This is a genomic window from Paraburkholderia sp. (genome assembly GCF_047605525.1).
Taxonomy (GTDB): domain Bacteria; phylum Pseudomonadota; class Gammaproteobacteria; order Burkholderiales; family Burkholderiaceae; genus Paraburkholderia.
This window is the reverse complement of sequence record NZ_JASGFN010000011.1, coordinates 57,672-115,342: the sequence shown is the minus strand read 5'-3', so window position 1 is coordinate 115,342 and position 57,671 is coordinate 57,672. Positions and strand designations below refer to the sequence as shown.

General features: G+C 63.4%; 50 protein-coding genes and 1 pseudogene (2 of these 51 cut by a window edge). 22 read left to right on the top strand and 29 right to left on the bottom strand.

The window, feature by feature from the left end:
• On the bottom strand, window positions 1-1,538 hold the 5' portion of the coding sequence (locus tag QM685_RS17350) for a flavin-containing monooxygenase (RefSeq protein WP_415117604.1). It extends 112 nt beyond the left edge of the window; the window shows 1,538 of its 1,650 coding nt (coding positions 1-1,538); its start codon is at window positions 1,536-1,538; its stop codon lies beyond the left edge, outside the window.
• A 148-nt stretch (window positions 1,539-1,686) separates the two neighbouring features.
• A complete protein-coding gene (locus QM685_RS17345; RefSeq protein ID WP_415117603.1) occupies window positions 1,687-3,051 on the bottom strand; it encodes an MFS transporter in 1,365 nt (454 codons plus the stop codon).
• Window positions 3,052-3,256: 205 nt separating this feature from the next.
• Between QM685_RS17345 and QM685_RS17340 the strand changes: the two genes are divergently transcribed.
• The 3 genes from QM685_RS17340 (at window position 3,257) to QM685_RS17330 (ending at window position 6,425) form a co-directional block, all read left to right on the top strand.
• Entirely contained in the window at window positions 3,257-4,168 is a 912-nt protein-coding gene (locus QM685_RS17340; protein WP_415117602.1) for a LysR substrate-binding domain-containing protein, read from the top strand.
• Window positions 4,169-4,512: 344 nt separating this feature from the next.
• Window positions 4,513-5,193 (top strand): DUF2325 domain-containing protein, encoded by a 681-nt coding sequence (locus QM685_RS17335; RefSeq protein ID WP_415117601.1) that lies wholly within the window; start codon window positions 4,513-4,515, stop codon window positions 5,191-5,193.
• Window positions 5,194-5,360: 167 nt separating this feature from the next.
• On the top strand, window positions 5,361-6,425 hold the full coding sequence (locus tag QM685_RS17330) for a fatty acid desaturase (protein ID WP_415117600.1): 1,065 nt from the start codon (window positions 5,361-5,363) through the stop codon (window positions 6,423-6,425).
• A 37-nt stretch (window positions 6,426-6,462) separates the two neighbouring features.
• Here the strand turns inward: QM685_RS17330 and QM685_RS17325 are convergent, their stop codons facing one another.
• The 3 genes from QM685_RS17325 to QM685_RS17315 all read right to left on the bottom strand — a co-directional run bounded on the left by QM685_RS17325 (window position 6,463) and on the right by QM685_RS17315 (window position 9,071).
• Window positions 6,463-7,770: an Nramp family divalent metal transporter gene (locus tag QM685_RS17325; protein ID WP_415117599.1), complete on the bottom strand. Its 1,308-nt coding sequence runs from the start codon at window positions 7,768-7,770 to the stop codon at window positions 6,463-6,465.
• 138 nt (window positions 7,771-7,908) lie between these two features.
• Window positions 7,909-8,535 carry a superoxide dismutase gene (locus tag QM685_RS17320; protein WP_415117598.1) on the bottom strand — a complete coding sequence of 209 codons (627 nt, stop codon included), beginning with the start codon at window positions 8,533-8,535 and terminating at the stop codon, window positions 7,909-7,911.
• A 44-nt stretch (window positions 8,536-8,579) separates the two neighbouring features.
• Entirely contained in the window at window positions 8,580-9,071 is a 492-nt protein-coding gene (locus QM685_RS17315; RefSeq protein WP_415117597.1) for a DUF2753 family protein, read from the bottom strand.
• A gap of 202 nt (window positions 9,072-9,273) precedes the next feature.
• On the opposite strand from QM685_RS17315, the gene cynS reads away from it, so the two are divergent.
• Window positions 9,274-9,723: a cyanase gene (gene cynS, locus QM685_RS17310; RefSeq protein WP_415117596.1), complete on the top strand. Its 450-nt coding sequence runs from the start codon at window positions 9,274-9,276 to the stop codon at window positions 9,721-9,723.
• 47 nt (window positions 9,724-9,770) lie between these two features.
• Here cynS and QM685_RS17305 read toward each other — a convergent pair whose 3' ends face one another.
• From QM685_RS17305 to QM685_RS17295, 3 genes are all read right to left on the bottom strand, one after another.
• Window positions 9,771-11,522 carry a methyl-accepting chemotaxis protein gene (locus QM685_RS17305; RefSeq protein WP_415117767.1) on the bottom strand — a complete coding sequence of 584 codons (1,752 nt, stop codon included), beginning with the start codon at window positions 11,520-11,522 and terminating at the stop codon, window positions 9,771-9,773.
• A gap of 515 nt (window positions 11,523-12,037) precedes the next feature.
• The gene (locus tag QM685_RS17300; RefSeq protein WP_415117595.1) at window positions 12,038-14,350 is read right to left on the bottom strand and encodes a putative bifunctional diguanylate cyclase/phosphodiesterase; all 2,313 of its coding nucleotides are present in this window, start codon (window positions 14,348-14,350) and stop codon (window positions 12,038-12,040) included.
• 105 nt (window positions 14,351-14,455) lie between these two features.
• Window positions 14,456-16,510, bottom strand: coding sequence for a putative bifunctional diguanylate cyclase/phosphodiesterase (locus QM685_RS17295; protein WP_415117594.1), 2,055 nt, complete (start codon window positions 16,508-16,510; stop codon window positions 14,456-14,458).
• Window positions 16,511-17,126: 616 nt separating this feature from the next.
• On the opposite strand from QM685_RS17295, the gene QM685_RS17290 reads away from it, so the two are divergent.
• From QM685_RS17290 to QM685_RS17260, 7 genes are all read left to right on the top strand, one after another.
• Window positions 17,127-17,441: a YXWGXW repeat-containing protein gene (locus QM685_RS17290; protein ID WP_415117765.1), complete on the top strand. Its 315-nt coding sequence runs from the start codon at window positions 17,127-17,129 to the stop codon at window positions 17,439-17,441.
• 17 nt (window positions 17,442-17,458) lie between these two features.
• Window positions 17,459-18,013: an RNA polymerase sigma factor gene (locus tag QM685_RS17285; RefSeq protein WP_415117593.1), complete on the top strand. Its 555-nt coding sequence runs from the start codon at window positions 17,459-17,461 to the stop codon at window positions 18,011-18,013.
• Window positions 18,014-18,026: 13 nt separating this feature from the next.
• On the top strand, window positions 18,027-18,464 hold the full coding sequence (locus QM685_RS17280; protein WP_415117592.1) for a hypothetical protein: 438 nt from the start codon (window positions 18,027-18,029) through the stop codon (window positions 18,462-18,464).
• Window positions 18,464-18,970: a periplasmic heavy metal sensor gene (locus tag QM685_RS17275; RefSeq protein ID WP_415117591.1), complete on the top strand. Its 507-nt coding sequence runs from the start codon at window positions 18,464-18,466 to the stop codon at window positions 18,968-18,970. Before QM685_RS17280 ends, QM685_RS17275 begins: the two co-directional genes overlap by 1 nt.
• Before the next feature lie 231 nt (window positions 18,971-19,201).
• The gene (locus tag QM685_RS17270; protein WP_415117763.1) at window positions 19,202-20,650 is read left to right on the top strand and encodes a DUF1800 domain-containing protein; all 1,449 of its coding nucleotides are present in this window, start codon (window positions 19,202-19,204) and stop codon (window positions 20,648-20,650) included.
• A gap of 12 nt (window positions 20,651-20,662) precedes the next feature.
• On the top strand, window positions 20,663-21,871 hold the full coding sequence (locus tag QM685_RS17265) for a DUF1501 domain-containing protein (protein WP_415117590.1): 1,209 nt from the start codon (window positions 20,663-20,665) through the stop codon (window positions 21,869-21,871).
• Between the two features lie 46 nt (window positions 21,872-21,917).
• Complete coding sequence (locus QM685_RS17260; RefSeq protein WP_415117589.1) at window positions 21,918-23,540, top strand: DUF3300 domain-containing protein; 1,623 nt, start codon at window positions 21,918-21,920, stop codon at window positions 23,538-23,540.
• Between the two features lie 66 nt (window positions 23,541-23,606).
• Here QM685_RS17260 and QM685_RS17255 read toward each other — a convergent pair whose 3' ends face one another.
• Window positions 23,607-24,143 (bottom strand): GlcG/HbpS family heme-binding protein, encoded by a 537-nt coding sequence (locus QM685_RS17255; RefSeq protein ID WP_415117588.1) that lies wholly within the window; start codon window positions 24,141-24,143, stop codon window positions 23,607-23,609.
• 117 nt (window positions 24,144-24,260) lie between these two features.
• On the opposite strand from QM685_RS17255, the gene QM685_RS17250 reads away from it, so the two are divergent.
• Window positions 24,261-25,205, top strand: a complete 945-nt coding sequence (locus QM685_RS17250) for a LysR family transcriptional regulator (protein ID WP_415117587.1) — start codon at window positions 24,261-24,263, stop codon at window positions 25,203-25,205.
• A 246-nt stretch (window positions 25,206-25,451) separates the two neighbouring features.
• Here QM685_RS17250 and QM685_RS17245 read toward each other — a convergent pair whose 3' ends face one another.
• The 4 genes from QM685_RS17245 to QM685_RS17230 form a co-directional block, all read right to left on the bottom strand.
• Window positions 25,452-27,083, bottom strand: coding sequence for a tannase/feruloyl esterase family alpha/beta hydrolase (locus QM685_RS17245; protein ID WP_415117586.1), 1,632 nt, complete (start codon window positions 27,081-27,083; stop codon window positions 25,452-25,454).
• Between the two features lie 97 nt (window positions 27,084-27,180).
• Window positions 27,181-28,710 carry a M81 family metallopeptidase gene (locus tag QM685_RS17240; protein ID WP_415117585.1) on the bottom strand — a complete coding sequence of 510 codons (1,530 nt, stop codon included), beginning with the start codon at window positions 28,708-28,710 and terminating at the stop codon, window positions 27,181-27,183.
• A 40-nt stretch (window positions 28,711-28,750) separates the two neighbouring features.
• Window positions 28,751-29,629, bottom strand: a complete 879-nt coding sequence (locus QM685_RS17235; protein ID WP_415117584.1) for a polysaccharide deacetylase family protein — start codon at window positions 29,627-29,629, stop codon at window positions 28,751-28,753.
• Between the two features lie 17 nt (window positions 29,630-29,646).
• Entirely contained in the window at window positions 29,647-30,933 is a 1,287-nt protein-coding gene (locus tag QM685_RS17230) for an MFS transporter (RefSeq protein WP_415117583.1), read from the bottom strand.
• A 133-nt stretch (window positions 30,934-31,066) separates the two neighbouring features.
• On the opposite strand from QM685_RS17230, the gene QM685_RS17225 reads away from it, so the two are divergent.
• Complete coding sequence (locus QM685_RS17225; RefSeq protein WP_415117582.1) at window positions 31,067-31,972, top strand: LysR family transcriptional regulator; 906 nt, start codon at window positions 31,067-31,069, stop codon at window positions 31,970-31,972.
• 34 nt (window positions 31,973-32,006) lie between these two features.
• Here QM685_RS17225 and QM685_RS17220 read toward each other — a convergent pair whose 3' ends face one another.
• From QM685_RS17220 to QM685_RS17210, 3 genes are all read right to left on the bottom strand, one after another.
• Complete coding sequence (locus QM685_RS17220; protein ID WP_415117581.1) at window positions 32,007-32,147, bottom strand: hypothetical protein; 141 nt, start codon at window positions 32,145-32,147, stop codon at window positions 32,007-32,009.
• A gap of 575 nt (window positions 32,148-32,722) precedes the next feature.
• Window positions 32,723-33,265 (bottom strand): hypothetical protein, encoded by a 543-nt coding sequence (locus QM685_RS17215; RefSeq protein WP_415117580.1) that lies wholly within the window; start codon window positions 33,263-33,265, stop codon window positions 32,723-32,725.
• Between the two features lie 110 nt (window positions 33,266-33,375).
• Window positions 33,376-33,870, bottom strand: coding sequence for a hypothetical protein (locus QM685_RS17210; RefSeq protein ID WP_415117579.1), 495 nt, complete (start codon window positions 33,868-33,870; stop codon window positions 33,376-33,378).
• Window positions 33,871-34,185: 315 nt separating this feature from the next.
• On the opposite strand from QM685_RS17210, the gene QM685_RS17205 reads away from it, so the two are divergent.
• Complete coding sequence (locus QM685_RS17205) at window positions 34,186-34,587, top strand: helix-turn-helix domain-containing protein (protein ID WP_415117578.1); 402 nt, start codon at window positions 34,186-34,188, stop codon at window positions 34,585-34,587.
• A gap of 67 nt (window positions 34,588-34,654) precedes the next feature.
• Here QM685_RS17205 and QM685_RS17200 read toward each other — a convergent pair.
• Both QM685_RS17200 and QM685_RS17195 read right to left on the bottom strand, forming a co-directional pair.
• A pseudogene (locus tag QM685_RS17200) lies at window positions 34,655-35,623 on the bottom strand (pyridoxamine 5'-phosphate oxidase family protein); the annotation flags it as partial.
• A 56-nt stretch (window positions 35,624-35,679) separates the two neighbouring features.
• Complete coding sequence (locus QM685_RS17195) at window positions 35,680-36,321, bottom strand: glutathione S-transferase family protein (RefSeq protein ID WP_415117577.1); 642 nt, start codon at window positions 36,319-36,321, stop codon at window positions 35,680-35,682.
• 120 nt (window positions 36,322-36,441) lie between these two features.
• Here QM685_RS17195 and QM685_RS17190 point away from each other — a divergent pair, with 120 nt between their 5' ends.
• The 6 genes from QM685_RS17190 (at window position 36,442) to QM685_RS17165 (ending at window position 41,746) form a co-directional block, all read left to right on the top strand.
• Window positions 36,442-37,353, top strand: a complete 912-nt coding sequence (locus QM685_RS17190; RefSeq protein WP_415117576.1) for a LysR family transcriptional regulator — start codon at window positions 36,442-36,444, stop codon at window positions 37,351-37,353.
• 141 nt (window positions 37,354-37,494) lie between these two features.
• The gene (purU, locus tag QM685_RS17185; protein WP_415117575.1) at window positions 37,495-38,370 is read left to right on the top strand and encodes a formyltetrahydrofolate deformylase; all 876 of its coding nucleotides are present in this window, start codon (window positions 37,495-37,497) and stop codon (window positions 38,368-38,370) included.
• Between the two features lie 219 nt (window positions 38,371-38,589).
• On the top strand, window positions 38,590-38,988 hold the full coding sequence (locus QM685_RS17180) for a VOC family protein (protein ID WP_415117574.1): 399 nt from the start codon (window positions 38,590-38,592) through the stop codon (window positions 38,986-38,988).
• Between the two features lie 65 nt (window positions 38,989-39,053).
• Window positions 39,054-39,671: a twin-arginine translocation signal domain-containing protein gene (locus QM685_RS17175; protein WP_415117573.1), complete on the top strand. Its 618-nt coding sequence runs from the start codon at window positions 39,054-39,056 to the stop codon at window positions 39,669-39,671.
• A gap of 11 nt (window positions 39,672-39,682) precedes the next feature.
• A complete protein-coding gene (locus QM685_RS17170) occupies window positions 39,683-41,263 on the top strand; it encodes a GMC family oxidoreductase (protein ID WP_415117572.1) in 1,581 nt (526 codons plus the stop codon).
• Window positions 41,264-41,407: 144 nt separating this feature from the next.
• Window positions 41,408-41,746, top strand: a complete 339-nt coding sequence (locus QM685_RS17165) for a ribbon-helix-helix domain-containing protein (RefSeq protein WP_415117571.1) — start codon at window positions 41,408-41,410, stop codon at window positions 41,744-41,746.
• A gap of 107 nt (window positions 41,747-41,853) precedes the next feature.
• On the opposite strand, the gene QM685_RS17160 is transcribed toward QM685_RS17165, so the two are convergent.
• The 10 genes from QM685_RS17160 to QM685_RS17115 all read right to left on the bottom strand — a co-directional run bounded on the left by QM685_RS17160 (window position 41,854) and on the right by QM685_RS17115 (window position 54,463).
• Window positions 41,854-42,711 carry a glycine betaine ABC transporter substrate-binding protein gene (locus QM685_RS17160; RefSeq protein WP_415117570.1) on the bottom strand — a complete coding sequence of 286 codons (858 nt, stop codon included), beginning with the start codon at window positions 42,709-42,711 and terminating at the stop codon, window positions 41,854-41,856.
• 181 nt (window positions 42,712-42,892) lie between these two features.
• Complete coding sequence (locus QM685_RS17155) at window positions 42,893-44,137, bottom strand: FAD-binding oxidoreductase (RefSeq protein ID WP_415117569.1); 1,245 nt, start codon at window positions 44,135-44,137, stop codon at window positions 42,893-42,895.
• A 33-nt stretch (window positions 44,138-44,170) separates the two neighbouring features.
• Complete coding sequence (locus tag QM685_RS17150) at window positions 44,171-45,457, bottom strand: aromatic ring-hydroxylating oxygenase subunit alpha (protein ID WP_415117568.1); 1,287 nt, start codon at window positions 45,455-45,457, stop codon at window positions 44,171-44,173.
• 82 nt (window positions 45,458-45,539) lie between these two features.
• The gene (locus tag QM685_RS17145; RefSeq protein WP_415117567.1) at window positions 45,540-46,337 is read right to left on the bottom strand and encodes an electron transfer flavoprotein subunit beta/FixA family protein; all 798 of its coding nucleotides are present in this window, start codon (window positions 46,335-46,337) and stop codon (window positions 45,540-45,542) included.
• Window positions 46,334-47,527, bottom strand: coding sequence for an electron transfer flavoprotein subunit alpha/FixB family protein (locus tag QM685_RS17140; RefSeq protein WP_415117566.1), 1,194 nt, complete (start codon window positions 47,525-47,527; stop codon window positions 46,334-46,336). Before QM685_RS17140 ends, QM685_RS17145 begins: the two co-directional genes overlap by 4 nt.
• Before the next feature lie 4 nt (window positions 47,528-47,531).
• Entirely contained in the window at window positions 47,532-49,475 is a 1,944-nt protein-coding gene (locus QM685_RS17135) for a (Fe-S)-binding protein (RefSeq protein WP_415117565.1), read from the bottom strand.
• A 2-nt stretch (window positions 49,476-49,477) separates the two neighbouring features.
• Window positions 49,478-51,541 (bottom strand): FAD-dependent oxidoreductase, encoded by a 2,064-nt coding sequence (locus QM685_RS17130; protein ID WP_415117564.1) that lies wholly within the window; start codon window positions 51,539-51,541, stop codon window positions 49,478-49,480.
• An 80-nt stretch (window positions 51,542-51,621) separates the two neighbouring features.
• On the bottom strand, window positions 51,622-52,158 hold the full coding sequence (locus QM685_RS17125; protein ID WP_415117563.1) for a DUF5943 domain-containing protein: 537 nt from the start codon (window positions 52,156-52,158) through the stop codon (window positions 51,622-51,624).
• A 40-nt stretch (window positions 52,159-52,198) separates the two neighbouring features.
• Window positions 52,199-53,170, bottom strand: coding sequence for a dipeptidase (locus tag QM685_RS17120; RefSeq protein ID WP_415117562.1), 972 nt, complete (start codon window positions 53,168-53,170; stop codon window positions 52,199-52,201).
• 18 nt (window positions 53,171-53,188) lie between these two features.
• Window positions 53,189-54,463, bottom strand: coding sequence for a serine hydroxymethyltransferase (locus QM685_RS17115; protein WP_415117561.1), 1,275 nt, complete (start codon window positions 54,461-54,463; stop codon window positions 53,189-53,191).
• Window positions 54,464-54,928: 465 nt separating this feature from the next.
• On the opposite strand from QM685_RS17115, the gene QM685_RS17110 reads away from it, so the two are divergent.
• Complete coding sequence (locus tag QM685_RS17110; protein WP_415117560.1) at window positions 54,929-55,924, top strand: GlxA family transcriptional regulator; 996 nt, start codon at window positions 54,929-54,931, stop codon at window positions 55,922-55,924.
• A 95-nt stretch (window positions 55,925-56,019) separates the two neighbouring features.
• On the opposite strand, the gene fdhA is transcribed toward QM685_RS17110, so the two are convergent.
• A complete protein-coding gene (gene fdhA, locus QM685_RS17105; protein ID WP_415117559.1) occupies window positions 56,020-57,219 on the bottom strand; it encodes a formaldehyde dehydrogenase, glutathione-independent in 1,200 nt (399 codons plus the stop codon).
• Between the two features lie 298 nt (window positions 57,220-57,517).
• Here fdhA and ampC point away from each other — a divergent pair, with 298 nt between their 5' ends.
• On the top strand, window positions 57,518-57,671 hold the 5' portion of the coding sequence (ampC, locus tag QM685_RS17100; protein ID WP_415117558.1) for a class C beta-lactamase. Its footprint extends 1,064 nt past the window's final position; the window shows 154 of its 1,218 coding nt (coding positions 1-154); its start codon is at window positions 57,518-57,520; its stop codon lies off the right edge, out of view.

Sequence of the window (57,671 nt, the reverse complement as noted above, 5' to 3'; positions counted from 1 at the left end):
ACGAACAGGGCGAAGCTTCGAGGTTTGCCCGGGATATTCGCCCCCGAATACCAGGATTCCGCAAGTGGATAAAGTGTGTTTTCGACGATGCGGTTGCTGTACTCCACCCACGCGTCCTGCGCATCCTGATTTGCTTCGATACGGACGGCTTCACGCGCCTCGATCGACTTCAGGCAGTCCCCGATCCAGTTCACGTGCTGTTCGATCGCGCACACCATGTTCGCCTTGACCGACGGGCTTTGGGGACCGGTAATCAGGAACATGTTCGGAAATCCGGCCACCATCAGGCCCAGATAGGAACGAGGACCGGCCGCCCATGCCTGCCTGAGCGTGCGGCCTCCGCTGCCACGAACTTCAATTTCCGACAACGCGCCGGTGATCGCGTCAAAGCCTGTCGCAAAAACAAGCGCATCCAGTTCGTAATGCGCGGCCTTCGTACGCAGCCCATCACTGGTGATCTCGATGATGGGCGCGTCCCGCACATCGACCAGCGTCACGTTTTCACGATTGTATGTTTCGTAATATGAATCCGACACGCAAAGCCGCTTTGCGCCGATCGGGTAGTCAATAGGGCAGAGGAGTTCCGCCACATTCGGATTTCTGACAATTTCCCGAATCTTTTTTCGTACGAACTCGGCGGCCGTATGATTGGCCTGTTTGTCGATCAGCAGATCCTTGTACGAATAGAGGAAGCTCACGGCTCCGCCGAATTCCCATTTCTTCTGATAGGTGCGATTGCGCTCGTCGTCGGACACGTCCAGCGCGCGATGTATCGGGGCAGGAAAGCCTCCCATGCAAAATGGCGTGTCCAGTGCTTCCCGGCGCCTTTCGGCATAGTTCTTCTTGTATGCACTGTCCGTTTGCGCGTCGAGCGGCCTGTTTGCAGCCGGCACGCAGTAATTCGGCGTACGTTGAAACACATGCAGATGCGCAGCTTCCCTGGCAATCTCCGGAATCACCTGAATGCCGGACGACCCGGTTCCCACCACGCCTACGCGCAGACCGGAGAAATCTACCCGTTGCCGCGGCCAGTTCCCCGTGTGAAACCATTTTCCCTTGAAGGACTCGAGGCCTTTGAATGCCGGGACATTGGTAATGGAAAGATTGCCCGTCGCCATGATGCAATATTGCGCGTGGATTACTTCTCCCTTGTCCGTTTCGACGGTCCAGAGGTTGGTCGCATCGTTGAAGACCGCCGCGGTCACTCGTGTATTCGTCTCGACCAGCGGCCGCAGTTCGAATCTGTCCACGACATGATTGATATAGGCGAGCAGATCTGGCTGCGCGCTGTAGCGCTCCGGCCATTTCCATTCCTCCTGAAGCTCCGGTGAAAACGAGTACGAATATTGAAGACTTTCGACATCGCAGCGGGCGGCCGGATAACGATTCCAGAACCACGTGCCACCAATCCCCACGCCCGCTTCAAGCGCACATACGTTCAAGCCCAGGTTGCGCAACTTGTATAGTGCGTAGACTCCCCCAAATCCCGCGCCGATGATGACGGCATCCAAATATCGCTCTGGTTTTCCGATCTTCATTTCCTGATTACCTTCGTTGGATTCGTTTAAATAAGATTCGCAAAACAACTATGGATACGGCATCGCCTTGAGGCGTGGATAGACAGGCCGGAGCGAGCGCCGCCCGCACCCGCACGACGCCGGCGCAATTGAACGCGTTTTCGTATGCCTAGCGGTGCAGTCCGATGCCCGCGGACGCGGCTATCGAACCCGATCCGACGTCGTCCGTGTCGTGTCGCGCCACGTCGTCGATCGCATCCCGGTATGTTTCGCGTCCCGCCGGCACGACAAGCAGCGTGAGCAAAGACCCCATCATGATGTAGAGCACGATCGGCCATGAAGAGCCTGTTGACGCGTATAGACTCATGGCAACGAAGGGGGTGGGCGCGCTCATGATGAGACCGCCCAACTGATAGCTGAGGGCGGAACCGCTATAGCGAAGCCGCGTCTCGAACTGTTCAGGCAGGAAGCTCGCGAGCGGGCTCAGCGTACTCGAATGAATAACCGGAAGCAGGAGCATCAGGGCGAGATACACGCATACCGGTTTGCCGGTATCGATTAGCCAGAAAGCCGGGAAGGCACCCAGGATGGTTATCAGCGCGCCGAGCATCAGGGCGCGCTTGCGCCCGATCCTGTCGGCCAGCATCGCGTACAACGGAAGGGTGAAGATCTGCACGAACGACGCGGTGCATACGGCCCCGAGCATGGTGCCACGCGGAATGCCCCTGTCGGCACCGTAGCGAATGATGAATACGGTCGCCAGGTAGAAAAGGACGCCGGGCGACGCATATACGCACACGTTGATCAGCAGGGATCGGAATGAAGTGCGCAGGACTTCGACGACTGGGAAGCGCACCTCCTGCTTGCGCTGTTTCACCTGCGTGAACGCCGGTGTTTCCTCGATGTTCATCCGGATATATAAGCCGAGCAGCACCAGCGCCGCGCTCCCGATGAACGGCACACGCCATCCCCAGCTCAGCATCTGATCGGGCGGCAGCTTCTCGACGAGGTAAAACGATGCGGTTGAAAGCAGGACTCCCGCTGGAATTCCGCACTGCGGGAAGCTGCTGTAGAAAGCGCGCAGGCGCGGGGGCGCGTGCTCGATCGACATGAGCACCGCACCGCTCCATTCTCCACCGATACCGATGCCTTGCGTGAGGCGGAAAAACACCAGCAGCACCGGCGCGAGTAGGCCAACCTGGGTATATGTCGGCAAAAGGCCCACCGCCCCGGTCGACAGGCCGACCACCAGCAGACTAAGCACGAGCATCGATTTTCGTCCGATCCGGTCGCCGAAATGACCGAATATGATGCCGCCCAGCGGCCTGGAGACGAACGCCGCGCCAAACGCCCCGAACGATGCGAGCGTACCCACCAGCGGATTCAGATTAGGAAAAAAGAGCTTGTTGAAGATCAGTGCTGCTGCCGTGCCAAACAGGAAAAAATCGAAGTACTCGATAAGTGTGCCGATGTAGCTTGCCGCAGCCACTTTCATCATGGCGGGCCTTTCCGTGGGATTTTTGGTCCGGTTCAACGTCGTCTCCTTGATTGTGCAACCCGGATGCCGCAGAATGCGCGGTTCGTAGTTGATCGTTTGCCGTCAAACTCGTTTCGGGAATTGTGAAATCTCGGCACAGGGCAGTCCAATCGGATATTTGACTGGTGCGATAAATTTTGCTTATTGTGAGGCTTGGCCGCTTTCCACCAGACATCAAGGCGTTCCCGCCAGATCCCAGAACATGGAGCTTCGTCAACTTCGGCACTTTCTCGCTCTCGCTGACGAGGCACACTTCGGCCGAGCCGCCGAACGGCTGTGCCTCTCCCAGCCCGCGTTGAGCACCAGTATCAGCAAACTGGAATACGACTTCGGCTTTCGCTTATTCGAACGCGACAACAAGACTGTGCGAATCACGCTCGCCGGTGAACAAATGCTTTCGTACGCCCGCGAAATCATCAACCAGGCGAACCGCACGCAAAATATGGCGCGGATGCTGGCCAGCGGTAAATCCGGTCGGATCGAGATGGGTTTTACCGGAACAGTGTTCCGGCAGGAAATCCAACGATTGATCACGCAATGCCGGGAAGAAAATCCGGGCATCGAGATCGCATTGCGAGAGGTCTCGTCCCAGAAGCAATTGGAACTGCTTCATGCGGCGCGGCTTGACGCGGGCCTCGTCACTGTTCCTCTCCCCCCGACCGACCTGGAACATATCGCGCTCTTCGAGGACCGTTTCGTCGTTTGTGTGCCGTCTGACCATGCATTGGCCAGACGCAAGGGGATCAGTATTTCCGAGCTTCGCGACGAACCCTTCGTCTTGCAGTCTCGGGAAAGTTCGCCTGTCATCTATGACATGCTGATCGGTTTGTGCGTCGCAGCGGGGTTTTATCCCAACGTGGTATCGGAGTCGTCCCATATCCTCAGCACGATCAACCTCGTGTCGCGAGGCATCGGCATCGGATTCGTGCTCAATTCACTCGTCGATATACATGCGGACGGGGTAGCGTTCGTCGCGATCGATCAGCCGGTACTGCCACGCCGTTGCGGGTATTTCATCTGGAATTCCCAAAGGAGCGCGCCGGGGCTGGACGCTTTGGTGCAAAGCTTCCGGACATTTGCGCATGCCAGGCTCCACTCGCAAAAGAGCGACTGAACCGGATTCCGCCGTGACGTAAAGCGTTTATGCGGCGGGCTGAGCGTCAGTTGCTTAGTGCTCGACGGAATGGAGCGCGGCCTCGAATCCGACCTCGATTTTCCATCGTCTGTTTGGTCTCGTCATGACTGTGCTGGATGGCCCAGATGGCGGCTTGCCCGATGCACTGGTATGCAGATGCACGCGCGCATTCTCAGCGCATCGTCGCCATCGAGAAACGTTCCCCGATTCCAGACAAGGGCAGGTAACGGGACGTGCCCATTGCAGGGAGACTTCAAGTTAATGAGAATCATTGCTAATATAAGACCAGCTTACGGCGCTGATGCCAGCGAGGATGGATCGGAATGACGGCGACAGATCGGAACTGGGTGCACCTGTGCGACGAACACGGCAGGGTGGTCCAGGAATCAGGGCGTGCGCAGCCGCGTGCGTCGGACGTCATCGTTGAGCAGGCGAGGAAGATCGCGGCACTGGAGGCCCAGGCGATGCAGTTGCGTGGGGCGGTGATGATCCGGGAGACCGCGCTCGCGTGGGCCCGGGAAGAACTGGAGGAAGTGAGGGCGGCGATTCCGGGACTGCCGAAGCGGCTCGCCCTTGCGCAGCAGGTGCGTGTGCTCGAGGCCAGGGTCCATGCGTTGATGCGCGGCGAGTCCAGCGTGCCTTCCAGCCAGAATCGTCGGCCGGCGCCGGCGCATGGCTCCGCGGCGCGTCCCACCGAGCGCAGAAAGGTCGTGATCTGGATCGGTCAGGATCGTCCGCCGACCGGAAAGGCCGAACTCGCACTCGCGGCGACCGGCGTGCGGCTTGTCCGCACGGATGCGGCCGATAGCGGACAGCTCGACGCAGGGCTGGCGGACGCCGACCTCGTGATCTGTCAGGCCGGATGCGTGAGTCACGGTGACTGGTGGCGGGTGAAGGATTACTGCTCGCGAACCGGCAAGCAATGCGTTCTGGTGGAACAGCCCGATGCGCTGGAGCGGGTGATTGGGTCGCGCGCGCCGGCATCGACCAGCACCATCGACTAGATCCCGCCGGATGTTGATCGCAGTCAATACGGACCGCGGCATTCTGGTTGAAGGTCCCGACGGGGCGACGCGCGTGGCTACGTGTTGCCTTGCTGTAACCGTCCCACTGCTACTGACGCTTTCACTGCTGCATATCCGCCTGTTCTTCTGATGAGGTAAACCGAACCATGACGATGCCTGTCCAGCCCGTGCCGCCAGGCGACCCTCTGCCACACCGGAAAATCCTGCGCTCGTGGCTCGAATCGCTGTCCGGACGCACGACGGCTTATCCGGTCGTCCTGCTGCTCCTGGATTATGTCGTGTTCGCCGCATTGATCGCGCTGGTCGTTTTCGCGCGCAGCGTAGCGCTCAAACTGACCGGCGCACTCGCTGCTGGCTTCGTGATCGGGCGTCTTTTCATCATCGGCCACGACGCGTGCCACCAGAGCCTCACGCCACGCCGCACGCTCAACAAATGGCTGGGCCGCATCGCCTTCCTGCCATCCCTGACACCGTATAGCCTGTGGGAAGTCGGACACAACGTCGTGCATCATGGCTACACGAACCTGAAGGGCTTCGATTTCATCTGGGCACCGCTGAGCCTCGCGGAATTCCGCGCGCTTTCGCGCCCGCGCCGGTGGCTGGAGCGCATCTACCGAAGCGGCTGGGCGCCTGGCCTCTACTACATGGTCGAGATCTGGTGGCGCCGGATGTTCTTTCCGCGCAGAACCGCGATGCCGACCCGACGGCCCGTGTTCTTCCGGGACTGCTGCCTCGTCGCCGCGTTCGGCATCGCGTGGCTGGGCGTGCTCGCATGGGCCGCGGTCGCGACCGGGCAGCCGGTGGCCGTGCTGATGGTGTTCGGGTTTGTCGTGCCGTTCCTGTTCTGGTGTTCGATGATCGGGTTCGTCGTCTATGTGCACCATACGCACGAGCGGATTCGCTGGTACGACGACCGGACCGCATGGGCGAACGCGCAGCCGTTCGTTTCGACCACCGTGCACCTGACCTTCCGATGGCATGTCGGCGCGCTGCTGCATCACATCATGGAGCACACCGCGCATCACCTCGACATGAGCATTCCGCTGTACCGCCTGGAGGAGGCGCAGGCGAAGCTCGAGACACTTCTGCCCGAGCGCATCGTGATCCAGCCGTTCTCGTGGCGCTGGTACTTCGCGACCGCGCGTCATTGCAAGCTGTACGATTTCGCCGCGGGACGATGGACGGATTACGACGGCCGCGCGTATTCGTGAACGCTGCCGGCGCGGCGCGCGGCGCGATACGATCCGTTCAGCCAGTGAGGCCCGGTAGCGCGACGCCGAAAGTCTGAAGCAGCAGGACAGCGTTCAGCAGAAGGATGACGCCCGTGGCCGCGATCGCCGCGATGTCGGTCATCCGGCCGTTCGCGAATTCGCCCATGATGTCGCGGCGTCGCGTGAAGCGCACGAGAGCGATCATCGGAACGGGCAGCGCGAACGACAGGACGACCTGGCTGATGACCAGCGCCTGCGTGGCGTTCACGCCGAGCGCGACGACGATGAACGCAGGCGCCATCGTGACGAGCCTGCGCAGCCAGACCGGGATGCGAAAGCCGACGAAGCCCTGCATGATCATCTGGCCAGCCATCGTTCCGACGACCGAGCTGGACACGCCGGAGCTCAGCAGCGAAATCAGGAAGAGGGTGGCGGCGCCCGCGCCGAGCAGCGGCGTGAGGGTGTGATATGCGGATTCGATTTCCGCGACGTCGCTATGGCCCGCATGAAAGGCGGCGCTCGCCATGATCACCATCGCCATGTTCACGAGCCCGGCGATCGACAGGGCGACGATCACCTCCAGGTTCGAAAAGCGGACCAGCAGCCGGCGTTCGCGCGCATTGCAGCCGGCTATGCGGCCCTGTGTCAGCCCTGAGTGCAGATAGATCGCGTGCGGCATGACAGTGGCGCCGACGATACCGGCGGACAAGGTCAGCGCACCGCCGCCGGGCATCGACGGGACGAACGTGTGCAGCGCCGCCTGCCCCCATGCGACGGGCGCGATGAACACCTCGGCGAGGTAGCAGAGACTGATCACGCCGACGAGCGCGCCGATTACGATTTCCATCGGGCGGAAGCCGTTCTTCTCGAAGAACAGGATCGCGTAGGTGACGATCGCCGTGATGGCCATGCCCGCGATCAGCGGCAGCTTGAAGAGCAGGGCGAGGGCAATCGCGCCGCCGAGGAATTCGGCGAGATCGGTCGCCATTGCCGCCACTTCGCTCACGCCCCACATCGCGTAGACCGCGGGGCGGGAAAACTGCTCGCGGCAGAGCTCGGCGAGACTGCGGCCGGTGACGATGCCAAGCCTCGCGGACAGCGCCTGGAACAGCATCGCAACGAGATTGGCCGCGAGTACGACCCACAGCAGCGCGTAGCCGAATCCGGCGCCCGCCTGGATGTTCGTCGCGAAGTTGCCTGGGTCCATGTACGCGATCGACGCAATCACCGCGGGCCCCGCGAACAGCAGCAGCGAGCGCGGTCCGCGTGGCCCGCTGGCGAGCACGTCGCGGATCGCGCTCGTCGCGCGTCCGGTCAGCGTACGTTGGCTGGGCACGGTGTTCATCGAAACCTCCCGCATGACGTCGGGCGTCATGCGATCAATGATATCTGTTTCCTGTTCCTGAGCAGGCGACCGCGCGGGCCGCCCGCTCTGCATGACGGGGTGTGCTTCCGCTGTCGTGGCGGCTTGCGGCGTGGCCGGTCAGTGCCCGCGTGCGACGTCGTAGCGCCGGGCGACTTCCTGCCAGTCGACGACGTTGTAGAAGGCCGCGATGTATTCGGGCCTGCGGTTCTGGTACTTCAGGTAGTAGGCGTGTTCCCAGACGTCGAGCCCGAGCACCGGTGTGTTTCCCGACATCAGCCCCGCCATCAGCGGGCTGTCCTGATTGCCGGTGCTTTCGACGACCAGCTTGCCCTGGTTGTCGACGCTCAGCCACGCCCAGCCGCTGCCGAACCGCGTGAGCGCGGCCTTGGTGAACGCGTCCTTGAACGCCTCGAAGCCACCCAGATCGGCGTCGATCGCCTGTCTGAGCGCCCCATCCGGTTCGCCGCCGCCCCGCGGTGACATGACGGTCCAGAACAGGCTGTGATTCGCATGACCGCCGCCGTTGTTGCGCACCGGCAGGCGGATGGCTTCGGGAAGCGATCCGATCTGCGCGATCAGGGTCTCGACCGGCAGATCCTGGAATTCAGTGCCTTGCACTGCGGCGTTGAGATTGTTGACGTAGGTCTGGTGGTGCTTGGAGTGATGAATCTCCATCGTGCGGGTATCGATGTGCGGCTCGAGCGCGTCGACCGCATACGGCAGGTCCGGCAAAACGTAAGGCATCGGGAGTCTCCTTGCAGGGCTGGGTCAGATCGTCAGCAGGTCGTTCAGTGCCGCGTCGGGCCGTCGACGTTGAACGCCAGACAACCCATGCGCAGGGCACGCGTGACGAGGGGATGCGGCCCGTGGCGGGCCACATGGGAAATCAGGGCGAAGTGCGTCTCGCGGCTGTGGCGTAACGCGGCCTGTCGCAGCGATGCGGTCCGGTCGGCGTTGAGCATGAGCGCGATAAGCGCTTCATGCGCCCGGCAAAGATGACTGGCTGCCGTGTCGGCATCGCCTTGTTCGACATGCAGGTCGGCGAGGTTGTGGTACGAGACGACCAGCGCGGCTACGCAGTCCTCTGCGCGACCGGACGGAGGGGCGGCAATCAGTTGACGCGCGATCGACAGCGCCTGCTCATAACCGGCGAGCGCCGGACCCGCCCCGGCTTCGCGCGCGGCGGCAATGGCTTGCCGTGTAACGGTTTCCCACTGGGACAGACTCAGGTCCCGGGATGGCGAGCCGACGGGGCCAGGTGTGGCAATCTGCTCGTGCATGATGAAGCCTCCTGTTTTTGCTCCCTTTGCGTCGACGGAATGTCTGCGTAATCGGGTTTATGAATGATAACCATTATCATTTACAATTGCCAGAATAACTGGGGTGACAGCCTGCGGCAAGCCGCGGGGTCGCTGTGAAGTCGGGACAGCGGCCTCACGCGCCGCCCACACGTGTCGTTTTCTTTTTGAAACGGAGTTCAACATGATTTCCAGCCGCAACGAAGTGACCGAAATGATCGTCGCCGCGAAAGTAGCCAACGGTATCAAGTGGGCAGACGTGGCGACCAGGGTCGGGTGCAGCAAGGAATGGACGACTGCCGCCTGTCTGGGGCAGATGACACTTGACGGGCAGCAGGCCAAGACCGTTGGCGAAGTCTTTGATCTGCCGGAAGAGGCGATTCGCTGGTTACAGGTAGTGCCGGGCAAGGGGTCGCTGCCGGCCGCGGTGCCGACGGACCCGCTGATCTATCGCCTGTACGAGATCGTCAGTGTCTACGGCTCGACGATCAAGGAACTGATCCATGAAGAGTTCGGCGACGGGATCATGAGCGCGATCGATTTTTCGATGGATATCCAGCGCGAACCCGATCCGAAGGGCGATCGGGTCAAGCTGGTGCTGTCGGGAAAATTTCTTCCGTACAAAACGTACTAGAAGGCGCGGCCCACCGCGGAGCAGATAGTCCTCGCCTTCCCGCAGATTCAGAACGTGTCCCAGCCTTCGCCGGCGACTGCCGTAGCTGGAGCATCGGACAGGGGAGTCGATGCAGCGGCAGGGCGAGCGGCCACAGTGGATTGACGACTCGCCGGCTTTCCGACGTGCGTGCGGGCTACAGGCGGGTTAGCCAGCGGGGCGGGTCTGTCCGTTGCATGCCCAGCGGGCTGGGTGTCCAGACGAAAGAACGCAATCGCCTGGTTCAGTTGCTGCCCCTGATCCTCAAGGGACTTCGACGCAGCCGCTGCTTCTTCGACCAGCGCGGCATTCTGCTGGGTGACTTCGTCCATCTGCGTGATCGCCTGGTTAACCTGTTCGATGCCCCGGCTCTGCTCGGTCGACGCAGCGGCGATTTCGCCCATGATGTCGGTCACGCGTGCCACCGCCTGTGTGACCTCCGACATGGTCTTGCCCGCCTCATTCGCAAGCGACGAACCATCCTGGATTTTCTGAACCGACGCGTTGATCAGATCCTTGATTTCCTTCGCGGCGCTGGACGAACGCTGGGCGAGGTTGCGGACCTCACTGGCAACGACTGCGAACCCGCGACCCTGTTCCCCGGCGCGGGCCGCCTCCACGGCTGCATTGAGCGCGAGGATGTTGGTCTGGAATGCAATCCCTTCGATGATTCCTGTGATCTCGGCAATCTTGCTGGAGCTCGCGCTGATCTCGCCCATCGTGTCGACCACCTGACTGACGACCTGATTGCCGCGTCCCGCCACGTCGGATGCATTAGCCGAGAGCGAGCTTGCCTGCTGCGCGTTCTCGGCATTCTGCCTCACCGTCGAGGTCAGTTCCTCCATGCTCGCTGCAGTTTCCTGCAGTGAAGCAGCCTGCTGCTCCGTGCGCGAGGAAAGATCCACGTTACCTGAAGCGATCTGGCTCGAGCCGGTGGCAATGCTGTCCGCTGAGGTTCGCACCTGACCAATCAACCGGACGAGACTGGCCTGCATCTCGCCCATCGACGCGAGCACGCTCCCGGCTGGCGCGTGCTTCGCCCCAGGTACCGGACTCAGATCGCCGTTGGCCACGCGCTGCGTGACTTCGCCCAATGCGGCCGGCTCGGCGCCGAGGGCACGCAACAGATCACGCGTGATGACCATACCCGCCACGACCGCCATCGCAATAGCAGCCAGACAGATCGCAATCAGCAGGTTCCGCTGGGTCGCAAACTGATCGGCTGACTGCCGGACCATCTGCGCCGCATGTTCGTGGGTAAAGTCCGCATAGTCGTTTGCCGCCTTGATCAGTGCCGACAGCAGCGGCCTGCATTTGGTGGCAATCTCTGCAATTGCGGCATCGCGCTGGTTGTTCAAGGCCAGCCGGTCGATTTCCAAAGCCACGGGACGATAAAGTGCCTCGATCCGCGGAAGCTCGGCTGCCAGACTTCGGCCCTTTTCGCTCATGTCGGAAGCGTTCGCCACCATGGCGTTGAACTTTTCGAGATTAGCCTCGACTCTTCGTTCAGCGTCGTTGACCGCTGCCTTTTCCACGTCTATGTCGGCCGGCGTCGTAACCAGCACCAGGTTGCGTACCGCCATGGCGCGATCGTCAACAGCAGTACGAACTGCTTCAGCCATGTCGGCGCGTGCATTAATACCGCTGACATATCCGGTGAACCGGTCATTGGCGTCGTTCAGTTCTTTGAGCGAAAGTCCTGATACGACAAGCACCACAATAGCCAGTACCCCGAAAGCGCCCGTGAGCTTCGACTTCACAGACAGTTTATTCAGATTCATATGAGGTTCCATTTCCAATGAAGGGGTAAGCGGCTCGGACCACGGCGGAAATTTTTTGCCACCGCGTCCGTGGGAGTACAGGATGCGGGCCGATGAGTACTTCACGCTCATGGTCATGCATCCTGAATCTGCTTATACGGCGATGATTGAAAAGACTGAAGTCCGGGTTGAGCCCGACTACCAAGCCGCAAACGTTGGCGCGATATTTAATTTTTCTATAGGACAAAAACAACATTAGGTTTACTAATTAAATGATGGTATTTAACAATTAACCATTCATTTTGTCTGACGATTTTCAGAGGCCATCCATATGCATATATAGTGGGCAGGCTATATTCGGCTTTGCCTGACCACGGCGTCGTCTGTGAGTCTTCAAGAGGAACTGGCGTCAACTAACGCGACTTTTGTTCTGATCTCGAAAAAAGATCAATTCATCAGGATGGGAGAAGGTCGATCAGCCGGAGACTGGCCATCCGGCATGCAGCGGCGATGGCGAGGCCAACCGGTTCAGCGCATCACGAGATACCCATCGTGGCGACGCTGATCTGCTCGACGAGAGGCACATCGTGTTCGTCCGGCATCGGCCGGCCAAAGATGAAACCCTGAACCTCGTTGCACCCTTCCGCAGTGGCGCAGGCCAGTTGTTCCGGCGTCTCGACACCCTCGGCAACCGTGGTGACGCCAAGCCGCTTGCCGAGGTCGGCAATTGCCCTGACGACCGCGGCGCAATCGGGTCGCATGACGGCATCCCGTACAAACGAACCGTCGATCTTGATCTTGTCGAACGGGAAGGCACGAAGATGCGCAAGCGACGAAAACCCCGTTCCGAAATCGTCGAGCGCCACGCGCACGCCGATGTCCCGCAGCCCGCGCAGATCGGCAATCGCCAGTTCTTCATTGAGCAGCAGCGCGGTTTCGGTCACCTCCATTTCGAGCTGGTCGGGAGGAAGACCGGACGCGGCCAGCGCGCCCTGTACCGCGGCCACGAGTGTGCCCCGGCCCAGTTGCGCGGCCGACACGTTCACCGCAACCCGTGCGCCGTCCGGCCAGCGGGTAGCGTCCCTGCACGCGCGGCCGAGTACGAACAGGCCGAGCCGGTCGACCAGTCCGCTGTCCTCCGCAACCGGAATGAACTCGGCGGGTGAGATCCAGCCTCGCTGTGGATGATGCCAGCGCAGCAGTGCCTCGCGCGCGGTAATCCGTCCACTCCTGATGTCGACGATCGGCTGGTAGAACACGAAGAGTCCGCGGTTTTCATCCAGCGCAATGCGCAGTTTCGCTTCGAGGCGCAGGCGTTCCTGAATTCGCGCCTCCATATCCGGCAGGAACATCCGGACCGTTCCCTTTCCCGACGATTTCGCGGCATACAAGGCAATGTCGGCGCGCGAGAGCAGCGTCCCCGCATTTTCGCCGTGCAGGGGCGCGATGGCGATGCCGATGGAGGCGCCGATCCGCACCTCCCGGCCTGGATCGAGGCTGTATGGCGCGCTGAGGGCGTCGACGAGTGCGTTGGCGAGAACGACTGTCTCCTGCGGGTCATCATGTTGCAGCAGTACCGCGAACTCGTCTCCGCCGATCCGTCCAATGGTCATGGACGATTCGCGGCACTGGCTGCTTAGCCGTGCCGCCACCTGGGCGAGCAATCTGTCGCCGGCCCCATGCCCTCGGGCATCGTTGACCAGCTTGAAGTCATCGAGATCAATATAAAGCAGGCCGGTTGAGTTGCCGGGACTGGAAAGGCTGTCCTCCAGCTTTTCGAGGAAGGTTGCGCGGTTGGCGAGGCCGGTCAGCGCATCGTAGTGGGCAAGCCGGTGGATACGCTCTTCAGCTTCGACCTGCTTCGTGACGATGGACCAGGAGAGCATCGGCCCGATATAGGTACCCTGTGCGTCGTTGACCGCCGACACCTGCAGATCGAGCACTTCCGGCCCGAGCCGGATGCGGGTGCGGTGCGGCAGGTTGGCCGGATCGGATACCAGTCTGCGTTGATGTTCCGGATGCCTGTGAAAGACGTCGAAGGACGTGCCGACAAGCTGGTCTGCTTTGACGGGCAACAGGTGTTCGATCCTGCGCAGCGTGTGCTTCGACGTTTCGTTGACGTAGTTGATGTTGAAGGTGGCCAGATCGACGGTCATCACGGCAACCGGCATGTCGTCGATCATGCGCAGCAGCCGGCTTTGGGCCTGCTCCCTCAGACGCGCATCGGTCTGTGCGTCGATCATGCGGGTGAAGTCCTGGTAATTGAGCGCAACGAGGACGAGCAGCGCGAACGAGACGAGGGCGATGTTGACGGCGGTGGCGATGAGCGTCGGTTCACCGGTCAGGGAAAAAAACGAGACGAACGCACCGTTGACGATGACCGTCACGATGAGGGCGGCTGAACGCAGGTGCATCAGACTGAAGATGCAGCCGATCACGGTAATGGCCATATAGAAGGCCAGTTGGGCCTTTGCGTAGGCATTGCCGTATGGGTAAAGCAGCAGGGCCCACGACGTGAAGGCGACGGCGATCAGCGCACCGAAAAGATTCGTGCGCAACAGCGCGCGCCGTGCCACTTCCGGCATCGGGTCAACGCGGCGCGAACTCCACCAGTGAATGAAGCGTACCGCTGAAACGGCGGTCAGCAGGACTGGAGCGACGATCGTCAGCCAGGCCGGCGCAAGGCTCACATGGGTGATGGCCACGCCCCACGTGCTCGACACGAGAATGAAATACATCAGCGGAAGCTGACGGGAGAAGGCGCGATACTGCGCCCTGAGCAGTTCCGGATTGTCGCTGGGAACCGTCATGAACTCCTTCGCAGCGGCAACTATACGTTTTACGGTCATTATCCTGCTCTCTTTCCGGTCTGCCAGATCCGGTTGACCAGCTTAGCCGTTGCGTTACTCTTGTCGTAACCTGATTGCCGTCCCGACAACTGTACTTTATGCCGTCTAACAGGTGGTGCGAAGCTGTTCCGGGCCGTCACGTTCCAGCGCTACCCGGGTGCTGCCCGGAATATGGTGGAGCGGGGCGGGCCGGCCGAGCAGGAAGCCCTGCGCCTCGTCGCAGCCTTCCTCGGTCAGAAGCGCAAGCTGGTCCCAGGTCTCGATGCCTTCGGCGAGGACGGGGATACCCAGGCTCTTGCCCAGCGCCAGGATCGCACGAATGATTGCCTTGTCCTGCGGGCTCGATACGGCCTCGCTCACGAACGACTGATCCAGCTTGATCCGGTCGAACGGGAAGGCACGCAGCGTGTCGAGCGACGAATAGCCGGTACCGAAGTCATCGAGCGCGATGCTCACGCCCAGCGCCTTGATCTGGCGAAGGGTATGCAGCGAGCGTTCCCTGTCGGCGAAGATGGTCGATTCTGTCAGTTCGAGTTCCAGCCGTCCGGGTGCCAGTCCCGTCTGTTTCAGGACGTCGGCGACGAGCCGGGGCAGATCGGCATGCGCAAACTGCACGGCGGACAGGTTCACCGCCACCTTGCAGGAAGACGCCCAGGAGACTGCCTGTGCGCACGCTTCGCGCAGGACCCACTCGCCAATCTGAAGGATCAGCCCGTCCTCCTCCGCGAGCGGAATGAACTGCGCTGGCTCGATGGCGCCCCTGTCGGGATGATTCCACCGCACCAACGCTTCAAATCCCCGGATCTCGCCGGTCGAAAGAGAGGCCTGTAGCTGGTAGTGGACGCTTAGCTGGTTGCCGCCGAGTGCGCCGCGCAGATCGGCCGCCAGGCTGCGCCGTGCCCTGGCGATTTCGTCCATCGCCGGCTCATAGAAGCAGACGGAGTGCATCAGATCGGCCTTGGCGCGGTACATGGCCAGATCGGCGTTGTTGATGAGCGCGGCCTTGGTGGATGCGTCGTCAGGGTAGAGGGAAACCCCGAAGCTCGCCCCCGGTGTGACCTGGTAGCCGTCGAGTTGCACCGGCCGGTACAACGCGCCTTTGAGCCTTGCAAGGAAATCGTGCAACCCGGCTTCATCGGCCAGCCGATGAATCGCGACAAACTCATCGCCGCCGATCCGCGCGACGAACTCGCCTTCACGCAGCAGGCTGGCCATGCGCTGGCCCAGAATGCGCAGCACCTCGTCCCCGGTGTGGTGGCCGCGCAGATCGTTGATTTCCTTGAAGCGGTTCAGGTCGATGCCGATCAGCGCGAGCCGGCTTTTCCGTTCACGCGCCAGGCCGATCTCGAGATCCAGCCGCTCGTTGAAGTTCATGCGGTTCGGCAGGCCGGTGAGGACATCGTTGAGCGCTATCCTGCGCAGATGCTCCAGCGACTCGGCGCGCACGTTGTCGTCGATGAGATAGCTCACGAGTGCCGTGCAGGCGATGACAAGCGACATGCCCGCGATCGCGATCGCGAGGGTCTGCAGGGCCGCGGGATCCGAAAACGACCCGTCGATCCGCACGGTTTCGACACGGAAAGCGGTCATGCCGGTGAAGTGCAGGGCGAGAATCGCGGAAGCCAGCAGGCCGGTCATGATGTTGCCGCCTCGCGCCCCCGTCTGCATGGCGAAGTGCAGCGCCGCCGCGGACAGTGTGACGGCGAAGAAGATCGACGCCACCAGATACGGCATGTCCCACGAAACGATGCCCTGAACCCGGTAAGCGATCATGCCGGTGTAGTGCATCAGCGTGATCGCCACGCCGACGATCGCGCCGCCGAGGGCCGGTGTGAACCGCGCCAGCTTGCTGCCCGCGATGACGAAACCGAGCGTGCTGCCGGCGACCGCGATGACCAGTGAGACCATGGTCAAAAGCGGATCGAAGCCGACCGGCACGCCCGGATTGAAGCCGAGCATGCCGATAAAGTGCGTGCACCAGATCGCCACGCCGGCCGCGACGGCGGTGAGGACGTGCCAGCCGGTTTTCTGCAACCCGCGGGTATTGAGCGTGCGCAGGTACAGCCGGGCTGTCACCCATGAGCCGGCGAAGCAGATCAGACCGGCGAGCATCACCAGCCAGATGTTGTGCCTGTTGACGATGCATCCTATGACGCTCATGATCTAGCGCCCCACGGTGTGACGCGCTGGCGTGAACGGGCAATCCGTCTCTCGTGCGGGACTACCGCCTGATGAGTCGCGGGGGCGGGGAAGTTGTACCCGTTTCGTGTAGCGAGCGGAGGTGTACCGCACTGCATACCAGTTGCCATAAGATTGGAATTCATCCGGATGAAGCTCAACACGGGATCAGAACCATGCGGGTATTTTCATTTCATCGTTAACGGAAAGACGTTCAGGATCTGAACGGATAAAACGTTAAATTAGAACCCTTCTTAAAATGTTAAATAATCCTGGAGTTTTCGGGGCTGACCTGGCAATGCAGTTACCGCGCTTCCGAAAGCCTGGGCCTGGAAGGGATGAAGGCGCGATACGCACGACAGTGCAACCCGCTATGAACTGCCGTGGATCAATGTCCTGTAAATCCGCTTTCCTACAAAAAATTTCCCGGCTTGCGACGGATGTTGCCCACATTCCCGGTTTAAAGGGCATTCCATGTACAAGAGCGATTTGCTGTCGCACCGGACACAACAACGTGACGGATAGCTGAAAGCAGAGCGAAACAGATATGAAATTAAAATCCTTGCGGCAATACCCGGAACGGGCTTCGGTAGTGAACATGCAGCGTGCGAAGTTCGTCGCTGAAACGGCGCTGGCTGCGGTACTGCTTTGCGTGAGCCTTGCATCCTGTGTCGTCGAGCCCGCACAGCCCGCCGTCGTGCATACCGCGCCGCCGCCGCCGCGCGCCGAGGTCGTGCCTGGGCCGCGACCCGGCTATATCTGGGCAGCCGGTCACTGGCGATGGGCACAGGGAGCTTACGTCTGGGAGCCGGGACATTGGGAAGCGGTGCGCGTTGGCTACCACTGGGTCCCCGGCCACTGGGCGGCACGCGGTCCGGGCTGGGTCTGGGTCGAAGGCCACTGGGCGCCCTGATCCGCGGTTACCGACAGGTGTTTCCACGAGATCCCGATGCGGCGCTGATCAGGCGGATCGCAGACGGTGACGAGGCTGCCGCAAAAATGTTCGTAACGCGCAAACTGCAGCGCGTGCTTGCGCTCGCGTATCGTATCTGCGGCGATCAGGCCGAAGCCGAGGATGTGGCGCAGGACGTTTTCGTGCGGGTCTGGAAATACGCGCGTAGCTGGAAGTCGGACGACGCGAAAGTCGATACGTGGTTGCACCGCATCGTGCTGAATGTGTGCCAGGACCGGCTCGCGGCCAGCCACCGGCGACACGAGAGCGGAGCAATGGAACTGGATGCGCTGGCCGACCAGGCACCCACGCCGGAAGACACGGCAGCCGGGCAGTCGATGCGCGCACGCATCTGGCAGGCGCTGCTGGCGTTACCCGTGCGACAACGCGAGGCGCTCGTTCTGACGTACTACCAGGAGCTGAGCAACGTCGAGGCGGCTGCCGCCATGCAGGTGAGCGTGGAAGCAGTCGAAAGCCTGCTTGCGAGGGCCCGGCGCACGCTGAAGCAGCGTCTGCTGGACATCGCTGGATGAAGGAGATATTCCCATGACTTCCGATGAGTTCAACCGCATGGTCCAGACATGGGGAAGTCGTCCCGAACGGTGGCCCGCCGCCCATCGGGAGGCGGCCCTTCGCTGTGCCGACGCGCTCGATCCCGCGGGTCGCGCGCTCCTTGATCGCCAGCGCCTGCTCGACGCGCTGCTCGACACGGTCGGGAGCCCGGAGGTCAATCCTGAACTGCGCGCACGCGTGATGGCTACCATTCCACCAGAACGAGCCTCTGTCGTGCGACGCCATCCGTGGTGGTCCGGCGCGGGCCTGGTCGGCGCGGCCACGATCGGCGTTGCAGCCGGCATGCTCTTCATGTCCCTGCTCCTGTCGCCGATCTCGCATGGCTTCCCGGTACCCGGATCACCCGAGGGCGCCGTGTCGTTCCGGCTCGATGCGTTCGCCGTGCCCGCAGCCGATCCGGAGGCAGACTGATGGCGCGCGGCAGGACCTGGCTGATCATTTCCGTGACGTTCAACGTCTTCCTCGTAGGCGGTATCGCCGGTGCGCTGTACCGGTGGATGGGCGACGAACACGCGATCATTGCCCAGCAGCATCGCAACATCCGGTTTGCCGCGGACGGCCTCCCGCCGCCGGACCGCAAGGCTTTTATCAATCTGCTCAGAGAGCAGCATCGCGATGCGATGCCGCTCGCAAAGGACGCGAGAGAGGGGCGCCGGAGCGTGGCGCAACTGTTCGTCGCACCGCAGTTCGACCAGCAGGCCATCGAGGCGGCACTCGCGCGAACCCGGGATGCCGATGTCGAGCAGCGCAAACGTCTCGAGGAAAGCATCGTGGCTTTCGCGGCGACGCTGCCGCTGGACGAGCGTATCCGGCTCGCTCAAGGACTGCAGCGTCGGGGATCTTTCCAGTTGCCCGCTTTGCCCGCGTCGACGGCGTCAGTCGCTTCGGCAGCATCAGCGTCCGCACCCGCGCGCTGAGCGGTCCCGTGACTCACAGTCTGTTACAAACAGGCCGACGGAGTTGTCACGCGGCGCCGGTTTAACAGTTGTCTTCTCTTTATCCCGACAACCATGAAAGCAGGTTTTCGCTACGCACGATGGATCGTGCCGGGCGTCGTACCGGTAGCGGCTGCATTGCTGCTCGCCGGCACTGCCGTATCCGCGACACCCGTGGCACATCCGCTGGCGACGTCCTTGCAGTCTTCTGACATCGGGGCATCGACGGGTACGGTTCTCGACAGCGACGACGCGAGATTCCTGCTCGAACGGACCGGTTTCTCGCCAGACCCGCGGCAAACAGCGGATTACGTCGGACTGAGCCGCGCACAGGCCGTCGACCGACTGCTCGCTACGACGCGCCAGACGGCGGTCACGCCGCTTCCCGCGTGGTTCGGTGAACCCATACCGACTCCTCAGGAACAACACGCCTGGACGCCGGAGGACAGGCAGGCACAGGCCACCGTGCGCGGCGAACGCTATCAGGATGCGCGAGCATGGTGGGTCAGGGAAATGCTCGTCACGCCTTCGCCGCTTACCGAACGCATGACGATGTTCTGGCACAACCATTTCGTCTCCGGTCAGGACAAGGTGCCGTGGCCGCAAACGATGCTCGCGCAGAACGTGCTGCTGCGCCGGGACGCGTTGGGCAACTTCGGAACGATGCTGCATGACATCGCGAAGGATCCGGCGATGCTGCAATACCTGGACGGCGCGAGCAACCGCAAGGGGCATCCGAACGAGAACTTCGCGCGCGAGGTGATGGAACTCTTCACGCTCGGCGAGGGCCATTACACGCAGCACGACGTCGCCGAGGCCGCGCGTGCCTATACCGGCTGGGGTCTCGACGGCAATCTGCAGTTCGTGTGGCGCCCCGCTGCCCACGACAACGGTCCGAAGACCGTCTTCGGCAGGACCGCGAATCTCGACGGCGACCAGATGCTCGACCTGCTGCTGGCCCGGCCGGAGACCGCGAACTTCGTCACAGCGAAGCTATGGCGCGAATTCATTTCCGATACGCCGGATCCCGCGCAGGTTGCGGTGATCGCCGATACGTTTCGCACGAGCCGTTACGACATCCGCGCGGTACTGCGCGCGCTCTTTCTCTCGCAGGCATTCTGGGACCAGGAGGGGAGGGGAACACTCGCACGCTCGCCGGTCGATTTCGTGATCGGCACGATCCGTTCGTTCGACGTCGGATACGGTTCGCCGCAGCAGTTGGCCAATACACTGCGTGGCCTGGGGCAGGACCTCTACGAGCCGCCGAACGTCAAGGGGTGGCCGGGCGGGCAGACCTGGATCAACAGCTCGACGCTGCTCGCGCGTGAACGTTTTGTCGAAGCTGTCCTGCGCTCGTCGGGCAAGGGCCCGGCAGGCGGCATGAATACGCAGCCGGTGCCGCGTCCCAACGGCCAGGCCACGGTCATGCCGGCCGCGATGAAACAACCGCCGCGTCCTGCCGGTGACGGTCTGCATTTCGATCCGGCGCGCTGGCTTGCCGAAGAGAATGCCTCGGTGACCGGCGTGCCCGACGCGATCACGCGCAGGCGGCTGGAGCGGGCGGTGCTGGCCACCCGTCCGGTCGAGCCGGTTTCCACCGACGACGACGGGCGGGCGCTGCTCGAGGCGCTGCTCACCGACCCCGCGTACCAGCTCAAGTAGGAGCATGCCATCATGAACCGCCGCCATTTCCTTCGGGCCGGTGCCGCTTCGTTCGGGGCCGCCTTCATGCAACCGGGGCTGTCGTTCGCTGCGACGCCGGCACATGTCCCGGACTACACGAGGTTGTTGATTCTCGTCGAACTGAAGGGCGGCAACGACGGCCTGAACACCGTCATTCCGTATGCGTCGCCGCACTACGCGCAGCTTCGTCCCACTATCGGCATCGCACGCGACCGGGTCATCCAGCTCGACGCGCAGACCGGCCTGCATCCGGCGATGCAGGCGCTGCTGCCGCTGTGGCAGCAGCGCGAACTGGCCATCGTGCAGGGCGTCAGCTATCCGGCGCCGAGCCTCTCGCACTTCCGCTCGATCGAGATCTGGAACACGGCCTCGGCATCGGACCAGTATCTCGGCACAGGCTGGCTCACGCGTGCGTTCCAGAAGAGGCCGGTGCCTCAGGGTTTCGCCGCTGACGCCGTGGTGGTCGGCAGCGCTGAAATGGGGCCGCTCGCCAATGGCGCGCACGCGATCGCGCTCGTCAATCCGCAGCAGTTTCTGCGGGATGCGCATCTGGCGCGGCCCGTCGATGCGCCGGCCGGCAATCCGGAGATGGTGCATGTGCTGGATGTCGAGCACGACATCCAGCGTGCCGCTGATCGTCTGCGCCCGGCCGATGGCCAGTTCGTATTGCACACGACGTTCCCGTCAGGGCAATTCGGCAATCTCGTCAGAACCGCCATGCAGGTCGTGGCGGCTTCCGAGACGCCCTCGGGCGGACGCGTTCCGGGGACGGGCGTTGCCGTCATCCGGCTCACGCTCAACGGATTCGACACGCATCACGACCAGCCCGCCCAGCAGGAGAACCTGCTCAGGCAGTTCTCCGAAGGCATGGCCGCGATGCGCAGTGCGCTCATCGGGATGAACCGCTGGAATTCGACGCTGATCATGACCTACGCGGAATTCGGCCGGCGCGCACGGGAGAACGGCAGCCGCGGCACCGATCACGGCACGGTGGCACCGCATTTCATCGCGGGTGGGGCAGTGGAGGGCGGCCTGTATGGCGTGCCGCCGGCGCTCGACCGGCTCGACGGCAACGGCAACCTGCCGGTGGGCGTCGATTTCCGCTCGCTTTACGCAACGGTCCTCGACCGCTGGTGGAGCATCGATTCGAGGCCCGTGCTGGGCGGGCGCTTCTCCACGATGCCAGTCATCCGGGCCTGAGCGGGCCCCTGAACAACAATGCAGATTCACAAACGAGGGAAAAATAATGAAGACAAGGCACCGTCCTGTACAAAGGTTGATCGCGTCGTCGCTGCTGATTTCGATGCTGGGCCTCAGTGCATGCGGGAAGAAGAATGACGACGCGGCGCAACCGGCACCTGCCGCCGATACGTCCGCGGCGAGCGTGACGCCGCCTGCATCGGCCGCCCAGCCGGCCTCGGCGACTCCCGTGGCCTATACGCCGCCCACGGCGGACCAGCTCTACCAGATGGTCGCGCCGATCGCGCTGTTTCCCGACAAGCTCGTCGCGCTGGTGCTGGCCGGCGCGACCTATCCGGACCAGATCACCGCAGCCAATACGTGGCTTGCGCAGAATCCGAACCTCAAGGGACAGGCACTCGCCACAGCCGCTGACCAGCAGCCCTGGGATCCGTCGGTGAAAGCGCTGACGGCGTTTCCCGCGGTGCTGTCCCAGATGGCCACGAACATCGCGTGGACCACGTCGCTGGGGCAGGCGTACTACAACGATCCGACCGATGTGCTGAATGCGATCCAGGTGATGCGCCAGCGTGCCCAGGCATCCGGTCATCTGCGCACTACTGGCCAGATGCGGGTGACCCAGGTCTCGCAGACCTCGGCGCCGGCGGATTACACGCCTGCGCCGAATGCGCCTGCCGTGTACGAAGGTCCCGCTGTCGTTCCACCGCCGCCACAGACCATCGTGATCGAGCCCGCGCAGCCGGACGTCGTCTACGTGCCTGCCTATAACCCCGCGGTCGTCTATGGTGCGCCGGTCGCGGTCTATCCGGGCTACGTCTATCACCCGCCGGTTTATGCACCGGGCGCCGTGGTCACCGCGGGCCTCATTGGATTCGGTGCTGCCGTGACGATTGGGGCTGTCTTCGGACACGTCGGCTGGGGCTGGCATGCCTGGGGCATGCACTGGGGTGGACCGCCCCCGGGTGGCCCCGGTGGTCCTGGCCCGGGCGGCTGGCAGCGCCCAGCGGTGGTCTATAACCACACGACTTACGTTTCGCGGTCGACCACCGTGATCAACCGGATCAACAACACCCACATTACGAACAACTACGGCAACACGGTGAACAACGCGTTTGTACACAATGGCACGCCGCAGGCCCCGATGGCGCAGATGCATGCGCAGCAGCCGGGACCCGGCGCGCATCCGTCCGCGCCGATGACGGTGCCGCATTTCAGCGCCAACGACGCGCGGCCCGGCGTACGTCCGTCTGCGCAGTACGGGCCGAATCATGCGAACGCGAATGCGATGGCGATGAATCACGCGGCCGAGTCGCACGGTAACGCGATGACGTCGCGCGCCCCGACCGAAGGACACATGGCGGGGTCCCCGCAGGTCGAACATCAGCCGGTGCCGCACCCGGCGCCACAGAATGCGGCGCAGTTCGGTCACAACGACGCGACACAGCATCCAGCCAATGCGGAACCCCATCCGCCGACGCAGCACGGCGAAGTGCACGACGAGGTTGCGAGGCCACCGGCGACCGCGCCTCGGGAGGACGCGCAGCAACATGCGGAGACGCATCCGCAGGCGCCGGCCCCGCAACCGCATCCCCAGCCATCCAGGCCGCATCCGCCGGCTCCCCATCCAGCCCCTCATCACGGCGAGCCGCATCGGCAACACCGTCCATGAATTTCGATGAGCGGGGCCTGAGATGATGCGAGGGTCCCGCACGACTAAGTCGAGCATTGCGCCGCTTCAACGGAATTCCTGTCGATATCTGTCGACGGCGGCCTGCGCGCAGGCTTCGTCCTTATCGCCACCCGGCGCACCCGACACGCCGATGCCGCCGATCACGGTGCGATCGGCCTTGCGCAGCGTCACGCCGCCAGGGATGAAGATCACTTCCGGAACGGTCGCCAGCACACCGCCATCGAGCGGGCCAGCTACCTTCGCGGCGATCAGTTCGCTGGTGGAGTCCTTGTTGAAGGCCAGACCGTAGGAATAGGCGGTGTAGGCCTTGCGATAGGAGACGGAAAGCGATTGCAGCGGCACCGAGTCACCTTTGATGACCGCCTGCTGGTGGCCCGACGGATCGACGACCGTCGCCGTGACCGAGTAGCCACGGCTGGCACACACGCGTACCGCTTCGCTGGCGAGTGCCTCGGCCGTCTGCCAACGTAACTTCTGCGTCATGACGAGGTTGGTGTCATCGGCGTGTGCCGAAGTTGCTGCGATCGCGAGCACCGTCGCGACGGCGGCCGTGACGAAGCGAAGTGTTCTGGAGTGGCTCATGTGGTTGGACTCCCGGGTCGGTGGGCGGCGTGTTGCGATGCAATAATTTTCTGCTGTCGACGCCCATCGGGAAATGGTTTAATCCCGGAAAGAGTTTTCGGAAAATCCCCGAAATCGATGCATGCGATCACCGAAATGGAAGTTTTCGTCGAAGTGGTACGGCAAGGCGGCTTCTCCGCCGCGGCGCGCTATCTTGGACTGGCGCCATCCGTCGTGGCGGATCGGGTGGACGGGCTCGAGAAACGGCTCGGCGTGCCGCTTCTTCTGCGTACCACGCGTCGGCAGTCGCTGACCGAGGCCGGGGAAGACTACTATCGGGATGCCAGTCGCATTCTCGACGACCTGCAAACGCTCGAAAGCCGGGTAATCGACAGCGCGACCGCCGTGCGCGGCACACTTCGCGTGACGGCGCCGAACCCGCTGGGACAGCGCTGGATCGCTCCGTTCGTCGAGCGGTTCGCGGCCAGCTATCCCGGCATCGCGATCCACCTGACGCTGGATGACCGCTTTGCGGACATCGTCGCGCAAGGCTTCGACATTGCGATCAGGGGAGGTCCTGTCGTCGATGCGAACCTCATCGGGCATCGCCTGTTCGAGACCCGACGCGTGGTCGTCGCGAGTCCCGCATATCTCGAGCGCTACGGAACGCCAGCCCAGCCTGAAGAACTTGCTGGGCACCGCTGCCTCGTTTTCAACACGCAACCGCATCTGCATGCCGAATGGCGTTTTGGCCGCGGCGCAGCCGCGAGAAAGCAGCGCGTGACCGGCGTGCTCGCCACGACCAGTTCCGCGTTGCCGGTCGCCTGGGCAATCGCGGGGCTCGGTCTTGCCCAGAAATCCTGGTGGGAAGTCGCCGAACATCTCGAAGCGGGACGACTGGTGACGGTGCTCGATGCTTTCGAACCTGAACCGGCAAGCTTTTATGCGATCCATCCGGTCAGCCGCAAACAGTCGCGCAAGGTGGCGTTGTTTGTTGAGGGGTTGGTGGAATCGTTTGTCGGTATGGATGGTGAGCCGCTTCAAAACCGTCGGAGGCAGTCAGGGCGAGCGCGGCCGCACTAGCCAGGCAAGCGAACGTTCATCCTGAGTGAAAACCTGACATCAAGATATAGCCACTACATCAAAACTGGTGATAATTTGTATTATGTCAAATTAACTCCAGAAGCCAATTTTCAAACATCGTTCGGTTTAACAGCGAGGCCCAACAAGCCAAGCGTCCGCCAACCACAAAGCATTGGCGTCAGCGCCCACGAGATCTCCCCCAATTTCACACCAGCCACCCGACCTATAAACCTTCACAGCAACACATCACACACATGACCAGCTTGCATCCGCATTAACATCGCCGCTGCCGTTGTAATGCGGAGCCTTCGGATAGAGGCAAACCGGCAAGCTGCGCCGCGTACCGCCACTCGTGAAGAAACTGTATGTCAGTTGCGTCGGCGCTTTCCCCTGCTCGACCCATCCGATGATGGCACTCGGCCAATCCACGAAGGCCGTCGGGTTGGTAATCTGACCCAGCGCATGTGAATTGCCCGGCACCATGAAAAGCCGTGTCCCCGTCGTCGGATCAGCCATGCCCATGCCTTGAATCAACGCTGTGAGCTTTGCATCGTTACGCGCGTGATCGTTCGGAGACAGCAGGTTATCGCCGAGGTCGTGCCAGGAGATCAGCTTCTTGCCCGATGCCACGAAACTCGCTATTGCCGTAAGGTCATGATCCGCGCCGATCGACTGGAGTCCAGCCATGATGACCGGATAGTCCGTATTCACGTCGAAGGTGGCTTGTCGGGCCGGTGTGAGCCACGCAGGGTCGCCCGTCGCAAGCAGCGCAAAACCACCGCCGAGCGCTCCGTATTGCGAACCGAAAACGGAGTAGTCGGACCAGTTCAGTCCTGAGTAGATGACGGTCCCATCGGTCAGCGTCAAGTTGGACTGGTACGTCCTGAAAGTCTCAACCTGCGCTGGCGTGAGGCAAATCGCGGGATCGGCGCTCGCCGTCGGCTGCCCGCATTGCAACTGCGCGGGATCAAATTTGCATGCCGCCGGGTTCGCCAGATAACCGTCGGTCGCCCCGTCCTGAGAATCGCAGGCGGCTACGGCCTTCTGATAAGCGGCCTGATACTGCGCCGTCGATACCGCGGCGGCCGTCGTGTTGCGTTGTCCGATCGTCAGCCAAAGGGCGGTCTGGCCGGACATGTCCTCCGTTTCGCATCCGGACACGATCCCGTCGAAGTCTTTGGGCCACCGCTGCGCCGCAATGTATCCTTCGCGGCCGCCATTCGAGCAACCATTGAAATAGCGATGTGTCGCCGGCTTGGCGAAAAACGCGTTGATCACCGCCTTCGCAAAGTCGAGCGTCGTGCCGACAGACTGATACGCGTAGTCGATCTGCGAGGCCCTGGCGTCCGCGGTTCCCGTGGCCCACACTGCCGGCGCGGCCTGCGCGGGAATGTTGGCGCGATTGCCGCCGTTCGACGCGGCGTAGACAGCGGCCCACTGCGCCAACGGCGGCGTGACCGCGGTGATGGTGTTGTTCGTCGTCGTGAAGGCGGACGGGATCGTGCCGTCAAAGCCGCCACCACCGGACTGCCAGTAGCGCCCCGACCAGTTATCAGGCACGTCCACTTCGATATCCAGAAACGGCGCGCGGGTTCCGCTCACCTTGCAAATGCCCGCTGTCGTCACATTCGATATCGGCTCAATCCGCGTAGCCGCCGTAATCGTCACCCCGGCAAGCGTTTGACCCTTCAGGGCCGAACAGGTCGCCGTGAGTTGCGCCGTCGTCGGTGCCGGCGAATTGACTTCAACGCTTCCTCCGCACGCGGCGACGAGTAGCGCTCCGCAGACAGGCACGAGCAGTACCGAAACCCTGTTCAGCCTGCCCTTTGTCAACCAGGCCAGATTACAAAGCCGATGCGCCGAACGACGTCTCAACATGGGGCTGTCTCCGATGGATCATGCTTTTGATAAACCGACCGGCCGGTCTATGTTTGGCGTCAAGCGTAAAGACAATACTTTTCCCGGAGAACGGGTGTTAACCCTGCACCGCCGGCGTCCACCCGATTGCTGCCTCCGCCAGCGTCTCCCTGTCGAGCGGATAGATCGGCCGTCGCAGTCGCCGGTACGGAAACGCCGCGTAATCCGAACTGCACACGCCCGGTCCCGCGACCATGACGATATGTCGCGCGATCGACTCGAAGCCCGCGCGGAAATGCTGGCGCGACTTGATCAGAATCGTGCGGCAGTGCTCCAGATCGATATTCGCGTGCGTGAAGACACCTGCGTCGAATGGCTCCTGCGGTTTCTCGCACACGACGATCTTCGATCCGTCGACCTCGAATACCGCGGTGCGTCCGAGGCTCAGTCGCATGCCGGTGAACATCGGGCCCGTCACCGTGTAGGTGCCGTCGGTCAGCGTGCGCACGCGGCCGGTCAGCCGCAGCGGCTCGCCCTTCAGGCCGATCGCCGGCATGTCGGTCCTGCCGCCGACATCGACGGTGAGCGTCGCGCCGACACCCGCGTCGAACAGTGCATCGACCGTTTGCGGGTCCCAGAACGGTCCGGCGACGACGTCGCGCATGCCGCGCGCGAGCACTTCGCGCAGCACCGTCATCACGTCGGTCGGACCGCCCGCGCCGCAGTTGTCGCCATGATCGACGAGCAGGACCGGGCCGTCGTCGAAGCGTTGCGCACGGTCGAGCGACACGTCGAGCGATTCGGGCGGATAGATGAAATCGGCACGGCGCTGCCACGCCATCGTCGCGAGTTCGTCGACGAGTTCGCGCGCGGCGGCCACGCGCGACGCGTCGGCGACCACCACGATCGACAGTGCGACGTGCGGTACGTCGGCGAGCGGAAAGCCGCCGAACACCGTTGCGTTGAGCACGTCGCCGGCGCGCTCGGCTGCCTTCGCGCGCTCGACGATGTCCTTCATCGGCTGCCCGGCAGGCGTTTGCCGCAGCATGTCCGTAAGCATCGGCAGCGCGCGCCACAGCACGACGGGCTTCGCGTCGCCGCGCAGCATCGCAACGAGCGTGCGCGCGGCGCGCTCGCCGGTCTCGTAGATATCGACATGCGGATACGTCTGATAACCCGCGATCGCATCGACGTGACGCACGAACGTCTCGCTCAGATTCGCGTGGAAATCGAGCGCGGCGCCGATCGGAACGTCTGGGGCGACGTCACGGATGCGTCGCACCAGTTCGCCTTCGGGATCGGCAAGCGATTCGGTCACCATCGCGCCGTGCAGATCGAGCAGCACGGCATCGCAGCCCTCGCCCACCGCCTCGACGATCGATCGCGCGATCGACTCGAACGCGGCGTCGGTGACGATACCGCTGGGCACGGCATTCGCGAGAATCGGCATGACGATCCGCGCGCCCGCTTCGCGCGCGATGCGGATGAAGGCCGCGGCGGCGCTCCTTGTGTTCTCGCACGCGCGGATCGCGTCGTCGCCGTAAGCGGGACCGGCCTGCTGCGTGCCGCGATCGAATTGCTTCAGATGAGTCTGGATCGGCGAAAACGTGTTCGTTTCGTGCCGCATCATGGCGATGACGATACGCATTGCTTCCTTGAAATGAGATCGGTGCTGACGTGAAAAGCAATTACGCGCGCACCCGCGGGACCGGCGCATAACGACCGAACGCGCGACCGTCCGCGAACGCCGCGGCGACGCGATCCATCCGTGCGAACTCGAGGCCCGGCGTGTCGAGCAGCGCGTCGAGCCAGCGTTCGAGCGCGAGCAGACGATGACCGCGCCCGATCACCTGCGGATGGAACGTGACCGTCAGCACACCGTCGTCGATGTCGCGCAGCATGTAGGTGACGTCGTCGGTCCAGTTGCGGAACATGTCGTCGGGACAGCGCAGCCCCGGAATCACGAGGCTGTTTTTCATGCGCAGATATTCGAGGTACGGATAGTCGTCGAGCGTCCAGCTGACCGGCATCTCGACGAGCGAGGTCGTTTCGCCGAACTGCATCGGACCGTCCGGCGGAATGCGGTCGCCGCGTCGGCAATAAAGCGGCGCGTAGTCGTGATTCATCAGACTGCTGTCGTAGCGCAGGCCGAGGCCGAGCATCAGATCGATCGTGCACGGCGACAGGTCCCACGACGGCGCACGGAATCCCGATGGCTTTTCGAGGCGCCGGCATTGCAGTTCGTACGAGCGAGCGAACATGTCGCGCTCTTCGCTCTCGCTCAACGCGCCGACGTTCTCGTGCAGATAGCCGTGCAATCCGATCTCGTGACCGGCGCGCAACACCGCTTCGCACGCGTGCGGATACGTATCGACAGTGTGGCCCGGAACGAACCACGTGCTCGTCAGACCGCGCTCGGCGAGCAGATGCAGGATGCGCCCGGCGGCGACCACGCCGAACTCACCGCGCGACACCGGCGTGGGTGTCGTCATCTGGCGCGCGGCCCACACGGACACCGCATCGAAATCGAAACTCAGACAGATCGTGCCTTTCCTCTGCGTCGTCATTGCCGTTGCCATTGCGCTCACCTCATCATCGGATTGGCCACGCCGCGCGCGCCCGGTGTTTCGTCGAATCGCACGAAACACAGCACCAGCAGCGCGGAAATGAACAGCAGCGCCATCATCACCATGAAGGTGGTGTGAAAGCTGCCGGTCTGCTCGATCAGCCAACCCGTGATGACCGGCGACGTGATGCCGGCCAGCGCGGTGCCGGTCGTGATGAAGCCGGTCGCGAGCGCGGGACGTTCGGGCAGCGCGTCGATCGGAATCAGCCAGAAGCACGCGCCCGCGAACCAGCCGATGCCCATGCCGAGCGTCACCGAAAGGATCGCGTTGAAGAGCGTCGGCTCAAAAATCACCGGTAGCATGCACAACGCCGTCAGCGCCATGCATACGCCGAGCACCAGCGAGCGCGAGCGGTATTTGCTGCCGGTGCGCCGATACAGCCGATCGACGAACCAGCCGCCCGCGAGCGTCGTGATCGTCGCGGCGAGCCAGGGCAGGCTCGACAGCATGCCGACGTGCAGGATGTCGATGTGATACGCGCTGAACAGATGCGCGGGCAGCCAGTAGACGAAGGTCCAGTATGCGTAGCCCCAGCCGAAGTACGCAAAGAACATCGCGACCAGCGCCTTGTTCGTGAACACGACGTGCCACGGGACTGATTTGTCGTCGCCGCGCGCGGCCACCCGGCCGCTTTCGATGTAGCGCAGCTCTTCGGCGCCGACTCGTGGATGCTGCGACGGCGAATCGCGAAAAAGCGCGACCCACACGACGACCCACACGAGCGTGCTCGCGGCGAGCGCATAAAACGCGAAGCGCCAGCCCTGGAATGCGATCAGCGAGGTCACGAGCGGCGCGCCGACCAGCAGACTGAACGGCACGCCGAGGCCGGTATAGAGGCTGATCGCGCGGCCCTGCTCGTGCTGCGGCAACCACTGCCCGACCGCGCGCGCGGCGGTCGGAAAACCCGGCCCTTCGGCGATGCCGAGAATCGCCCGGGCGAGCACGAGCATGCCGAGCCCCGTGCTCATGCCGATCAGCAGCGAGCTCACCGCCCACAGGACGCCGGACACCGTGCCGATCGCACGCGGCCCGAGACGATCGACGAGCATGCCACCGACGAAATTGAAGATCAGATAGCCGATCGCGAAGGTGCTCGTCAACAGGCCCCATTGCACCGGCGTGATGCGCAGCGCCTGCATCAACGGCCCGGCGGCATAGCCGATCGCGGAACGGTCGATGTAGTTGATGAACATGATGGCCGTCACCAGCACGACCACGACCCAACGATAGGCTCCCCGCCGCATGTCGCTCTCCTCCCGGTCATTCCAGCCGAGTCTGAAGCGCGTGCCGATAGTTGTCCAATATATAAAAAATTATTTATTCATATATAAACTGTATATCGATCGAACCTGGCGAGCGATACCGGAGACATGCCCCATGGACTTTCACAGGCTCAAATGTTTCGTTGCGGTGATGGAAGCGGGCAGCCTGTCGAAGGCTGCCGTCGAACTGAACATGACGCAGCCGCCGCTCAGCCTGCAGATCCGCAAGCTCGAGGACGAACTCGGCGTCACGCTGTTCGAGCGCGTCGGCAAGCGGCTGATTCCGACCGACACGGCGAAGCTGTTCTTCGATCGCGCGAAGGAAATTCTCATGTCGCTGAGCGAGTTGTCGGACGAACTGCGCGAAAGCCACGCCGGGCTGCGCGGCACGGTGGTGGTCGGATGCTCCACGGCGGCGAGTCTCTTCATCATCCCCGAAGTGATGAAGCGTTTGCAGAAGGACGCGGAACATATCGTCGTGCGTGTGCGCGAGGGCGAAACGAACTATGTGATGAACGAGCTGCGGCACCAGCGCGTCGATGTCGCGATCGTACGGACGATTTTTCAGGCGGAAGATCTGCAGGTCGTGACGCTGTTCGAAGAACCGCTGATGCTTGCGCTGCCGCCGCGTCATCCACTCACGCGCAAGAAACGCGTCACGATCGGCGATCTGCGCAACGAGCGCTTTCTGCTGCATGCGACGACGCACGGCCAGGGCATCTCCGATCAGATCATCGAACAGTGCCACCTGAACGGCTTTTCGCCGCACGTCACGTATTGGGGATCGGAGACACTGCCGATGTTGCTGATGGTGCGGCAAGGGCTCGGCATTTCGTTCGCTCCGCGCAGTTTTCGCCATATCCGCAGCGCGGTACTGCCGAGTCTGATCGCGATGAGCGAGCCGCAACTGCGCACGCGGCTTTCGCTCGTGACGTTGAAGGACCGCTATCGGACAGCGGTGACGTCGCGGTTTCTGCAGACGACGTCGGAGGTGATTGCGGCGATGCGTGAAAACGACTGAACAGGTTCGTGGCGGAGCGACCCCTGCCACACGATCAATCCACGAAACAGCGATGTCCCTCCGGCCCCGGATGCGTGCCCGGCGGACACACCAGGCCGGTGCGCGCCGACTCCACGCACCCGCTCACCAGCACGACGAACAGGCAGGCGATACCAATAGCGACGGATTTCTTCATGATCGAATCCCTATGAAAGATTGAACGGCCAGCGTTTGAAGACACCAACCTGGGCTTAAACGCGATCGCCGCTCCTTTCCGTCGGTTTTGATCCGTTGCTTTTCGCAAGTATTTGTAACGTCGGCTGAAAGGCCGCGGCGCTTCGTCATACAACCTGCCCTGCCGGACTATTTAAAAACCAGTTTGACGATTTTTTGCCCATTTTCTGACCCGTCAAATTTTCAGAAAAGTCCCGTAACGGCAAATTACGCACTGCCGCAAGCATCCGTTTACGAATGCTACCGGCTCGCGGCGGCGTGTCCGCAACATAGCGGCATCGTCGCGCAATGGCTGCCACTGCCCGACGCAGAATGAAGAAGATACGCGTTCGCTAAGTCAGCGCTTTATCGCGGTGTTTCCGCACGCCGCGCTATGGACCATCGACTACACGAGATGCTGCTGACAGAATCGATGGAGCAGTTCGAACTCGACATGCCGCGCATCGAGGCACAGCTTTACGTATAACCGTGTTTTACGTCGCCCGGCCGCCGCCGGTTTTCCTGAGTCAAAGAAGATCGTGGTGGTCCAGATCCGCCCTACCGAGCCCCCCGGCACGACAGCGCACTCATCGCCGGTCGTGCCGTTGTCTTGCCGACCGTTGCATGCGCAAGCGGATCGTCATTCCAGCCTTCGGTGGGACCTTGCTGCACACTACGCGTCGAAACACGCGCATTGCCCGGCTCGCCGATCCAGTCGCCGGCATTCACGCTTGCCGCCGTCCGCGCCGCATGTTCGAAAACGCGTCTGCGCTCGGCCTCGGCAATCAGGCGTTTCTTTATCGTCGAGCGCCCGGCCGACGCGAAGCCCATCACCTTTTCGTATTCTCTGGGCCTGCCGCGTCTGAAGCGATTGAAGAAATCGTCGCCGGGGAGACCGTTGTCGAGACTCATCAGGCAGCCGTAGTCGAGCGCCGCGCAGTCGCTGAGCGAGCGCGCCGCATCCTCCAGTGCCCGATAACGGCTATGCAGCGGTTCGCCGCGGCCGAAAAGCGCATGCAGCTGCTGATAAGTGACGAGCTTCCTGCGTCTTGCGGCATGCAACAGCATCGCAGCGATATCCCTGGTCCTGTCGATGTTCATGTCGTTCTCCTTGCCGTACGATTGCAACGTCCAACGGCAGCGGATGACCGTCGCCGATAAACCGCCGCCCGCAACCCTGTCTCCTCAGTGCACGGTATGACTGTGTTTCTTCACAAAGGGCGCCGCGCGGCCGACGTCGCGCACACAGTCAATGCGGCGATCGCCTGATGCGCTTGTACGTGCGTCGTGTCGCGCCTCGGAAAGCCAGCGTGGCCGTGGCCTGAAAACTGGCCGTGCTTTTCAACCGGTATCAGCGTAGTCGGGCCAAACGGCACCTTGGAGCGCGGCACGAAATCGTTGCCATACCTGTCGAGCCTAAAAAGACCCAGCGTAAAGTAATTCCGGATATTGCAGAAGACCGCCCAATTAAGCGGATTGTTACTCCGATTGGCATTCCAGAACGATAAAGACCGGAAAATGCGTTGCCGTGTCCGCACCTTGTAGGTAAACCCCCGGGCAATATCGCTCCCTGCATCGAAAAATGCATTTAAAACACATTCATGAATCAGAGGGCATCGCGTTAAAACGACCTGACGCCAAGACATGCCGCCCAGGCAAAAAAGCACCAGACGTAAGGAACCGCGCGACTTGTAGGTATGGAACATACCGAAGCAATCGCGGCTGGTGGGTATACCTGCTAAAGATACCAAATGTTTAAATCGGTTTAACGAGGTTAGCAAACGTTATTTGCAACCGCAAGGGAATCTTTATGTTCCAGAAAGAAAAATTTCCAAACACCAACGGCCGTGCTCGATGAGCATATCACGTGTATGTCTATCGAATAAAAAAGCCGATTGTTTTTTTAATTCACCGGACACAGCCAAAGGCTTTTCGATTATCTGTAATTTATGCGACTACTCTTTGTAGACCTCTAAAATTCATTGCATTGCGGTAAGCGAACCCAACCGCGGAGTGCTGCGATGCCCAGACCAAATGACGATTTGCCGACCGTCGCACGGCGCCTCGCCGCTGGACAGAAGCTGCTCGACGGCATGCCGGTGGCGCAGGTCGCGAAGGAAATGGGCATGGCAAAAACGACGGTCGAGCGGTATCGCAAGTTGCTGGACGAAGGCGGCCTCGAAGCACTGAGAAACATGAGTGTCGGCGGGCGCCATTCCGCGCTGGATATGACCGATCTCGAATGGCTTGCGCAGGCGCTGAGAGGTTCGCCGCGAGACTACGGTTTCGATGCCGACGGCTGGAGCAATGCGAGGATGCGGGAACTTATAAACCGGCAGTTCGGTATTTCGTATTCGCGAGTCTATGTGTGGCAACTCGCCACGCGGCTTGGCGTGTCTTATCGGCTCATCAGGAACGGGTAGCGAAAGCGGCCTCGTTGCCGCGCATGCAACGGCGCGCCGACCGTGACGCTCGTCATGCGCTTTGACGCGCCTTCGGCAGAAACTGCGGCGCCAGCTCTGCTTCCGACCACCGCAACGGCAACGCGCCGCGGCTGCGCCGCACTTCGTTCACGTGAAAGCGCACGAGTCGTTGCGCGCCTGCAAACGCGGCCAGTTCCGCACCGTCCCAGACGATTTCCGCGCGTACCGCGAGATACAGCAGATCGCCGTTTGCGAAATCGATAAACAGCAGACCCGCGCGCGGATCGTGCACGAGGTTGCCGATCGTATTGAAGAAGCGGTTGCCGCTGTAGTCGGGCGTGGTCAGCGTGTTCGCGTCGTCGACGCGTACGAAGCCCGGCGCGCCGCCGCGATGCGATACATCGACGCCGCGCGCGAGCCCTGCTTCTTCGCTCAGATTCGCACTGGCGATGAAAAACGTGTCCGCGCGCGCCAATAACTCGCGATCAGCCGCGTCGAGCCGGGTGGCGATGTCGGGCTGCGCATGCGCAACGGCAACGTCCGGTGCAATAGAAAACGGTGTGCGGCTCTGGATGTACTTTGGACAATTGCCGAAGCTCTGCGTCACTTCGATCAGCATCGAGTCGCCTTCCACCGCTTTGACGACGCCATTGACGCGATTGCGACGCCGCGTGCGCGGCTCGATGCCGAGGCCGCCGAACATTGCTCCTTCGCGCCAGCCATCGGCAAGCGGATCGCCGGGCAACGCGCCGCCTTCGATGCGCAGCGTGCGCTCGTCCGGGGACGACACGAAACCCGGCGCGTCGGCCCGCGGCGTCGCCCACGGCTGACCGCCCGCATCCACGCCGCCGATCACGAAGAACGGCTGCTCGGCAAAGAACGCGCGATGCTGCTCCAGCATGAAACGGCGAATCCCCCGACGTCCCATCGCATCCGCCGCGCCGCGCACGCCCGCGCGTTCCTGCGCGGCCTGCTCGCCGGCATGAAACGGCGAAGCGTCGACGCCCCAGCCATTCAGCGGAACAAAGTCGGACATGGTCGGACTCCTCGTGCAAAGACCGTCGCGGGCGGAAAACGCGCGACGCTCAGTCGTCAGTCGGCAAGCAGGCCCGCTTTCGTCGGCTGCATCGCGACGAAACGCGGCAACGCCTCCACGCGACGCAGCCACGCGCGAATATACGGGTACGGCTCCAGTGACACGCCGCCTTCCGGCGCGTGCGCAATATAGGTGTGCGCGGCGACATCGGCGATCGTCGCGTGATCGCCGGCCGCGAACGGCTTGCCGGCGAGCTCGCGGTCGATCACGTCGAACAGCTTCACCGCGATGGCCTGCGCATTCCGATGATCGAGCGGCGCGCTGAACACGGTCACGAGCCGCGCGGCACATGGCCCGTACGCGATCTGGCCCGCGCACAAAGACAGCCAGCGCTGCACCGCCGCGGCGCCGCGCGGATCTTCCGGCAGCCATGATGCGTCGCCGTAGCGCTTCGCCAGATAGATCAGAATCGCGTTCGAATCGAACAGCGTCACGTCGCCGTCCTGAATCGTCGGCACCTGTCCGAACGGATTCAGCGCGAGGTACCCGGGCGTGCGATTGTCGCCGGCCTTCATGTTCAGCTCGACGATTTCGAACGGCAGATCGAGCAGGCTCATAAACAGCCTCACGCGATGGCCGTGCCCGGAAAGCAGCGTCGTGAACAGCCTGATCGGCTGGGCGGGTCTGGCGGCGGGCATGGCGGGCTCCATGAGGGATGAGGTGAGCAATGACGGATACCGCGAGAATAGGCGTAGGTGCTGTCGCGCGGAAGCCCGATAATCCGGGAAACACAGTCAAGCGAGGATGGACAATCGACCATGGCCGATGTGCGCAACGTCAACCTGAACCGCCTCGCGGTTTTCGTCGCGGTGGTCGACGCGGGCTCGCTGAGCGCCGCGGCCACGCGGCTCGGGCTCGCCAAAACGATGGTCAGCACGCATATGCAGCGGCTCGAGGCCGAAGTCGGCGCGAGCCTGCTCGTGCGCACGACGCGGCGGCTCGGCGTCACCGAAGCGGGCCGCGCGTTTTACGAAGCGAGCGTGAAGATCCTGCACGCCGCCGAAGACGCGCTCAATGCGGTCAGCGGCGAAACCGCGCCGGTGCGCGGCACGCTGCGCGTGAGCGCGCCGATCGATTACGGCGCGCTCGCCGTCGCGCCCGCGCTGGTCGAATTGCGGCGCGCGCATCCGCAACTCGATATCGAGCTGCTGGGCAGCGACCAGTACGTCGATCTGATCGCCGACGGCATCGACGTGGCGATCCGGCTCGGACGTCTCGCGGATTCCAACTATCGCGCGGTCAAGCTCGGCAGCTACGTCAAGTGGCTCGTCGCGAGTCCGGAATTCGTGCAGACGTGGGGGATGCCGCGCGCGCCGGCCGATCTGGCGGCGCTGCCCTACTGCGCGTTGTCGGTGCTGCCGCGCCCGCTCACACTCGATCTGCGGCACGTCGACGGCCAGAGCGCCAGCGTGCGCTGCGCAGCCGCATTGCTCGTCGACACCGCCGACGCCTGCCGCGCGGCGACGCTCGCGGGCGGCGGCGTCGGCCTGTTGACGGACTTTTCGATCGGCGGCGACGTCGCCGCCGGACGGCTGATCCGGCTCCTGCCGGAATGGGCGAGCGCGCCCGCGAGCATTCAGGCCGTGTTTCCGCCGACCAGTCATCCGCCGGCGAAGGTGCGCGCGTTGATCGATACGCTCAAGCGCCGGCTGGCCGTGGAAAGGGCCTAGAACGAATGCCGCTTGCCCTGGCGCGCCCGTTCCATTGCGACGGCGGTTAGCTTCTATCCACGCAATCGGCCGGTTTGCTCTACTGCGACGATGATGCGCGCCGCGTCCCGTGGCGTCGCCTTACGTCAACGTGGAGCGCCCATGTCCGTGATGTCCCGTCCCGCTCAACTGGTTCTCACCGTCGCGTGCCCGAGCGCGGCGGGCCAGGTTGCCGCCGTCGTCGGCTTTCTCGACCGGCACCATTGCTATGTCGACGAACTCACCGTATTCGACGACGAACTCAGCGAGCGCTTCTTCGTGCGCTGTGTCTTTCATCGCGTCGATCACGACGGCGCGCTGCACGTTCCCACGCTGAAAAGCGAATTCACGCCGATCGCCGAACGCTTCCGGATGATGTGGGCGATACACGACCTCGCTGCCCGGCCGAAGGTGCTGATCATGGTGTCGAAACTCGAACACTGTCTCGCCGACCTGCTGTTTCGCTGGCGCATGGGCGAGCTGAAAATGGACATCGTCGGCATCGGCTCGAATCATCGCGATCTCGAACCACTCGCAGTGCAACACGGCCTGCCGTTCCATCATTTGCCGATCACCGCGAACACGAAGCCGCAGCAGGAAGCGCGTCTCGTCGAGCTGTTCGAAACGTCCGGCGCGGAGCTGCTGATTCTCGCGCGCTACATGCAGATCCTGTCCGCCGAAACGAGCCGCGCGCTCGCCGCGCGCGCGATCAACATCCACCATTCGTTTCTGCCCGGCTTCAAGGGCGCGAAGCCATACCATCAGGCTCATGCGCGGGGTGTCAAACTGATCGGCGCGACCGCGCATTTCGTCACCGACGATCTCGACGAAGGTCCGATCATCGAGCAGGAAGTGGAACGCGTCGATCACTCGTACAGCCCCGAGCGCCTGCTGGCCACCGGACGCGACGTCGAATGCATCACGCTCGCGCGCGCGGTCAAGGCGTTCGTCGAGCGGCGCGTGTTCATCAACGGCGATCGCACCGTCGTGCTGCGATAGGCGGAAAAACGCCGCCGTGCAGCGTGATGGGCCGGAAATTCGCGGCTTGCTGCGCCGCAACTCGCGGAACATGCCGCCTGCCGCCCAGATCGCTATAAGGGCTAGTCCCGATGCGGATTTAGCCGGCCATTACCTGCCTTCCGTCCGCGCGCCTAAACTGACGTTACCGCGTGCAACGCACGTCAGCCGCGCTGCCCCGACCGCGGACGGAGGAGACACATGCCCAAGCTCATTCACACGATGATTCGCGTGCGGGACCTGGCGCGCTCGCTGGATTTCTACGAGAAAGTTTTCGATTTCAAGGTCTCGCACCGGCTCGACTTCCCCGATTTCACGCTCGCCTATCTGCGCAACGACGAGGCCGACACGGAAATCGAACTCACGTGGAACAAGGGACGCGCCGAGCCGTATTCGCATGGCGACGGCTACGGCCACGTGGCCTTCGTCGTCGACGATGCGAAGGCCGACCGGCAGCGCCTTCTCGACCAGGGCCTCGCGCCGAACGATCTGCGCGAATTCCATGCGGACGACGGCTCGCTGATCGCCCGTTACTTCTTCATCCAGGACCCCGACGGCTACAAGATAGAAGTGCTGGAAAGACACGGGCACTATCGCTAGCGACCGTGCGCTGCATCATGCCTGTGCGCTGCATGGCATGAGATCCATAAAAGTAGGAGACAACCATGACCCCCACGATCATACCGATCGCTCGCGACCCGGACGGGCGCGCGGTCGAAAGCGCGATGCGCATCAGGCTCACGCGTCGGGAACTGCTCAAAGGCACGGGCGTGCTGACCGGCACGCTGGCGCTGTCGTCCACGCTCGCGATGCTGGCGCCGAGCCGCGTATGGGCGCTCGAACTGCAAGGCCTCGACACGCACCAGGGCAACGTGCTGCTCGCGTTCACGCGCCAGCTCTATCCGCATGCGACGCTCGACGACGCGGTCTACGCGCTCGTCGTCAAGGATCTCGACGCGAAGGCGCGGAAGGATCCCGCCGTGCGCCAGCAACTGGCCGACGGCGTCAAACAGCTCGACGCCGGCGCCGGCGGCGCGGACTGGTCGAAGCGCGACAGCGCGGCGCAGGCGCGCGACGTCGCCGCGCTGGCCGGCACGCCGTTCTTCACGACGGTGCGCAGCACCGCCATCGTGTCGCTGTACAGCAATGAAATGGCTTACCAGCACTTCGGCTACGGCGCATCCGAGGGCGACGGCGGCTACCTGCACAAGGGCTTCAACGATCTGTCCTGGCTGCCCGATCCCCCGGCCGACGAAAGCGGCCCGCTTCCGAAAGACAGCTAAGGAGACCGATCATGGATCTGAACCAGAAGCGCTTCGCGCTCAACGACGGCAATGTGGTGGTCGTCATCGGCTCGGGTGCGGGCGGCGGCACGCTCGCGAACGAACTCGCGCAGAAAGGTATCGACGTCGTCGTGCTCGAGGCGGGCGCGCTTCATACGCAGGCCGACTACGTGACCGACGAATGGGGCTCGTTCCAGTTGCTGTCGTGGCTGGACAAGCGCACGACGTCAGGTACGTGGCGCATCGCCAAAGATTTTCCGAACCTGCCCGCGTGGATCTGCAAGACAGTGGGCGGCACGTCGACGCACTGGGCCGGCGCGAGCCTGCGGATCCAGCCGCACGAGTTCAAGGCGCGCACGGTCTACGGTGACGTGCAAGGCGCGACGCTGCTCGACTGGCCGCTCACGCGCGAGGAGCTCGACCCCTACTACGACCGCGCCGAGAAAAAGCTCGGCGTCACCCGCACCAACGGGTTGCCGGGTCTTCCCGGCAACAACAACTTCAAGGTGATGGCGGCCGGCGCCGCGAAAGTCGGCTACACGCAGTGCAACACGGGCCACATGGGGATCAACAGCATCGTGCGCGACGATCGCAGTCATTGCTTCCAGCGCGGCTTCTGCTTCCAGGGCTGCCGCACCGGCGCCAAGTGGTCGACACTCTATACGGAGCTGCCGCGCGGGCAAGCCACCGGCCATCTGGAGCTGCGCCCGCAAGCGCATGCGGTGCGGATCGAGCACGACGCGCGCGGCAAGGTCACAGGCGTGCTCTATTACGACGCGCGGGGCAAGCTGCAACGCCAGAAGGCGCGTGTCGTCGCGGTCGCGGGCAACACGATCGAGACGCCGCGTCTGCTGCTGAACTCCCATTCGGGCAAGTTCGCGGACGGCCTCGCGAACTCGTCCGGGCAGGTGGGACGCAACTACATGCGGCACACGACCGGCTCCGTGTATGCGACGTTCGAACAGAAGGTCGATATGTACAAGGGCACGACGATGGCCGGCATCATCGAGGACGAGGCGAAGAACGATCCGAAGCGCGGCTTCGTCGGCGGTTACCACATGGAAACGATCTCGCTCGGATTGCCGTTCTATGCCGCCTTCCTGGATCCGGGCGCCTGGGGACCCACCTTCACGCGGGCGATGGACCAGTACGCGAACACGGCCGGCATGTGGATCGTCGGCGAAGACATGCCGCGCGCCGGCAATCGCGTGACCCTCAACCACAGCGTGAAGGACCAGTACGGCCAGCCCGTTCCGAACGTCCATTTCGACGATCACCCGAACGACGAGGCGATGCGCGAGCACGCGTTCAAACAGGGCTCGGCGGTGTACGAGGCGGTGGGCGCGAAGACGGTCTACCGCGTGCCGCCCTATCCTTCGACGCACAACCTCGGCACCTGCCGGATGAGCGCGAAACCGGAAGACGGCGTGTGCAATGCGCACGGACAGACGCATGACGTGCGCAACCTGTTCGTGTCCGACGGCAGCCAGTTCACGACGGGCGCCGCCGAAAACCCGACGCTGACGATCGTCACGCTCGCGATCCGTCAGTCCGACTACATCGCGGACCAGATAAAGCGCCGCGCGATCTGACGACGAGCCGGTACCCGGGAGCCCGGGCGGGCAGATGCGGCGCGTGAAGGCCGCGTTTGCCCGGCGGTAGGTTCGAGCGTATGTTTGTGGAAGCGACTTCTCCAACGGAGACGACGGAGACGAAGGAGACTAAGGAGACCGATCATGTGCCAGATCTACATCAACGCCGACCCGATCCTCTACGAATCGCGCACGCGCTCGCTACGTGTTCATGGGGTGATCACGACCGTCAGGCTGGAAAACCTCTTCTGGGATGTGCTGCAGGAAGTGGCCGCGCGCGAAAACATGACGACGAGCCAGTTCGCGGTCAAACTATATGACGAATTGATCGCACTGCGCGGCGAGCCGCCGGCCAACTTCGCCTCTTTCCTGCGAGTCTGCTGTCTGCGCTATCTGTCGTTACACAGGGCGAAGGAAGAAACGCCGGTTGGCGCGGCCGTGTCGAACAGCGACTTACGGCCCAGGATTCTGAAAACGGTTTGAATCGGTTGGAATCAGACGTCGAGGCGGCGCTTTGCCGTGCTTGCGCCGCCCCCGCCGACCCGCTCGCGTTCATTTCTTCGGGTCGGCTCGTTGCCCGACTCGCGGCTTCATTTCACCCAGCTATCCACCCGGTCCGAATGCGCGCTGATCCACGCGTCGGCGGCCGCGGTCGGTTTTTCGCCGTTCTGCGTCGCGAGCATCACCGTGTCGATCTCGCCCGGCTTCCATTGAAACTTCTTCAGGAACGCGACCACCGTCGGCGCCTTTTTCTCGAGCTCGGGATTCACCACGCTATCCACGTGCTCCGCTTCGCCGAATACCTTCTTCGGATCGTCGAGGAATTTCAGCTTGTACTTCGCGAACATCCAGTGCGGCTTCCAGCCCGTCACGATGATCGGCTTGCTGGCCGCCTCCGAACGCGCCAGTTCCGCGGTCATCGCACTGCCGGAACTCGGCATCAACTGATAGTCGAGCCCATAGGCCTTGATCGCTTCGCTGGTTTTCTGCATCACGCCCGCGCCGGCGTCGATGCCGACGATGCGCGCGCCGAATTCCGCCTTCTTCGCCTCCAGATCGCCGACGCTCGTCACGTCCGCATTCTCCGGCACGATCAGACCGATCTTCGCGTCGTTGAAGTTCGGGCCGAGGTCGACCACCTTGTCCTTGAAGTTGTTCCAGTACGCGCCGTGCGTGACCGGCAGCCATGCGGACAACGTCGCGTCGAGATCGCCGCGTGCCACGCCCTGCCACATTACGCCCGCCGCGACCGGCACCAGTTGCACCTGGTAGCCGAGGCGTTTTTCGATCACCCGCGCGGCCACGTTCGACGTCGCGACGCTATCGTCCCAGCCCTCCACGTAGCCGATCTTGATGGTCGGCTTCGAATCGGCCGACACGCTCACACTAGCCGCCGCCAGCATCGCACCCAACGCGCTCGCCACCACAATCTTTCCGATCAGTCTCATCGACGTTCTCCCGTTCACCCGTTTGCCCATTGACGTGTTTGCCCTCGAACCGCTCATCGCGCATTCAGAATCGCCAGCCAGAATTGCCGGGTAGCGTCGTTTTACGACATGCAGTTGTCCGCGCGCGACTTCCACGTCCACCGCCCCGTGCTTTTCGCGCTGTTCGCGCGCTATTCACGCGCTATTTGTCGACGACGAGATCGGTCAGCGGCTTGCTGCAGCACAGCAGCACCATGCCCTGATCGATCTCGCGCTGACGGATACCGCCTGCGTGCTTCATCGCCACCTCGCCGGAGACGAGCTTCACCTTGCAGGTGCCGCACATGCCTTGCGTACACGATGCCGGCAGCCGCAGACCTGCCTGCTTCGCCGCGTCGAGCACATGCTGGCCGCCGCCGCATTCGATCTCGCGACGACTGCGCGCAAAGCTCACCTTGAAGCGCGTTTGCGTTTCGACCGGGGCGACGGCCGGAACTGCATCCGCTTCTGCATTCGCCATTGCGCCCGCGTCCTGCAACGCATCGGCAACATGCGCTTGCGCCAGTGGCGCGGCCACTTCGCTCACGGCCTCGAACGAAAAGCTTTCCTCGTGATAATGCTTGCGATCGAAGCCGCCTTCGTCGAGCAACGTGCGCACCGCCTGCATATACGGCGCGGGACCACAGGTGAAAATCTCGCGCTCGAGAAAATCCGGCGCGATCAGCCTGAGCAGCGGCAACGACAGAAAGCCGGTGATGCCGGGCCAGTTGGTCCGCGTGCCCACCCGCTCGCACACGAAGGCGGTGCGGAAGTGCGCCTGATTCGCGGCGATCAGATCGAGCTCGCGCGCGAAGATGATGTCGTCCGGCGTGCGCGCGCTATGCACGAACACGATGTCGCTGTCCTCACCGAGTTCATGATGCGCGCGGCTCATCGACATTAGCGGCGTAATGCCCGAGCCCGCCGACAGAAACAGGAACTTGCGCGCCGGATGCCGCGCGCAGGTGAATTCTCCGGCCGGCCCCAGCACGCGCACCTGCATGCCCGCATGCAGATTGTCATGCAGCCAGTTGGACACCTTGCCGCCCGGCACCCGCTTCACGGTGATCGAAATCGTATGCGGACGCGTGGGCGGCGACGAGATCGTGTAGCAGCGATTGACCGGCTCGCCATCGATCTCCAGCTCCAGCGTGATGAATTGCCCCGGCTCGAAGACGAACGCCCGCTCGGATGGCGCGCGGAAGAGAAAGCTCTTCACGTCGTGCGTTTCGTTGCGGACCTGGCAGCACACCAGCGTGTCGTCGGCGTCGCGATTCCAGCGCGCGGGCAGCGCGTCCCAGAAACGCGGCTGCGTGACGCGGCTCGCCGCGGCGCCTGAACGCTGCCCGATGCCGGGTTCGATTCCTGGTTCGACACCTGGCTGGAAGGTCGCCTGATCGCGCATCATGGTTGTCTCGCGTTCCTCATTGCAGTGACGCGCTCAACGCGCGAACGACACGACTTTCTCGCCATGCGAAGCCCGCGGGTCGGCATCGTAATCCGCGAGACGGCCGATATACCACTCGCAGAATTTTTCGACGAGCCCTTCCGTGAACGGCGAATACGGACCCGGCTCGTACGCGCTGCTCATCGCGCCGCGCTGCGAATATTCGACGAGCGCGCGGTCCTGGTCGTTGGTCGCGCGCCACACGGCAGTCAGATTATCGACGTCGTAATCGATGCCTTCGCGCGCGTCCTTGTGCACCAGCCACTTGGTGCGCACCAGCGTTTTGCCGGCCGCCAGCGGAATCACCGAGAAACTGACGATGTGATCGCTCATGAAGTGATGCCACGAATTCGGCTGGGTCCAGAACGACAGTCCGCCGAGATCGGCCAGCTCGAAGCCGCCGAGCAGCTTCTTCGACGCGACCTTCGCGTCGAGCGTCTGCGATTCGCCGTCGCGATCGAGCGGCAGGCGTTGCGTGCGAAATCCGGTGACGAGATCGGCGAGCCGGTCGATTTCCGCCGACGGCAACTGCATCGCCTCCCATTGCGCGGTGCGGCGCGCCACCGTCTCCTGGAACGCGGCCATGCCCTCTTCATTGGCCGGCGTGCGCTGATAACCGAAGCCGTACTCGTACAGGGAAACCGTCAGTTCCGGATGGTTCGCCACGCAGTGATAGCACTCGCGGTTGTTCTCCATCGTGAGCTTCCAGTTGCCCTCCTCGATGATGTCGATCGACGCCGCGATCTTGCAGCCGGCCAGATCGTGCGGCAACAGATACGGCTCCATCGCGGCGCGCATCACCGGGAAGTCGGCGGGCGGCCGATCGGCGAGGCAGATGAAGATCAGCCCGGCGAGATTTTCGACGTGCACCGCTTTCAGGCTATGTTTGCAGCGCTCGAACTGCTCGCCCATGTGTTCGGCGAACATCAGCTCGCCGGTCAGGCTATAGGTCCAGCTATGGTAAGGGCACACGATATTGCCGAGCGAACCCTTGCCGGTATTGCACAGGCGCGCGCCGCGATGACGGCACACGTTATGAAACGCGCGTACCTGCATGTCGTCGTCGCGCACGATCAGGATCGAGTCGTCGCCGATCTCCACCGTCACGTAGTCGCCGGGTTCGGGCACGTCGGGCTCGACCGCGACCTGAATCCAGTGCTGGCGGAAAATCGCCTCCATGTCGAGCGCGAAAATCGACTCGCTCGTGTAGAGCGGCGCCTCCAGCGTGTAATTCTGCTTGCGGCGTTCGATCATTGCGCGAACGTCTGCGGAAACTTTCATTGTGTGCTCCGTTGCGTATCACGTCTGGCGCCGCGCCAGGCCCTTCCTGGTCGCATGCCGGCCCGAATCGGAAAAGCGGAATTCAGTAATCCACGAGCTGATGCTCGCGCAAATACGCGAGGATCACTTGTGCTTTTTCGACGGAACTCCCTTCAATTACGACGCTGCCGCCGCGGCTCTCGGTGGTCGTCGCCGACAGCATGCGGGCATGGCCCGAACGCTTTTCGGCGGCGGCGAGGCGCACCGGTTTCGTGGTCGCGGCACGGATGTTCCACGCGGGGGCGCCGGTGTGGTCGGTGTGGTCGGGATAATCGGCGCACCGGGCATTCGCGGTTGGCGTGCCCGCGCGCTGGATCGTGCCCTCCCGCAGCCGCGCATACGCATACGACGGCGCGGCGTTCGCGAGCGGATGCACGGCGATCAGCGCGGGCAGCCGCGCTTCGACGCGCCGGCGCACGCCCTTCGGCATGAATTGACGAACCTGCGCGCAGCCGTCGCGCACGCCCAGATCGACGGCGGCGCCGACGAGCGGCAGCCCGAGCGCCCGCGCGACGCGATACGGCAGCATGCCGCTGTCGAACGCGCCTTCCGCGCGCGTGCCGGTGAGGATCAGGTCGTAGCCGCGCAGACGAGCGGCGAGCGGCGCGACCGGATCGGCATCGGCGGCGGTTTCCAGCACTTCGACCGAACGCGCGCCGAGCGCCAGATACTCGCTCAGCGCGGGGTTCGACGGATCGCCCGCGTGCAGCACGTCGAGTGTCGCAGCGTGCGTTCTGACGAGCGACAGCGCGATCGTCAGCGCGGCCGCGTCGTTGCGGCTATAGCGTGCGACGCCGCTGACCGGATGACGTCCGACCGAAACCAGAACGGCGACTCTCATGCGAATGCTCCTTCGGCGACCTTGCCCGGATCCAGCAGTGCGGCGGAAGTGGCGCGCGCGCCGCGCGCCGCGGCCGCTGCTTCGTCGAGCGCCGCGATGACTTCCCGCGCATCCGCGATCACCGTGAGATTCGCGCGTTTCGTGATCGGCGCGCTCGCGTCGAGATTCACCGCGATCACATGACGGCAATCCTTGATGCCCTGCAGATGCTGCACCGCGCCGGAAATGCCGAACGCGATATATACGGTCGCGTCGACGGTCTTGCCGGTCGCGCCGATCTGCTTGTCGCGCGTGAACCTGCCGTCGTCGACGGCCACGCGGCTGGCGCCGATCGCCGCGCCCAGCGTCGCCGCGAGCCGTTCGAACGCGGGCACGTCGCTCACACCGTTGCCCGCCGAGACGATGAAGTCCGCCTCTTCCAACGCGACCTGCGCGGCGTCGATTTCGTCGATGCCGAGATCGCGCACCGCGCTTTGCGCCGCCGTGGCCCCGGCTTCACGGTCGAAACGCCACACCACCCGCTCGCCCGCGCCGACGAACGGCAACTTCGGATCGACGGCATGGGGCGCGAGCAGCACGACTTCGGGCAACGCGCGCGTCGCGAGCGCCGTATGCGCGTGAACATAGGTGGCGACATGCGCGGCATCGATCTCGACGACGTGCGTCGCAACGCTCGCATTCGCGGCAGCCGCGTAGCGACGGCCGAGGTCGCCGTCGGCGGTCACGTTGTCGGGCAAAAAAATATGGACCGGCGCATAGGCTGCGACGCAGGCGGCCAGCGCATTCAGCTCATCGGTCGGCGCATAGACGCGGCGATCGAACATCGGCAGTTCGATCAGCTTGTCGGCGCCGAGCGCGGCGGCGTCGCCGGTGAATTCGCCGAACACCAGCAGCACGACTTCGGTATGCGCGTTCGCGATCAGCGCGGCGGCCGCCAGCGTTTGACGCGTGTGATCATCGAGCGCGCCTCGGTCGGCATGCGCGGCGACCAGCAGCACCTGTTGTGGCGCGGCCGTGGTGCGGCGCGGTTTCGGCTGGTCGCGGCGCGTGGTGTGACGCGCGTCGAATGCCGCCGTATTCGATGCATGCGCGGTATCCACCACGCCGGCAACGCCGAGCGTAATGCGCCTGAGACCCTGCGCGGTCACGATGAACGGGCGGCGCGGATCGATTCGTTTGAGCGTATTCATCGCGTTACTCCAGCGCCGCGGCGACCAGTTCGGCCACGTCCAGCACTTCCGGACGCGGTCCCACCACCCCTTCGAGCATCGCCGTGCAATTCGGGCAGCCCACCGCGACGATCTCGGCGCCGCTCGCGCGCGCGTCGTCGATACGGATATCGGGAATCCGCCGCTTGCCCGGGATATCGGTCAACGGCGCGCCACCGCCACCGCCGCAGCAGCGCCCGCGCATGCCGTGACGCTCCATCTCGATCACCTCGATGCCGATGCTCTTCAGCACCCGGCGCGGCGCTTCCGTTTCGCCGTTGTAGCGGCCGAGATAGCACGGGTCGTGATAGGTGATCCGGCGCTCGGTGTAAGCGGCGGCCGCGCGCGGCGACAGCTTGCCGTTCGTGACGAGTTCGTCGATCAGCGCCGTATGGTGCTGCACCTGATAGAAGCCGCCGAGCGCGCGATATTCGTTGCGCAGGCTATGCAGCACGTGCGGATCGGCGGTGACGATCCGCTCGAACGAGTATTGCGCGAGCGTGCCGATCAGCGCGCGGGCGAGCTGCTGGAAGGTCGCCTCGTCGCCGAGACGCCGCGCGGTGTCGCCGGTATCGGTTTCGACGCCGCCCAACACCGCATAGTCGATACCCGCGCGGTTCAGCACCTTGACGAGCGCGCGCAGCGTGCGCTGATAGCGCATGTCGAACGCGCCCTCTCCGGCGATCAGCAGCACGTCGACGTGACGGCCCGGCTGCGCGACCTGCACCTGCAGATCGACGGCCCAGTCGTAACGCGCGCCGATGTCGTAACCGTTCGCGCTGCCGGTTTCGCGCAGATTCGCGAGCGTCGCCGGTCCCTTGCCCGGCACGCTGCCCTCGACGAGCGTCTGGTTGCGGCGCATGTCGACGATCGCATCGACGTGCTCGATCAGCATCGGGCACTCCTGCACGCACGCACGGCAGGTCGTGCAGGACCACAGCGTGTCCGCTTCGATCAGGCTCGAAACCAGCGGCTTGCCGGGCGCGCCCGCATGCTGGCCGACCGGAATACCGGGCGTCGGGCTGCCCGCGTATTGCGCATCGGTGCCGCCGACCATGCCGGTCACCAGATCCTGAATCAGCTTCTTCGGGTTCAGCGGCTGACCGGCCACGAACGCGGGGCACGCCGCTTCGCATTTGCCGCATTGCACGCAGGCGTCGAAACCGAGCAACTGGTTCCAGCGGAATTCGACCGGCGTGCCGACGCCGTATTCTTTCGCGTCGAGCAGTGGCGTTTTCAGCGCGGTGGGCGGCACGGCGCCGGGATCGTTGCGAGCGTCGCGCTCACTACGCGCGCCGGCAAAATCGGTAAAGCGCTCCTGACGCGGATGAAACGCGAGGTGCAGCAAACCCGCCAACGCATGTTTCATCGGACCGCCGCGCGCCGCGCCGAACGTCATCGCGAATGCGCCCGCCGCGATCAGCAGCGCGACGACCACGGCCAGCGCGCCGGACATCGCCGTCGCGGGCAATGCGACAAACAGCGCGAGGCCGAGCGCGAACGCGCCGAGCAGCAGCGGCAACTGATCCCACGGCCCGCGCGAGAGCCGCGCCGGCACCGCCTTTGCGCCATGCCGGCGGCGCCAGACGAACACCACGCCGATCAGCATCGCGAGCGCGGCGAGCAGGATCAGCCTGTCGAGCCACCGCGAATAGATCGCGAGGCCGTAGTTGACGAACACGAGCGCCATTGCGAGGATCGCGCCGCCCGCGGTGGCGACGTGCGTGCGCGCGATATACGGATCGCGCGCGACCACGTGGTGCAGGTCGACGAAGTAGCGCTTCGGAATCGCCAGCAGATTGACCCAGCCGTAGGCACCGGCGGCCGTCGCGCGGCCCTCGCGCCAGTAGGCGGCACGGCGTGCGAGCGCGAACGCGAGGCCGGCCACCGACACCCACAGCAGGACGGTGATGACAAACGCGGGGCTCATCGTCAGAAATCCTTGCAAAGGCGCAGCGCGTCATAGATCGCGCCGTGAATGTTGTGCATCGAGATGCAGTCGCCGACGCGGAACAGCAGGAAGCGGCCGTTGCCGAGCTCTTCGTTGAGGCACGGCTGCGGTTCGGACGCGAACAGCTTGTGCACGTCGACCTGGCCGTGATTGACCGACTCCGGTTTCAGCTTCCAGTAAAGCTGGTCGTTCGGCGTGCTGCCGTTTTCGATCACCACCTGATCGACCGCGCGCTCTTCCTGCTCCTCGGTGTACTCGTTGCGGATCACGGCGATTTTCCTGCCGTCTTCCTCGTACACCTTGTCGAGCCAGTAATTCGGCGTGTGGATCACGCCCTGCGCGTACAGGCGGCGGTAAAAGATCGGGAACGTGGTGCCGCCGACGTCGTCGGCGACCTTCACGTCCGGCGTGACGATCTCCACGTTCGCGCCGCGGCTCGCGATGAAATCGGCCACGCCCGCGCCCGCATGCGTGCTGACGCCGTCGTACACGAGCACGTTTCTGCCCGGCTCGACGTTGCCCGCGAGCACGTCCCATGAACTGACCGCCAGGCCCGCGTCGACACCCCACGCCGCGATCTGCGATGTGAATGCCGACCCGCCGGTGGCCAGCACGACGATGTCCGGCTTCTCGGCCATGATGGTTTTCTCGTCGGCGGCAACACCGAGACGCCGGTCGACGCCGAGACGCTTCGTCTCCATGTCGAACCAGCGCACGATGCCCGCCATCTGCTCGCGCTGCGGCGCTTTCGCGGCGAGCATGATCTGGCCGCCGACGTAATCGTTCTTCTCGAACAGCACCACATCGTGGCCGCGCGACTTCGCGACGCGCGCCGCTTCGAGCCCGGCAGGCCCCGCGCCGACCACGACGACCTTGCGCTTCGGCCCGCGCGATTTCGCGATCACGTGCGGCATCGTCGCCTCGCGCGAGGTCGCGGCATTCTGCACGCACAGCACGTCGAGCCCGTTGTACTGACGGTCGATGCAGTAATTCGCGCCGACACATTGCTTGATTTCGTCCTCTCGGCCATCGCGGATCTTGATGACCATATGCGGATCGGCGATCTGCGCGCGCGTCATGCCGACGAGGTCGACCATCCCGTTCGCCAGCAACCGCTCGGCCTGGCCGGCGTCGCGAATGCTTTGCGCGTGCATCACCGGCACGTTCACGACCTGCCTGATGCCGGCCGCGAGATGCACGAACGGTTCGGGCGGCAGCGCCATCGGCGGCATGCAGTTGGCGAGCGTGTTGTGCGTGTCCGCGCCGGAGCCGATCACGCCGAGATAGTCGATCAGGCCGCTGTCGCTCATCGCCTGGGCGATTTCCTTCAACTGTTCGTGATCGAGCCCATCTTCATGGAACTCGTCGCCGCACATGCGCAGGCCGACGCAAAAATCCGCGCCCACGGCCTCGCGCACCGCCTGCAACACTTCGACGCCGAAGCGCAGACGATTTTCGAGCGAGCCGCCCCATTCGTCGGTGCGGAAGTTGGTGCGCGGGCTCCAGAACTGATCGATCAGATGCTGATGCGCGGCCGAGATTTCGATGCCGTCCATGCCCGCATCCTTCACGCGCTTCGCGGCCGCCGCGAAGTCGCCGATGATGCGGCGAATCTCTTCCACTTCGATGATCTTCGCGTTGCCGCGATGCACGGGCTCGCGCACGCCGGACGGCGACATCAGATGCGGCCAGTGCTCGCCGTGAAACGCCGAGCGGCGTCCCATGTGGGTGGCCTGAATCATGATTTTCGCGCCGTGCGCGTGCATCGCTTCGGCGAGCCGCGCGAGCGGATCGACGATGCGATCGGTGGCGAGATTCACCGATTTCCACCACCCTTGCGGGCTGTCGATCGACACCGGGCTCGATCCGCCGCACACCGCGAGCCCGACGCCGCCCTTCGCCTTTTCCTCGTAGTAGCGGATATAACGGTCGCCGGGCAGCCCGCCCGGCTCCGCATAGACCTCCGCGTGCGCGGTGCTGACGATGCGGTTGCGCAGCGTCAGCTTGTTCAACGTAAGCGGCTTGAAAAGGTTCGGGTAACGCATCGCGATCGACCTCGGAATGCTCGGAATAAATAGGCGGGCTGCGCCCGCCGGTTGCGCGCTACGCTATCGTGCGTGCGGCATCACGACGCGAGCGGCGATACTTCGAACACGCAGTGCTCGTGTCCTTCCGCCGCGCAGCGCGCTTCTTTCGATTGCGAACGCGGACCCTTGCGTGCGCCGTCGGGCACGGTATCGTTGACCCAGTCCATCGCGCCCGCGAACCAGCCGGCGAACATATAGCAGAGCTTGGCCGCCTTGCCCGGCTGCGCGAGCACGAACGACGAGTGGCGCAGTTCGATCCGCGCATGCGAGCTCGCCGGATCGGCTTCGACGATCCTGAAGAGGCCCCAGCCGCGTTGCGACAGACGGTTCAGGTAGTGCTCGAACACCGCCATGCCGGCAATGCCGTGCTGTTTCGCTTCCTTGTCGCACCAGAAATACGCGGACTTGTAGCCGGCCTGGTACAGGATCTCCGCGTAGGTGTCGCGGCCGAGCGCTTCCTCGACGGCGACATGGTTGTTCGTGAAGAAATGGCGCGGCACGTAGAGCATCGGCAGCGCGTCGGTGGTCCAGACGCCGGTGTCCGGATCGACGTCGATAGGCAGTTGGGGATGCATCGGGAGACTCCGTTTTATCCGTGACGAGAGGAAGGCAAGCTCACGCCTTCCAGACCTGGTCGAACACCCGTACCCAGTTCTCGCCCATGATCTTGCGGATCCGCGTGTCGCTCCAGCCCGCGCGCTCCATCGCGGCGGTGAGATTCGGAAACTCGCCGATCGTGCGAATCCCCTCGGGATTCACGACCTTGCCGAAGTTCGTCAACTGGCGATAGCGGCCCTTGTCGTGCGTGATCCAGTCGAAGAATTCGGTGCTGTAGCCCTGCGTGAAATCCGTGCCGATTCCCACCTGGTCCTCGCCGATCAGGTTCACCACGTAGTCGATCGCTTCGAGATAGTCGTCGACGGTCGCATCCGGCCCGCGCTTCAGGAACGGCGCGAACATCGTCACGCCGACGAAGCCGCCGGCGTCGGCGATCTCCCTTAGCTGCTCGTCGGTCTTGTTGCGCGGATGCTCCTTGAGCCCGGACGGGCAGCAATGCGAATAGCAGACCGGTTTCTTCGACGCGGCGATCGCCTCGGAAGACGTCTTGCCGCCCACATGCGACAGATCGACCATGATGCCGACGCGGTTCATCTCCTGAATCACTTCGCGCCCGTAACCGGACAGACCGCCGTCGCGCTCGTAGCAGCCGGTGCCGACGAGGTTCTGCGTGTTGTAGCAAAGCTGCACCACGTTCACGCCGAGATCCTTGAACGCCTCGATATAGCCGAGGTTGTCCTCGAATGCATGCGCGTTCTGGAAGCCGAAGATGATGCCGGTCCTGTTCTCTTTCTTCGCGCGGAAGATATCGTCGGTGGTACGCACCAGTGTCAGGATTTCGCTGTACTGCCGGATCTGCTGCTTCATTTCGGCGATGTTGTCGACGGTCTTCTGAAAGCTCTCCCAGACCGACACTGTGCAGTTCACCGCGGTCACGCCGCCCTTGCGCATGTCCTCGAACACCGAGCGCTCGAACTTCGAAATGTTCAGCCCGTCGATGATGATGCTGTTTTCGTGCAGTTGACTCATCGTTTGCTCCACGCGTACTCAATAGATGGGAAAGCGTTCGCACAGCGAGAAAATCTCGCGGCGCACACGTTGTTCGGTTGCAGCATGGCCTTCGGGTTGATCACGCAGCGCGTCGAGCACTTCGACGATCAGCCGTCCGATGTCGCGAAACTCGGCGACGCCGAAGCCGCGCGTCGTGCCCGCCGGCGTGCCGAGGCGAATGCCGGAAGTGACGGTCGGTTTTTCGGTATCGAACGGAATGCCGTTCTTGTTGCACGTGATGCCCGCGCGCTCGAGCGCCTGTTCGACCTGATTGCCCTTCAAACCCTTCGGCCGCAGATCGACCAGCAGCAGATGGTTGTCGGTGCCGCCCGTCACCAGATCGACGCCGCCTGTTTTCAGCACGTCGCCCAGCGCCCGCGCGTTCGCGAGCACGCTGTCGATATACGTCCTGAAACCGGGCTGCAGTGCCTCGCCGAACGCGACCGCCTTGCCCGCGATCACGTGCATCAGCGGGCCGCCCTGCAAGCCGGGGAACACGGCCGAGTTGATCTTCTTCGCGATGTCTTCGTCATTCGTCAGCACGAAGCCGCCGCGCGGACCGCGCAAGGTCTTGTGCGTGGTCGACGTGACCACGTGCGCGTGTTCGATCGGATTCGTATGCCGGCCCGCCGCGATCACGCCGGCGATATGTGCCATATCCACCATCAGCTTCGCGCCGACGCCATCGGCAATCGCGCGCAGCCGCGCGAAATCCAATGCACGCGGATAAGCGGAAAAACCGGCGATCAGCAACGCGGGCTGGTGCTGCCGCGCCAGTTCCTCGATCTGCTCGTAGTCGATCAGCATCGTGTCGCGCCTGACGCCGTACTGCACCGCGTTGAACCACTTGCCGGACAACGCGGGCTTCGCGCCATGCGTCAGATGCCCGCCCGCGTCGAGCGACATGCCGAGCACCGTGTCGCCAGGCTTCGTGAGCGCGAGCATCACCGCGCCGTTCGCCTGCGCGCCGGAATGCGGCTGCACGTTGGCGAATTTCGCGTTGAACAACTGCCTGATGCGATCGAGCGCAAGCGTTTCGATCACGTCCGCGTATTCGCAACCGCCGTAATAACGCTTGCCCGGATACCCTTCGGCGTATTTGTTGGTCAGCACCGAGCCCTGCGCTTCGAGCACCGCGCGCGACACGATGTTTTCCGACGCGATCAGCTCGACCTGCGACTGCTGGCGTTCGAGCTCTTTCAGAATGGCGCCGCGCACCGCGGCGTCGCGCGTCGCCAGCGAGTCTTCGAAGAAGGGATTCGGGTTCGACATGAAAGGTCCGTGAGGTCGTTGACGTAGAGGCCGGCATCGGCCCGTATCGGTCGCCGGGGCCGCACGGCCGCCGCTTCGCCTTGGGTTTATTCTTGACGGTCGGCCCGCGCGTCAATTTACGAATTCAGACGTGTTCTTTGCCTTTTGCGCCATGCGCGTGCTTTTTCGACAAGTCGGCTCGCCTCGCGGGTGAATCCGCGTTGCAACGGCGCCCCGGAACAGCCGGCGTTTGCTGCACCGCAGCCAGCCGTCATGCGCTGTTCGGGTGCGGCGAGCAGGCGTCGCGGCGCCGTTCTGGTGCGATTTCGCCGCCGTTTATCCGGCTGTCGTCGAGCTATTCCAGGCGTGTCGCGCCCCGACCAGGGGTTTAGCCTGATGGCACGTTAGTTGCCCTGATATTCAAAATTGCAGGGGTCGTCCCTCCCCACGGCGACGCGACATTACAGATTAGGAATTCCCTTTCCCATGTCCCCCGATCGCACAGCGTCGCTGTCGCACTTCGCGTTCATGCCGGTCCCCCATTTCACGATGATCGCGTTCACCAACGCGATCGAAGTGCTGCGCATGGCGAACTATCTGACGGGGCAAACGCTTTATCGCTGGTCGATCGTGAGTCCGGAAGGCGGGCCGGTCACGGCGAGCAACGGTTTGTCGGTCGATACGGGGCCGGTGGAATGCGTCGGCAAGCCGGATATCGTGTTCGTGGTCGGCGGCATCGACGTGCAGCACTCCACGACGCCCGAGCATCTGTCCGCGCTGCGCCGTTTCGCGCGGATGGGCTGCGTGCTCGGCAGCCTGTGCACCGGCACTTATGCGCTCGCGCGCGCCGGTCTGCTGGCCGGTTATGCGTGCGCGATTCATTGGGAGAACATGTCGGCGCTGAAGGAAGAATTTCCCGATACGCGCTTTCTGAAAGAGCTGTTCGTGATCGATCGCGATCGCGTGACCTGCACTGGCGGCGTCGCGCCGCTCGACATGATGCTGAACCTGATCGCGCCGCGCGTCGGCACCCTGCGGGTCACGCAGATTGCCGAGCAGTTCATCGTCGAACACGTGCGCGACACCAGCGCGCAGCAGAAAATGCCGCTCGTCGCGCGGCTCGGCTCGGCCAACAAGTCGCTGTTCGAAGTGATCTCGCTGATGGAGAACAATATCGAAGAGCCGTTGTCGCGCGAAGAACTCGCGCGGCTCGCCGGCATGTCGCAACGGCAGTTGCAGCGCCTGTTCCGCGAGCATCTGGGGATGACGCCCACGCACTACTATCTGACGCTGCGCTTGCGGCGCGCCCGCGAGCTGCTGTTGCAGACCGATATGTCGATCATGCACATCACGATGGCGTGCGGCTTCCAGTCGGCCTGCCATTTTTCGAAGAGCTATCGCGATGCGTTCGGCACCGCGCCGACGCGCGAACGTCGCAAGCAGGCGCCGTCGCTGTCGAGCACGCCCGCGATGGCGGTTTGACGAGCGGCTGATCCGCCGCGGACTCTCCGCATGCTTCAAAAGCGCACACGCGCCGGGCGGAATATCCGTTCAGCGCGTGCGCGATCGCGTCATCGTCAAGCCGCTTTCAGCAAGCCGTGCGGATCGATTACAAACTTCTTCGGCGCGCCGCCGTCGAATTGCCGATACCCGTCTGGCGCATCGTCGAGCGATACCACCGTCACGTTGACGACGTCGGCGATCGGCAAACGGTCCCACAGGATCGCCTGCATCAGATCGCGGTTGTACTTCATGACCGGCGTCTGCCCGGTGTGGAACGAATGCGACTTGGCCCAGCCGAGGCCGAAGCGCAGACTGAGGCTACCCTTGCGCGCTGCGGCATCGGCCGAGCCCGGATCGTCGGTCACGTAGAGGCCCGGAATGCCGATCGCGCCGGCCGCGCGGGTAATCTCCATCAGCGAATTGAGCACCGTGGCCGGCGCTTCCTCGTGCGAGCCGCTACTGCCGTGGCCGTGCGCTTCGAAGCCGACGCAGTCCACCGCGCAATCCACTTCGGGCTGGCCGAGTATCTGCTCGATCTGCTCGCCGAGCGTCGCGTCCTTCGCCAGATCGATGGTCTGAAAACCCATCTTGCGCGCATGCGCGAGGCGTGCCTCGTTCATGTCGCCGACGATCGTGCAGGCCGCGCCCAGCAGGCGCGCCGACGCGGCCGCCGCCATGCCGACCGGTCCCGCGCCCGCGATATAGACGGTCGCGCCGGGCTTCACGCCCGCCATCACCGCGCCGTGATAGCCGGTCGGCAGAATGTCGGACAGGCAGGTCAGGTCGCGGATTTTCGACATCGCCTGCGCGCGGTCCGGGAATTTCAGCAGATTGAAATCCGCGTACGGCACCATCACGTATTCGGCCTGACCGCCGATCCAGCCGCCCATGTCGACATAGCCATACGCGCCGCCCGCGCGCGCCGGGTTCACATTCAGACACACTCCCGTATGCTGCGCCTTGCAGGTCGGGCAGCGTCCGCACGCGACGTTGAACGGCACCGACACCAGATCGCCGATCTTCAGCGTTTCGACGTCGCGGCCCACCTCGATCACCTCGCCGGTGATCTCATGCCCGAGCACGAGGCCGACCTCGGCGGTCGTGCGGCCACGCACCATATGCTGGTCGGAGCCGCAGATATTCGTGCTCACGACCTTCAGGATCACGCCGTGGCCGATCGAACGGCCGCGTGGATCGACCATCTTCGGATAATCGATCGACTGCACTTCCACCTTGCCCTGCCCGAGATACACGACGCCGCGATTGCTGCTCATTGTCTGTCTCCATGTCGGTGAGCGGCGCGCCCGCAAGCCGCGCGGCACGCCGTTCAACGAGCGTAGCGTCCGCCCCGGCAAACACATGTGCGGAACGCGACACGAGTTTGGCTTGAACCGACAACGCGGACGTCGACGCGGATCGCGCGGCACGGGCGGCTCACGGTTCCTGTCTCATAAATTTTTCTTTACCCTCGTGCAAGTTATCCTCGTTTGCCAGCGGTGTGCAAAAGCCGGATAGTGCGGCCTCAGCCAACCTGCCGACCCACGCCGGACCCTGTTCGAGGACCTAATGCAGATGAAGCACAAAACACGCACGCTCTTCACGAGCGCCGCATTCGCACTGTTCACGCTGTGCGCGATTTCGCCCGCCGGCCACGCGGCCAGCGACCCCGTCAAACATGCCGCCGGCCATGCAGGCGGCGACCCAGCCGCGCGCATCAAACCCACCG

Bases quoted from the DNA above. Each gene is read 5' to 3' on its own strand.
- QM685_RS17255 (WP_415117588.1), bottom strand. From the start codon at position 24,143: ATGAGCCACTCCAGAACACTTCGCTTCGTCACGGCCGCCGTCGCGACG.
- QM685_RS17215 (WP_415117580.1), bottom strand. From the start codon at position 33,265: ATGAACATCGACAGGACCAGGGATATCGCTGCGATGCTGTTGCATGCC.
- QM685_RS17295 (WP_415117594.1), bottom strand. From the start codon at position 16,510: ATGAGCGTCATAGGATGCATCGTCAACAGGCACAACATCTGGCTGGTG.
- QM685_RS17190 (WP_415117576.1), top strand. From the start codon at position 36,442: ATGGCCGATGTGCGCAACGTCAACCTGAACCGCCTCGCGGTTTTCGTC.
- QM685_RS17245 (WP_415117586.1), bottom strand. From the start codon at position 27,083: ATGTTGAGACGTCGTTCGGCGCATCGGCTTTGTAATCTGGCCTGGTTG.
- QM685_RS17225 (WP_415117582.1), top strand. From the start codon at position 31,067: ATGGACTTTCACAGGCTCAAATGTTTCGTTGCGGTGATGGAAGCGGGC.
- QM685_RS17320 (WP_415117598.1), bottom strand. From the start codon at position 8,535: ATGCCTTACGTTTTGCCGGACCTGCCGTATGCGGTCGACGCGCTCGAG.
- QM685_RS17230 (WP_415117583.1), bottom strand. From the start codon at position 30,933: ATGCGGCGGGGAGCCTATCGTTGGGTCGTGGTCGTGCTGGTGACGGCC.
- purU (WP_415117575.1), top strand. From the start codon at position 37,495: ATGTCCGTGATGTCCCGTCCCGCTCAACTGGTTCTCACCGTCGCGTGC.
- QM685_RS17195 (WP_415117577.1), bottom strand. From the start codon at position 36,321: ATGCCCGCCGCCAGACCCGCCCAGCCGATCAGGCTGTTCACGACGCTG.
- QM685_RS17275 (WP_415117591.1), top strand. From the start codon at position 18,464: ATGGCGCGCGGCAGGACCTGGCTGATCATTTCCGTGACGTTCAACGTC.
- QM685_RS17210 (WP_415117579.1), bottom strand. From the start codon at position 33,870: ATGTTCCATACCTACAAGTCGCGCGGTTCCTTACGTCTGGTGCTTTTT.
- QM685_RS17325 (WP_415117599.1), bottom strand. From the start codon at position 7,770: ATGAACACCGTGCCCAGCCAACGTACGCTGACCGGACGCGCGACGAGC.
- QM685_RS17300 (WP_415117595.1), bottom strand. From the start codon at position 14,350: ATGACCGTAAAACGTATAGTTGCCGCTGCGAAGGAGTTCATGACGGTT.
- QM685_RS17155 (WP_415117569.1), bottom strand. From the start codon at position 44,137: ATGATGCGCGATCAGGCGACCTTCCAGCCAGGTGTCGAACCAGGAATC.
- cynS (WP_415117596.1), top strand. From the start codon at position 9,274: ATGATTTCCAGCCGCAACGAAGTGACCGAAATGATCGTCGCCGCGAAA.
- QM685_RS17130 (WP_415117564.1), bottom strand. From the start codon at position 51,541: ATGCGTTACCCGAACCTTTTCAAGCCGCTTACGTTGAACAAGCTGACG.
- QM685_RS17265 (WP_415117590.1), top strand. From the start codon at position 20,663: ATGAACCGCCGCCATTTCCTTCGGGCCGGTGCCGCTTCGTTCGGGGCC.
- QM685_RS17250 (WP_415117587.1), top strand. From the start codon at position 24,261: ATGCATGCGATCACCGAAATGGAAGTTTTCGTCGAAGTGGTACGGCAA.
- QM685_RS17125 (WP_415117563.1), bottom strand. From the start codon at position 52,158: ATGCATCCCCAACTGCCTATCGACGTCGATCCGGACACCGGCGTCTGG.
- QM685_RS17120 (WP_415117562.1), bottom strand. From the start codon at position 53,170: ATGAGTCAACTGCACGAAAACAGCATCATCATCGACGGGCTGAACATT.
- QM685_RS17170 (WP_415117572.1), top strand. From the start codon at position 39,683: ATGGATCTGAACCAGAAGCGCTTCGCGCTCAACGACGGCAATGTGGTG.
- QM685_RS17240 (WP_415117585.1), bottom strand. From the start codon at position 28,710: ATGCGTATCGTCATCGCCATGATGCGGCACGAAACGAACACGTTTTCG.
- QM685_RS17330 (WP_415117600.1), top strand. From the start codon at position 5,361: ATGACGATGCCTGTCCAGCCCGTGCCGCCAGGCGACCCTCTGCCACAC.
- QM685_RS17290 (WP_415117765.1), top strand. From the start codon at position 17,127: ATGCAGCGTGCGAAGTTCGTCGCTGAAACGGCGCTGGCTGCGGTACTG.
- QM685_RS17175 (WP_415117573.1), top strand. From the start codon at position 39,054: ATGACCCCCACGATCATACCGATCGCTCGCGACCCGGACGGGCGCGCG.
- QM685_RS17335 (WP_415117601.1), top strand. From the start codon at position 4,513: ATGACGGCGACAGATCGGAACTGGGTGCACCTGTGCGACGAACACGGC.
- QM685_RS17305 (WP_415117767.1), bottom strand. From the start codon at position 11,522: ATGAATCTGAATAAACTGTCTGTGAAGTCGAAGCTCACGGGCGCTTTC.
- QM685_RS17315 (WP_415117597.1), bottom strand. From the start codon at position 9,071: ATGCACGAGCAGATTGCCACACCTGGCCCCGTCGGCTCGCCATCCCGG.
- QM685_RS17235 (WP_415117584.1), bottom strand. From the start codon at position 29,629: ATGACGACGCAGAGGAAAGGCACGATCTGTCTGAGTTTCGATTTCGAT.
- QM685_RS17140 (WP_415117566.1), bottom strand. From the start codon at position 47,527: ATGAATACGCTCAAACGAATCGATCCGCGCCGCCCGTTCATCGTGACC.
- QM685_RS17135 (WP_415117565.1), bottom strand. From the start codon at position 49,475: ATGAGCCCCGCGTTTGTCATCACCGTCCTGCTGTGGGTGTCGGTGGCC.
- QM685_RS17165 (WP_415117571.1), top strand. From the start codon at position 41,408: ATGTGCCAGATCTACATCAACGCCGACCCGATCCTCTACGAATCGCGC.
- QM685_RS17160 (WP_415117570.1), bottom strand. From the start codon at position 42,711: ATGAGACTGATCGGAAAGATTGTGGTGGCGAGCGCGTTGGGTGCGATG.
- QM685_RS17340 (WP_415117602.1), top strand. From the start codon at position 3,257: ATGGAGCTTCGTCAACTTCGGCACTTTCTCGCTCTCGCTGACGAGGCA.
- QM685_RS17280 (WP_415117592.1), top strand. From the start codon at position 18,027: ATGACTTCCGATGAGTTCAACCGCATGGTCCAGACATGGGGAAGTCGT.
- QM685_RS17260 (WP_415117589.1), top strand. From the start codon at position 21,918: ATGAAGACAAGGCACCGTCCTGTACAAAGGTTGATCGCGTCGTCGCTG.
- QM685_RS17220 (WP_415117581.1), bottom strand. From the start codon at position 32,147: ATGAAGAAATCCGTCGCTATTGGTATCGCCTGCCTGTTCGTCGTGCTG.
- QM685_RS17180 (WP_415117574.1), top strand. From the start codon at position 38,590: ATGCCCAAGCTCATTCACACGATGATTCGCGTGCGGGACCTGGCGCGC.
- QM685_RS17115 (WP_415117561.1), bottom strand. From the start codon at position 54,463: ATGTCGAACCCGAATCCCTTCTTCGAAGACTCGCTGGCGACGCGCGAC.
- QM685_RS17110 (WP_415117560.1), top strand. From the start codon at position 54,929: ATGTCCCCCGATCGCACAGCGTCGCTGTCGCACTTCGCGTTCATGCCG.
- QM685_RS17150 (WP_415117568.1), bottom strand. From the start codon at position 45,457: ATGAAAGTTTCCGCAGACGTTCGCGCAATGATCGAACGCCGCAAGCAG.
- QM685_RS17205 (WP_415117578.1), top strand. From the start codon at position 34,186: ATGCCCAGACCAAATGACGATTTGCCGACCGTCGCACGGCGCCTCGCC.
- QM685_RS17145 (WP_415117567.1), bottom strand. From the start codon at position 46,337: ATGAGAGTCGCCGTTCTGGTTTCGGTCGGACGTCATCCGGTCAGCGGC.
- fdhA (WP_415117559.1), bottom strand. From the start codon at position 57,219: ATGAGCAGCAATCGCGGCGTCGTGTATCTCGGGCAGGGCAAGGTGGAA.